Origin of the sequence: Legionella sp. 27cVA30 (assembly GCF_024160945.1) — a bacterium.
GTDB classification, from domain to species: Bacteria; Pseudomonadota; Gammaproteobacteria; order Legionellales; family Legionellaceae; genus Legionella_A; species Legionella_A septentrionalis.
In genome coordinates this window covers 1-57671 of record NZ_JAMYXK010000002.1, presented here as the reverse complement: position 1 = coordinate 57671, position 57671 = coordinate 1, and the positions used below count along the sequence as shown (strand labels likewise).

The window sequence follows — 57671 nt, the reverse complement described above, 5'->3', positions numbered from 1 at the left end:
ACACCTCAATTTGGGTTTAACGCCATTTCAACAAAGTTTACTTTGGCTCCCCGGTTAATCAGGACTCATTAAGTCCCACACACAATTTTAAGTCTTTTCAACTTGACTGAATTCAAGTTCTACAGGTGTAGAACGTCCAAAAATAAGGACAGCAACCCGCAAGCGGTTTTTCTCGTAATTTACTTCTTCGACTACTCCGTTGAAATCAACAAACGGACCTTCTTTAACGCGCACCACTTCACCTGGTTCGAACAGTACTTTAGGTTTGGGTTTGGTTACTCCTTCTTCAACGCGTTGTAAAATTGCATTGGCTTCTTTATCTGAAATTGGAGTAGGTGTTTGACTGGTTCCGCCGATAAAACCAAGAACGCGCGGGATTGCACGGATCATATGCCAGGTTTCATCATCCATCACCATATTGACTAACACGTAACCTGGAAAAAATTTTCTTGTACTCTTTCGCTTTTGGCCAGCGCGCATTTCTACTACTTCTTCAGAGGGAACTACGACTTCGCCGATCTTATGTTCTAGATGATGGTGTGCAGCACGAGATTTAATCTCGTCCATAACATATCTTTCTCTCCCAGATTGAGCATGCACAACGTACCATTGTTTTGTTTTTTGCTCTTCCACCATTATCAACCCAAATGTGTTATTTTTCCAATTACCCACATCATCCCGGTGTCAATACCCCAAAGGATGAACCCTGTAACTGCCACCATGATCATTACTATCGATGTGGTTTGCACTGTTTCTTGCCGAGTAGGCCACACTACTTTTTGTAATTCAGTTTTTGCTTCTTTAGAAAAAGAAAATACTTTTTGCCCCTGCGATGTAAAAAAAGCCAAGGCAAATATCAAGACCAACCAACCCACCCAAATCAATGCTTTAATCGGACCAGAAAAATGAAAATAGTAGGTGCCAAAAAAGGCAGCTACTGTCACTAAAACAATGCCAATCCAGGAAGCTATTTCATGAGGCTGTATTCTAGACTTATTTATTTCTTTCATATTTGTATGGTTAGTTGGCAGGCCAGGAGGGAATCGAACCCCCAACCTGCGGTTTTGGAGACCGCCGCTCTGCCAATTGAGCTACTGGCCTAACAATCATTCATACTTCCTGTTGGGCAGGAAGTATGAAAACAAATAGTGTTGTTTTATTCAATAATTTTAGCAACAACACCAGCGCCTACGGTACGACCACCTTCGCGGATAGCGAAACGCAAACCTTCGTCCATAGCAATTGGAGAATGCAAGCTAACAGTCATTTGAACGTTATCACCTGGCATCACCATCTCAATACCTTCCGGTAAAATCCACATGAGCATAGTGTCGGTTGGATGATTCATATTCAACGTGGGCAGTAGAAATTGTAATACCACGCTCTCTCTCTTCCGGTGCCGCATCAATTTGATCATATGCTTTGGCAGTACCACCAAATTTCTTCGCCATAACCGTAGTGATCGCCGCCGTCAGTGTCGTCTTGCCATGGTCTACGTGACCAATCGTTCCCACGTTCACGTGCGGCTTCGTACGTTCAAACTTTTCCTTCGCCATCGGAAAATCTCCCCCGTTTCATTAGTTAATCATTTTATGGTGCCCACAACTGGACTCGAACCAGCGACCTCTTCCTTACCAAGGAAGTGCTCTACCGCCTGAGCTATGTGGGCAGTTACACAGCAGACTATGTATTATCGTTTTAAAACTATCCTTTGCTTATAAATTGGAGCGGGTGATGGGAATCGAACCCACACCATCAGCTTGGAAGGCTGAGGTTCTACCATTGAACTACACCCGCTACATGGTGTTTATACAGCTTCAAGCCATGCTTTTCGCTACAAAACTCCTATCCACAAACATTGGTGGAGGGGGAAGGATTCGAACCTTCGAAGGCTGAGCCGTCAGATTTACAGTCTGATCCCTTTGACCGCTCGGGAACCCCTCCAAAAAAACGCCATTTTCTTTCATGGAACAACTAAAGTCAATAGCTTGATCTGAGGTATTATCTAGATGGTGCTGGCACCAGGAGTCGAACCCGGGACCTACTGATTACAAATCAGTTGCTCTACCTGCTGAGCTATGCCAGCAAAAACAATAAGCTGTTAACAAATTTCAGGTAATAAAAATGCTTCTATTTAAGAAGCATTTATTATCTCTTTGTCAATCATTTGTTAGCATGCTCTTTTAGCCAACTTCTAGATTTTTGACTATTTCATTTAAAAAAAGCCCTGGCGATGACCTACTTTCACATGGGGAGACCCCACACTATCATCGGCGCGAGTTTGTTTCACTTCTGAGTTCGAGATGGTATCAGGTGGTTCCAAACGGCTATAGTCGCCAGGAAAAACGTTAGCAGGCAAATTACCTGCTGGTAAAGATTGAGGTTGCACAAGCATTAGGCTCTAAACCTGAACCTTCTGAGCCAGGATCAAACTCTTCAGTTCAATCTCAGGCGCCAGTATCTCTACTAGCAATTTCTCTATGTACTTCGCTATTCAAAGCGCCCACACAGTTTGTCTTCTATCTTCTTAAGGAACTCGCCAATCTCAGGCAGTGGTGCGTATTCTACTCATCCAAAGTTCTTTGTCAAATGTTTTTTGCAAACAATTTGAAAATTTTTTTTGAGCAATATCAACGAATAAGCATATTGAGAAATAAATGAGTATTTGAGTCAATCTTATTCTAATTTGCTTCTAAAATAGACACAAACGTTAGTATAGCACAGCATTGCAAATTGTGTAGAATTTGTGCAAAAAATTTTAAATCGCTTTAAATACGCTCGTATACGAAAAAAGTTAAGTCATAAGCGTTCTTGTCATCGCGGGGTCTATGGGTTTCATGCACACATTTCCAAATACTTTTTTCTATCTTTGGAAAAAACACATCGGCGCGCTCGAAGCGATGGTGAATTTGAGTTAAATAAATGCGCCGGGCAAGCGGCATTGCTTCTGAAAATACCTTGGCACCACCGATAATCATCGTTTCCGGTTCGTATTGTGTTAGCTGCAGCGCTTCTTGCAATGAATGCACCAATGTAATGCCTGCAATTTGCAAGGATTGAGAACTAATGACTATATTTTGGCGGCCAGGCAGAGGAACACCGATGGATGCAAACGTTTTTCTCCCCATGATAATGGGTTTGCCCATCGTCATGGTTTTGAAGTAGTTAAGATCGGCAGGCAAATGACAAAGCAATTTATTTTCACAGCCCAACCCTCTATTTTCATCCATTGCAGCAATCAAGCTCACCAACCCCATATCCGACTCCACAGGCAAAAAATCTATTATTGCGTGGACCGGAATGAATTAAAAGGAGGTTAAGTGCTTAAGGCTAGAGATGGGTGCGTTGCTTTGCCATATAGGCTGCAGTTTCGACCGCAGCTTTCAGACTGCCATCATCCGCCTTCCCTGTCCCTGCTAATTCTAAGGCGGTTCCATGATCAACCGAGGTACGGATGATGGGTAAACCCAAGGTGATATTTACCGCGCAACCAAATCCAGCATATTTCAACACGGGTAATCCTTGATCATGATACATGGTAAGAAAGGCATCGCATTCTTTTATATTGTTTGTAGTAAACAAGGTATCGGCTGGGAATGGCCCAAATACAGCCAACCCTTTTTCTTGCAAAAACCGCAGAGCGGGAACAATGACTTTAATTTCTTCATTACCTAAATAACCACCTTCGCCAGCGTGTGGGTTAAGGCCTGCCACATAAATTTTAGGATTTTCTATGGCAAAATCTCTTTTCAATGCAGTATGCAAACAAGAAATGATTTCGATTAACGATTCCATAGTAATACTGGCTGCGACATCTTTTAAGGGCAGGTGGGTAGTTGCCAATGCCACACGCATGACTGGACATGCAAGCATCATCACCACAGCTTTGGCTTGGCATTGTGCGGCCAAAAATTCAGTATGCCCCGTGAAAGAATAACCGGCTTGATTAATGATCCCCTTATGCACGGGAGCAGTAATCAATGCGGAAAATTCATTCTTTAAACATTGCTGCACGGCAATGCCCAGCATATCCAGGACATAGGGAGCATTTTGCGAATTGAGTACACCAGCGCTTGGCGTCTCTTTGCAGGGAAATGACCAAACCGTTAAGCTATTTGGTTTTTTTTCAGGCAATATGCCCTCTTGATAGTCAAAAAACTCAAGGGCTAAACCTAATTGGCGAGCACGTGCTGCCAATAAAGCCTTATCGCCTATAACTACAATCGGTAATTCATGCCCGGCCAAACTCAAGCATAAGTCCGGGCCTATACCGGCAGGTTCTCCGCTGCTGACCAGCAGCGGTTTCATGCCAATTCCTTATCCAAAATATTCAAGTAAGCGTCAGCACGTAAATGTTGCTGCCAATTTTGGACTGCTTCAGTAAACTTGCGCTGTTGCAAAAATTGGTGAACTTGCTGCCTTTGAAAGGCTTGAGAATCATCGACTGTTTTGCGCTCCAGCACTTCAATCAAGTGCCAGCCAAACAATGACTTCACCGGCTTGCTCACTTTGTGTAAAGGTAAGGCATTCATTGCCTTGGCAAATTGTGGAACCAATTCTTCCGCGGTAACCCAACCCAAATCGCCTCCTTTCACAGCGCTGGCGGCATCCAAGGAATATTGCTTAGCCATGACGGCAAAATCTTTTCCCGACTTCAATTGCTCATAAATATTGTTGATCTGCCTAATTGCTTCTGCTTCCGTCATGTTGGCATCTTGTTTCAATAAAATATGGCGGACGTGCGTCTTAACCACTTCATGATGATCTTGTTTACCGCCTAGAGCCACCAATTTGATCAATTGGAAGCCGTTGCCGGTGCGAATAGGCCCTGCCACTTGGCCGACTTTCATATTCACCACCTTATCTGCAAAAACTTCCGGCAATTCAGCTAAATTGCGCTCACCAAGATCACCCCCTTCCAGCGCATATTCGCCACTTGATTCGGCAATCGCCAAACGCGTGAAATCTTCGCCCTGTTTAATTTTTTTCAATAAAGCTTGTGCCTTATCGCGTGCTTTTTTCAATTGGTCAGTGGTGGGTTCTTCCGGCAAGGGAATAACAATATTTTGCAAATGGTAAACTTGATTTTTCTTGTTGTTCAAGGATGTTTTAATGTAATCCTCAACTTGCTGGGATGAGACTACAATATCCTGGCCTATGGCTTTTTGCTGCACGCGGGCAATTAACATTTCCTTCCGAATATTTTCCCTATAAGTTTTCCAATCCATGCCTTGTCGCTCCACTTCCTGGCGTAGCTGCGTCAGTGTCAAATCATTCGTGGCAGCAATTTTTCCTATCGCTTCATTTAATTCAACATTATCGATGGTTAAATTATTATTTTTAGCAATCTGCAATTGTAAGTTAATATCAATCAAATGCTGTAATACCTGCTTGCGAAGTACTTGCTCGTCTGGCATGGCCATATTCTTAGCCATCATTTGTTTTTTTAATATGCTGAGCTGAGCGGCCAATTCGCTTGCAGTAATTACATCGTCATTGACAACAGCCACGACCTTGTCCAAAGGTTCGGCAAAGACTAAGGCGGATAACAGCATAAATAGAATTAGGATGTGCTTTCGCATGTCATGTCCTCATTATTATAACTTCAGCGTCTGTATTCCAAAGAAATTATAAGAACTTGATTAAGTTTAATTTTGTACTTCATAGCAACTTCGTCAAATGGGTACAAAATATACCATTATCACTGATTTCTGAACTAATCCAGACTCAGGCAAATTTTTGATGCTGCAATTTAGGGTATTCAATCGCAAATTACAAGCAAATTTGCTTAATTTAAATCCAAAGAGTTCAATGCAAAGGAATAAGCACTTGCATGAGGGTTCGCAAAGTTTAACGGCTTGCCTGTCAGTGGCGGAATATATCCGCATAAGTAGGCAAATAACTGCGGATAATGGTAGTAGGATCGCCGCTGGCTGCAGAACCCAAACCTTTAAGCAAAATCTGCAAATATACGTTGTTCGTGTATTGCGGGGTCAAGGTATTGGGAGTCAGGCTTCTAAACGTGCGTCCTCCCAGTAAACGGATAGCCCAACAGCAGGTATCATATTGCAATCCGGCAAAGCCCATCATGCTGTAATGTTTGCTGATGTTATAACTATAGGCACCCAGCCCGCTCCATTTCTCGGTAAACGGTAATGCCGCAGAAATATTGGCTTGATGCAATGCATTATCTTGAATGCCACTGTTCGCGACTTGAGTCACATCTCCGTTAACCAAATAAGAATAACCAAAATTAAGGATCTGGTTTGCTGCCGGCTGATAATGAAAATTCAAATTGCCATTATTAGTCGCATGCGTGTAAACATCCCACACATAATCACCGCTGACCATCCATGCCGGATTGACCCGATAAACGGCGCGTGAGGCAATGGGCGAAGATTTTGCCACAGGCGATAAATACCCCAAAGTTAACGGATTATCTGCGCAATTTCCTTGTTTGTTATAGCAAAGTTGTACACGCCGATCGGAAAAATAACGGATTTGCCCAATGGAAAAACTGGCTTTTTCCTTACCCGTATCCTCGGCTAGCCAACGGCTGGTTAAGGCATAGGAAAGTTGGTTGGCATCGCCAATCCTATCAAAACCAGAAAAACGGTTGGTGCGGAATAATTGATCATAATTAAAAATCATATATGCGGAATCATATACAGGGATGGGAGTTTGATCATGATAAGGCACGTATAAGTAAAATAACCTGGGTTCTAAGGTTTGCGTATAATTTTGCCCCATTACCCGCGTAAAGCGTTCAAAAAATAAACCGCCATCCACGTCATAGCGGGGAATCGTGCGATTAAAATTTTGGGAAGGCATGAATGCACCATAAGTGGTGTCATAGGCATAGGGTGAATCATAAGAGCGGTAAGACAGGCTATAAGGATTAAAGGTGGTATTATATGCCCCATAATGCACATCGTAATAATTTTCCACTAACTGCGCTTCAGGAGTCACATACCCCCATGATTTAAAATGCGGGAATGCAATCGTCGGATTTAAGTGAAAACGCGGTCCCTCAGGCTGTGGTAGGTTTTTGGCCGGCCAATTAAAATAATCAAATTGCCCTAGCAAATTAACTTCTGCATTCAGAGGCAATTCATTATAAATACCTTGGGCACGCAATTGCGGCAAACGTTCATAGACGTCTGAAATAACGGATTGATTAACAGGATGCAAGGTTTGATAACTTTGCAACATCCCGTAAAATAACCAATGATCCGTGGTATACGTTAAATTTCCCTGCCGCAGCAATTGATTTTGCGTCAAAATTGCCAAGTTGGTGCTGAAATCCTGCAAATAATAATCATCTGAAACTTGTTGATAATTAACCCCCAGGCTTAAATTGGGTGTAAATTGCGTGCTTTCATGCACCATAAATGTCCAGCGATCGGTGGATTGCCCGCGCAAGCTTGGAAATTGACTGCTGTTTTCATGCAAAAAATCGGCGAAAGCCCGATCATGTGGCAAAAAATGAGCACTTAAAGTACCGATTGAGTTGGCAGTGAGAAAGCGGAAATCGCCTCCCATCATCAACCCGCGCCGGCCATATACATGCGGAATAATCGTTGCATCATAATTCGGAGCAATATTCCAATAATAAGGAAGACCGAAATCAAACCCACCCACATTGGTATAGCCATATATTGGCAATAAAAAACCGGACTTACGTTGTTTTGAAGTTGGAAAAGTTAAATAAGGCGTGTATAAAAGTGGCCAATCATTAACTCTCAATACGGCATTACGCGCAACCCCGGTAGCGTTTGCATCATCCAAAGTGATTTCCTGAGCTTCAATCTGCCAAGCTCTGTCTTGTGGGGCACACGTCGTATAAGTGGCTTGCCGTAATAAATAATCCCGGTTGGCAAAACGTTCAATTAAGCTTGCTCTACCCCAAGCCGGCAATACTGCTCCCGCCTGGCTGCTGCTAAAACGATATAGCACATCTTCTATGCGTCCGGAATTATCTTGCGGGTTAATGACAGCACGCCTTGCAATCATCAATCGATCCGGCTCGCGATAGCGTACCTCACCGATTAATTCAATTTGCTGTATTTTATTTGTTTTTGGATCACGAAAAATATAAGCTGTTTTAGCATTAACAATGCGCTGTGTTTCTTGTATCTCCACGCGGCCTGTTAACTGCGAGCGCCCCTCGGCATGAAATGATGCTTCATCCGCCAAAATGTAAATTTCGTTTTCGGGTAGTGGCGTTATAGGCAGCGACTCATAATAACCTTCGCAAACATTGGATTCCTGAGTAATTTGCCAACCCAGGCATTGCGCAAAACGTGCCCGCAAAGAAGAATCCAACGGAGCATCACGGGTGACAACGCAAGCTTGTACCGCTTCCCTTGCCATGGTTGAACCAATGTTTACCTGCGCTCTTAATCCCGTGTGCAGCCACAAAGCCACGCCGGTAAGGCTTAAATAAGCGCATATAGCCGTCCAATTTATTAAAAAAACTGAACCCAAGCGTCCAAACCTTGCTTTTATTTTGGCTGCAAGTAATGTTGTACCCAAGAGCATGACCACTAATACAAAGCTAAAGACGGTTAGCGTATAATAAAGCTTTATAGTTTTCACCATCATCAAGCCCAGTGAGGGCAGGAAGTATACCATGCACGCAAGGCAAAGCGCACTTAACAATTGGCTTAAACGCATTTTAGGCACAGGGACTTTCACGTTAACAACCTTGGCAGGAGATGCCAGTTTCCGCCGCTATTATCGACTCTTTCATGAAAATCGTTCCTATGTAGTAATGGATGCTCCCCCTGAAAAAGAAAACATCCTGCCTTTTATGCAAATTGGCAATGCATTGCGTAATCAAGGGATTCATACGCCTTATCAGTACGCAGCGGATTCTGAACAAGGTTTTATTTTATTGGAAGATTTAGGCGATCAGTTACTGTTAAGCGTTTTGACTGCAGACTCTGTAAATGCCTTATATCAATCCGCTATGCAACTCCTGCTTCGTCTGCAACAATGCCCCGTTGCTACTCCTCAATTACCCTCATTCGATAAATCGTTTATGTTACAAGAATTGCATCTATTTCGGCAGTGGTTTTTATCTTTGTATCTAGATTTGCACTTAACCCTTGCTGAAGAAGAAATCATCACAGCGTGCTTTGCAACGCTTAGTGAAGACATTGCAAAACAGCCACGCGTGTTTATCCATCGTGATTATCATTCGCGAAATTTGATTTTAACCGGCGATATTAAAAATCCAGATTTAGGCGTCATTGACTTCCAGGATGCAATGCAAGGGCCATTTACTTATGATTTGGTGTCTTTGCTGAAAGATTGCTATATCCAGTGGCCGCGTGAACAAATTCTCAACTGGGTACAATTTTTTTATCAAAAGCTCCCTGAAGTCCAGACCTGGACTCTTGCTGAATTTATTAAAGCATTTGATTTCTGCGGCTTGCAACGCCATTTAAAAGTACTTGGCGTATTTAGCCGCCTGCATTTGCGCGACCATAAGTCCGGATATCTGCAAGACTTACCCTTAACATTTAACTATGTAATGGCATGCTTGGAAAGTTACCCGCAATTTTTACCTTTTTATCACCTGATGCAGCAAAAAATTTTTCCATCATTCATTGAGAAACAACCACAATGAAAACAGCTATGATTTTAGCGGCTGGCCGCGGCGAACGCTTAAGACCTATCACCGAGCAAAAACCCAAAGCTTTGTGTACAGTGCATGGCATCCCTTTGCTTGCACATCATATTACAAATCTCGTGCGTGCAGGATTTAACAAATTGATAATTAATCACGCCTATCTGGGTGGACAAATTCGCCAATACGTAGGCAATGGTGGACGTTGGGGTATTGAAATTCATTACTCGCCAGAACCTCCTGGCGGACTTGAGACAGGTGGCGGCATTGCCCAAGCCTTGCATTTACTAGGAACAGAACCCTTTTTGACTGTCAATGCAGACATTCACACAGATTATAAGTTTGCAGATTTGAGCTTGCCTGAACACAGCTTAGTCCATCTCGTTCTAGTCGATAAACCTGCCTATAGCCGGCAAGGGGATTTTGGTTTGCTTGGCTCGCGGCTTATCAACGAAGATAAACATTATACGTTTACTGGCATTGCCTGCTATCACCCTGATTTTTTCCGGGCTGCGCCCATTGGACGATATTCCGTGGCCCCATTATGGCGTGAAGCAGCCAGACAACAGCAGGCGACGGGAGAGGTTTATAGTGGACGCTGGTTTGATATTGGTTCTCCTGAGCGTTTGTTGGCTGCCAATGGGTTATGCAGTAAAACATTATTGCAGATATCTTGAGGTATGCCGGGTATCATCACTCCTTAGCCGGCATACTAAATTTGCCTTAACCGGGAGTCGGTGCTTCTTCTTCCCTGGCTTCTTGCGTTGGTTCCGGATACGCATGGCGCTGTAAAGAAAAATTGATAGAATCATTATTTTTATGGATAAATTGTGCGAATCCTTTATTTGCATCTTCAAGTAAATCACCAAATTCAGCAGAAGATATTTTTAATGGTTGCCCCTGCTCTTGGCGAAGTTCCCCTGCTTCATCAACATGATAAATAACGCCACCTTTACTGATTAAATTATTGCCGGCTAACCATGCATTAAATAATTTATCCATGGCCGCAACTGTGCTTTCATCAGCATCCACACCATCACTGGTATAACCGCGGATAATTTGCGAATCCTGGCTGATGGCAAAATGGAAAGCAATCTCCGTCTTTTCAATGGTTTTGGCTGCATCTGCTGCCAGATTTTGATGCAAATTCTGGAAACTGGAAGGCATGCGCGTATCACCACTCCAGGGGGAAGTAGCGGACTCTTTCTGCCATGCAATATTTTCGGCAAAGTTGCCTATTTCGCTGGCAATTGCAGGCATGTTCTTGCCTAATCCTGCTTTACTCAATACTTCATTAAACTGGGTATAAAAATACCCGGAAGCTTCCGAAGTCGTTGCAATTTCCATTATTTTATATAAGGAAGCCGTACTGGGTAGTGTACCGCCTTGCAAGCGAGCCGATTCTAATGCCATTTCGTTACCTTGGTTGAATTTTTATAAATTATAGCAAATGCCGGTTTAGCACTAAACCTGCTTTATCTTTAATCGATGTTAAAAAACTGTAAAAAATTAATCCAAAGGGCCTTTTATGGAATCTGTTAATGAAGCTAATCTTTTTTCCTTCACATCTGCAAAAGAAAACTCATCCACTTGGATTGCATCCCAGCGTAATTTTTCAATTTCAATGACCTGCTCCATTTCCTGTATACTCAATTCATTATGCTTGACCAGGCTTTCCAATTTTTCTCTCAATGCAGTTAACTTAATGCGCCCGAAACTGCGGATTTTTTTATAAAGATTATCGTGCGCAATCAATGCTTGCAAAGCTTGCTCGACTTTGTCCAACGGCTCTTTCTTATCCCCACTCATGTAAATAAAGCTACAGATTTCCTGGCGATATGCATTGTTTTGGGTCATCAACCGTGCTAACTGGTGATCTAATTTATCCCGTGGCGCAAGCATGCTTTGCCCGCCGGGAAATACGAAAAAGCGGATCAACCAACCAAGCATGCGCGATGGGAAATTTTCGCAAAAATCGATCATCGTTTTTTGCGCATGATAAAAGCAATAAGTAACAGCCCATTTGGCATGCAATTCATGATCTTTACTGCGATGTTGCTCGAAATAGGTAAGAGCTGCCATCGCCATGTAAAGATACGACATCCCATCTGCCAAACGGGCGGACAAACGTTCTTTGCGCTTTAAATTGCCGCCTAAATAAATTAGCGCAAGATCGGCAATCCAGGCATAAGCATAACTGAGCCTGGCTAAACGTTGATATTCACGGCGCATAGGGCTCTTTGGGGCTGCTATCAAAAAACCACCTGTCCACGCCGAAAGCGTTGCCTTGGCAAAATTTCGCATAAAATAACTGATATGCTGCCAAATAATTTCAGCAAACTGTTCTTTATCGTTGCTGGACAATGCGTAAAATTCTTTACGAATAAAAGGATGACATGCCATGGAACCCTGTCCAAAAATTAATAAATTTCTCGACATGATATTTGCACCTTCAACGGTGACGGATATCGGGATACTTTGGTAAAAACTTGCAAGGTAATTACGCGGTCCGATCACTACGGTACGACCGCCGTGAACATCCATGGCAGCATTCACGGCAATGCGTGCCAATTCTGTATTGAAATATTTGGTAATTGCAGATGCCACAGAGGGTTTTTTGCCTTGATTCACTGCAGCAACAGTCATTAAGCGGGTGGCATTCACCAAATAATTCAAACCTGCAATTTCGGCCAATTTTTCTTCAATGCCTTCAAATTGCGCTAATTCCACATTAAATTGGCGACGCACGCGTGCATAGGCACCCGTTGCTATATAAGAAACGCTTGAAGAAGCTGCACCCAATGCCGGCAATGAAATCGAGCGGCCAATTGACAGGCACTCTACCAGCATTTGCCAACCGTGCCCGGCTTGCTCCTGCCCACCAATGATACTGGTAATGGGAGCAAAGATATTTTCACCACGAATCGTGCCATTCATAAACCACTGATCCGCTGGCAAATGGCGGTTGCCTATCTCTAAATGCTCCGCTTCGCGGGAGATGAGCAAGCAAGTGATTCCTTCCTCGCCTTTACCTTGCAGCAAACCATTTGGATCTTTTAAATTAACAGCCAAACCAATTAATGTCGCTACGGGAGACAATGTAATCCAGCGCTTGTTAAGCGTGATGCTTAATCCCAAGACTTGCTGGCCATTCATTTCTTTTTGCACGACAATGGCTTCAGACTGAATGGAAGTTGCATCGCTTCCCGCTTCAGGTTCGGTCAGGGCAAAACAAGGAATGTCGATGCCTTTTGCCAAACGTGGCAAGTAATAAGATTTTTGTTCTGCAGTACCATAGTGCTGCAATAATTCACCCGGGCCTAAAGAATTAGGAACCATGACCGTGACGGCTGCAGCGCCGGAACGACTGGCAATCTTCATCACCACATCTGAGTGAGCACGTGCAGAAAATCCTTTCCCGCCATACTCCTTACTGATCACTAAGCCAAAAAAACCCTTTTCTTTCAAATAAGTCCACACGTGTTCGGGAAGGTCACGCTGCTGGGAAAAATCCCAGTCATTAATCATTGCGCATAATTCTTCGGTTTCGTGCTGTAGAAATGCTTGTTCTTCAGCAGTCAGTTGCGTTGCAAGTTGTGATAACTTTTCCCAGACAGGCATCCCGGTAAAAATATCTTCCTCCAACCAGGTATCGCCTGCATTTAAAGCGTCTTCTTCAGTTTTGGAAAGTTTGGGCAAAGACTTGCCGGCACGTGCATATAAAAAAGCACTGATTGCCGCCCGTACGCTTTGCACTTGCAGGGTTAACATAATAGCGATAATTATTGCCCACAAAAAGATTCCTGCTATCCAGGGCAAACCTATAAAAAACGTGGTAACCACTAGATATACGATGCTAGCCCCAATCCAGACTTGCGGATGCCAGGCATGATAAAGCGCAATAAGAGTAAACAATAAATACAAGACAAATAATGTGACGGCCATTTTCCTTTTCCTTGTAAATCCATGCAAGTGAAGCAAAGAGCTGATTGAAGTCAATGAGTATATATAAAAAACATTTGTAAATTCAATGAAATAAAATCATCGCTTGCATAACATAATGGAATATCCTAGCGTAATCTTTTTATTCATCACGGGCTAAATATGAATAAACGCTTGGTATGGAATTTCGAGCTTGAGCCAACCACTTCCTTGCATATCCCCGCTAATGCACTGGCTTGTGCGGCTGAAATGCGCTGGGAAATGCGCTGTTTTTGGCCGGAAGACGCAATTATCTGCCTTAAAGGATTGACTGAACACTTTCTCGAATTAAGCCAATTTCAATTAAAAAAACGGGAGGATACCTATTACCTCCTCGATAATGCCCCCTTAAACATTAAAATGCGCCGGGGACAAATCGTTTATAAACCATTGCTTGCAAAAAAAGAGCATGCCATGGCTTATGGGCGTAAAATTATCCTGGACGAACAAGGCGCGGCTGCAACATTGCCCGGGGCGGAAAATATAACGGTAGAAGAACTTTTAGGACAAATTAAAGCATCCGGGAAAAAAATTGCAGTCAGCAAGGATGCATTCGTTTATAAGTTTTCTACTGAGCCCGCCACCAAGCTTGAGTTAGCGCGCTTGCGCGTTCAGGATAAAATTTATTTTAGCTTGAGCATTGAGTCACGTGCTTTATCTTTAGTGGAAACATTTGCGCAACACTTGCTTGCAACTTGGATTTCTTGCGACTATGTGACTTTCCTCAAAAGTATATTGGTATGATTAAAACCTTGCTTGCCATAACCATAAGCTTTGGAAAAATCGGACTGATTTCCCTTGGCGGCGGGAATTCCATGCTTAAGTTGCTGGAATATGAAGCAGTCAATTATCGCCATTGGATAGGGCAGGAAGAATTTATCCAAATGGTTGGCAGTACTTTTTTATTTCCAGGCTTGACTGCAGTCAAACTTGCGGCACTTATCGGCTATAAGGCAGGCGGAACTGCCGGATTGCTCCTAGCGGTAGCTTGTTTGAATTTACCAGGATTAATTTTAGCCATTTTCGGTTATTTTTGGCTGACAAGCCATAACGGTCCTATTATGCGCAAAATTATGATTGCCGTGCAATATGGGGCTTTTGCGCTATTGGCTGCCGCCACTTTTTCCATCGCCCAGGGCGTGCTGGCTGTATATTATTCGCTGTCGATGGTAATGGCTTGCATTTTATTCTTTTTAGCTCTAGCTTTTTTGAATCTATCCCCTTTTTGGGGCTTTATTGCATTTATTGGAGTTTGTTTTTTCCTGGTGAATTAATGCTAATGATCAACGTGTTGATTTTTAAGGAGCCATGTTGCAGCATACACTTGAACTAGCCCCGAATGTCGTGGAGAACCACTTGGATAATCCATTTGATAATCCTGAGTATTATATCAACCGCGAATTTACTGCATTGGCATTTAATGAACGCGTATTGAAGTTAGCCCGTGATGAACATGTCCCTTTACTGGAACGGATGCGCTACCTTTGTATATGCAGCGGTAACTTGGATGAGTTTTTTGAAATACGCGTTGCTGGTTTAAAGGAAAAGATCGCCATTTCCTCCGTTAAACTGAGTATTGATGGCTTGCGTCCCGATGAAATTTTAAGCCATCTTAGCAAAAAAACGCACAAACTTATCGATGAATTGTATTCCATTTTCAACAAGCAATTATTACCTGCCTTAAAAAAAGAAAATATTCATTTCTATAACATTCAAGATTGGACTGACGATATTCATTTGTGGGCCAAACATTATTTTAAAAACGAAGTCTTGCCTATCGTCAGCCCGATTGCCTTGGACTTGGCACACCCCCTGCCACGGTTATTCAATAAAAGCCTCAACTTCATCATCACCTTGAGCGGCAAAGATGCATTTGATCGCAACATCAATTATGCCGTAGTTCATGCCCCGCGCTCCTTACCGCGGCTCATTCACTTACCCTCCGAACTTTGCGGTGAAGGCAGCCATTTTGTATACCTTACTTCCATCATAAAAACCCACATCCATAGTTTTTTTCCAGGCATGGAAATTAGCGGCTGTTATGCATTCCGTTTAACCCGTAACAGCGATTTGTCATTGCGTGAAGAAGAAGCTGAAGATTTGGCAGCAGCGGTGCAACGCGAATTATTTTCACGCCATTACGGGCATGTAGTGCGCCTGGAAATTGAGAAAAACTGCCCGGATAACATGACCGATTTTTTACTGCAAAAATATCATTTACGTCATGAAGATGTTTACTATTGCGATGGGCCAGTCAACATCCAGCGCTTCTTACGGGCGATTAACAGCATACCAAGACCAGATTTAAACTATCCGCCATTTGCCTCGCAATATCCAAGTTTTCCAAAACACAAACAAAACTTGTTTAATGTATTGGATGAACAAGATATCTTATTGCATCATCCCTTCCAAAGCTTCGAAGTAGTCATTGATTTTGTGCGCCAGGCAGCATCCGATGCCAATGTTTTGGCGATCAAACAAACGCTTTATCGGACGCGTTATGATTCGGTGATGGTGAATGCTTTGGTGGAAGCAGCCCGCTCTGGCAAAGAAGTCACGGCAGTCATTGAATTACGCGCCCGTTTCGATGAAGAATCCAACTTGCGGTTAGCAAACCGTCTACACGAAGCAGGCGTACTGGTTTTATATGGCGTAGTCGGATTTAAAACCCATGCCAAAATGACTTTGGTAGTGCGCCGCGTCCATGGCAAGTTGAAACGCTATGTGCATTTAGGCACCGGCAATTATCATGAAGAAACTGCAAAACGCTACACGGATTTAGGATTATTGACATCCCACCCGGATATCACAGCTGATACGCAAATTATTTTTCAACAACTAACGGGGCTTGGGAAAACAGTAAAACTGAAAGAATTGTGCCATTCGCCATTTACCTTGCAAAAAAATCTGCTGCAACTGATTGAACAATGTTCTTTAGCTGCGCAAAAAGGGGTTGATGCAGAAATAATGATTAAGGTCAACGGACTTACCGACCTTATCATGATTCAAGCACTTTATGCCGCCTCGCAAGCAGGGGTAAAAATCAATCTGATTGTGCGCGGGGTCTGTTGTCTTCGCCCTGGACTCCCTGGCGTATCAGAAAACATCAGGGTCATTTCCATTGTAGGTAGATTCCTGGAACATCATCGCGTTTATTATTTCCGTTACGGGCAAGAAGAAAAATATTATTGCGGCAGTGCTGATCTTATGGAGCGCAATTTATATTATCGCATTGAAGTCATGTTCCCGATTCTTGACGAAGAATGTAAAAAGCGTATCAGGCAGGAAATCCTAAAAAATTATTTAAAAGACAACAGCAATGCGTGGGAAATGCAAAGCGACGGGACTTACAAGCCTCTTCACCATGGAGCTTACAGTGCGCAGGAAAAATTATTGGAGCTTTATTCTTAAGAGATATTCACAAGAATTTTATTCCTTTCACCGGCTACCTCGCGCGTTAACCTCGGCACGAGATATCCCGGCAATTGCGCTTGCAATTCTTTAAAGGTGGTTTCGGCAACCTGCGAAGGTGTATCGAAATGCGCAGCACCTTCCACCTTGTCTAATAAATGCAGGTAATACGGTAAAATCCCAATTTCAAATAAACGTTTACTTAGTTTTGCAAGCGTTGCCGCATCATCATTCACCCCGGCCAAAAGTACGGATTGATTCAGTAAATGGCAACCGGCGCGTTTTAAAGCAAAACACGCCTGAGCGACGTGCTCATCCAATTCGTTAGGATGATTGCTATGCACAACAATCACTTTTTGCAAGCGGCTGGCTGCCAATAAATCGATAAAATCCGCGTCGATGCGTTCCGGCAAGACAATGGGCACACGGGAGTGAATGCGTAAAATACGCACATGCGAAACCGCTGCCAATTTGTCTAAAAATATTTGCAACATGGGGTTTTTTACTAAAAGGGGATCGCCTCCACTTAAAATAATTTCAAAAATAGAATCATTGTTCGCGATATATTCTAGCGCCTGCTGCCAGCCATGTTGGCCGGGATTATTTTCTTCATAGGGAAAATGCCTGCGGAAGCAATATCGACAATTGATGGCGCAAGCGCTACTTAACGTAAGCAAAACCCGTCCGTCATACTTATGAATAAGTCCTGCAACTGGATTTGTATCACGTTCTTGCAAGGGATCTTTTACAAAGCCTGCATGGGCTTCTGTTTCTTGCGCTTGCGCTAGTACCTGCAATAAAAGAGGATCCGCAGGATTCCCACGCTCCATTAATCCTGCAAAACGGCGCGGTACCCGGGTTTTGAATTGCTGTTCGGCTACAGTGCTGCCTAACTCAGGCGGCAATTGTAAAAAAGACAATAATTCGGCTGCAGAATTAAATCCTTGTGCCAGGATTTTCTGCCAACTGGGTTTGGAATCTCGCATTCATAGTATAGACTTGGTAAACTGCGTGCACTTTAACGAAATTGAAATAAAATCTCAATCCTAATATAGCGGAGCATCCATGGCAATTTATAGTACCAATGAATTTAAAAATGGCCTGAAAGTTATGATAGACAACGCGCCTTGCAGCATTGTCGACTGTGAATTCGTAAAACCCGGGAAAGGACAGGCATTTACACGCGTTAAAATTCGCAACCTCAAAACAGGCCGTGTCGTGGAGCGTACCTATAAGTCAGGTGAAACCTTGCCTTCTGCTGATGTAGTCGATGTGGAAATGCAATATTTGTATAATGATGGTGAACATTGGCATTTCATGGTCCCAGATACGTTTGAGCAATATGCTGCAGGTGCGGAAGCCCTTGAGGAAGCTGCCAAGTGGTTGAAAGAACAAGACTTATGCGTCGTTACCCTTTGGAACAATGAACCGTTACAAGTAACCCCCCCTAATTTCGTCATTCTCGAAATTACAGAAACTGATCCCGGTTTAAAAGGCGATACTTCAGGTGGTGGCGGTAAACCTGCAGTATTGGAAACAGGCGCTGTCGTGCGCGTTCCCTTGTTCGTACAAATTGGTGAATTGATTAAAGTAGACACGCGCAAAGGTGAGTACGTTTCCCGCGCGAAAGAATAATTTTTGGGCATTTAATGCCCAAAAATTTACCATCGGTACCAAGCAGGGCGATAAAACCGCGGTCCATAATAATAGCGTGGCGTGTAAGAACGATAGATACCGCCTATGATTGGAGCTCGATAATTATAGTAACCGGGATAATAACCACCCGTAATATAACCCGGATATCCCAAACCAACATAAGTGGTTTCAGTACCCGCCTCAGTGGTGGCTACAGCCGTGCAACTACTGAGTGTTGCCGCCGAAGACAGGACAAACAAAGCAAGAATTAATTTCTTCATAATCGCTTCCTTGCATGAACTTAATTTGTATAAATATTATACTATACGAAATTATATTTCACAAACGAGCAAGGGATTAAGCGTATTGCAACATTTTAATCTGTGCTTTTAATTGATCAAAACCTGCCTCCACATTGACGTATTGCCTGTTGGCTAAATAGACTGACAAAGAGCCGTCATCAGTAGCCTGCCTTGCCTGTAAAACACTATTAAATTTTAAATCGCGCAGCCGCAAAAAATCATGATCACGCGTCACCAAATAAAAATTTCGGTACTGATGTTTATTATGGAAATGAAGTTTTTTGGCTTCGGCCGACAAGCTATGCCCAGGTAAATAATCCTTGAGCGAGTAACATTGATTGTTATGCACAGCAATAATTTTACCGCTTTTAGGTAAAAGCTGCTTAATTTTAGTTGCCAATTTTTGCACAGTCCGATGTGCAGCAGGTGTGTAAGGACCAAATTGTCTTAATGTTTTTTTAATCCCTGCATCGCTGTAGATGCGGTTAGGGTCAAATTCGTATCGCTGCCCCTGCAAACGAAATATGATGTTTCTACCTCCTGGGTGTACCAGAGTCAAAATGCTTCCGCCTTTTGCAGCAACCATCGCCCGTGCTGCATGCAAGGCAGTCGTCTCATTCTGATGCAAATGAACAAACATTTTACCAGAACCTTTTTTCTCCACTTTGACAATAATGAGCGTATCCCCCATTTTTACTGGATAATTGGCTGCAAAAGCAATGGCGTGAAAAAAAATACAACAAAGAATTAGCCAATATTTCATTGTCTAAGATTTACCATAAAGTATAATTTTGTAGCATATTATCTTATTACGATACTAAATTCAATCTAAAAAATGCCATGGCATCGTTGAAAAAATGGGTTATCTAGGGATAGTGAGGACATATCTTATGGCCAGATGCTATTGAAGAATGCGGTGGAGATAAGTTCCCCGTAAGCGCAGCTACCAGCAAGATATTATATCGAATAAAAAATAGGCAATAATCCCTGTATTCTGAGCCGCAAATAACTTCAATAAAGTGGCGATCTATGAAATGCATTAGGTTTCCTGACAGGACAGGCATACACACAACACTTCAAAACAATCTCCTTATCTATAGCCGGATTGGTTCAGCCAGGACAAATCATTGCCTATATGCATTAATAATAGACAAATTATCTTTTGTTAACAACTTGCTCTTGTCCACTTGATCTTCTCCCATAACCAAGTTATATTTTTAATAAAATAGGCAAAAAGCTAACGCAGTGCACAAATTGTTAATAATGAATTATAATCGTCGTCTGTTTTAGCAATTTAATTATTCCCAGTAATGAAAACAATCATTGAATCCTACCGTGCCGGCTTATTTCAAAAAAAATTCATCTTGCCCAATATTATTTCCGGCATCATTGTCGGAGTCGTAGCCTTACCGCTAGCCATGGCATTTGCCATCGCTTCCGGCGCAAAGCCAGAACAGGGTTTGTATACAGCCATTGTGGCAGGTCTTTTGGTCAGTATTTTTGGCGGCAGCCGCTTGCAAATCGCAGGGCCTACGGGCGCTTTTATTGTGGTGCTCGCAGGAATTACCTCCCAGTATGGGATTGACGGCTTGCAGATAGCAACTTTACTGGCCGGAATCATGTTGGTGCTATTTGGTTTATTGCGCCTGGGGGCAATCTTAAAATTCATTCCTGATCCAGTTATTCTGGGGTTTACCGCAGGAATTGCCGTTGTCATTTGGGTAGGGCAATGGCAATATTTTTTTGGCCTCCCCCATATCCAGGGCTCTCATTTTCACGAGAAATTTTGGCATACCCTCACAGCCCTGCCGGCAATGAGCATAAGTACCACCATGCTTGCCTTGCTATCCCTGACGATTGTCCTCTACTCAAACCGCATCTCATGGTTAAGACGAATTCCGGGACCATTGCTAGCCTTGATTGTTGCTACGCTCTTGCAAGCTGTTTTTAAATTTTCGGATGTGGCAACGATTGGCAAAGCCTTTGGTGGCATCCCGCAAGGCTTACCCTCCTTCCACCTCCCTGAATTGAGCGTCAACCGCATTCTGGAATTGATAGGCCCTGCCTTCACCGTAGCCATGCTGGGCGCAATCGAATCCTTATTATCTGCAGTAGTGGCCGACGGCATGGCGGACACGCGCCATGATTCAAACCGCGAATTAATCGGCCAGGGCATTGCCAATATTGCCACTCCTTTTTTTGGCGGGTTTGCAGCTACTGGTGCTATTGCCCGCACAGCCACCAACATCCGCAATGGCGGCAATAGTCCTTTATCCGGCATTGTCCATGCTTTGACTTTAGTTTTAGTTTTGCTGTTTTTAGCACCCCTGGCTGCCGATGTTCCACTTGCAGTACTTGCTGCCATTTTATTCGTTGTCGCCTGGAATATGAGTGAAGCGCGCCATTTTATTAAGCTTTTAAAAAGAGCCCCGCGCGCCGATGTGGCGATTCTTTTGATCACCTTCTTGTTGACGGTATTGGTCGACTTGGTGGTGGCAGTAAATATCGGGGTGATCCTTGCCATTCTTCACTTCTTGCTGCGCATGTCAGCCAGTGTAGAAATACAGCAACAGACGCAGGAACAACTTGCGCAGGAAATGGCACCACAAGGCTCATCAGCTTTACCGTCCGATGTTTTAATTTATGCCATACAAGGTCCATTTTTCTTTGGCGCTGCAGAAATGTTTGCACAAGCTCTTGCCAGTACCCACGCGGATCCTCGCATTTTGATTCTGCGTTTAGGTTGGGTACCTTTTATCGATATTACTGCCTTGCACGCTTTGGAAGAAGTGATCACCCGCTTGCAAAAACGCGGCATACGCATCTTGTTAACGGGAGCAAGGCCTAATGTTGAAAAGAAATTGCAAAAAGCCGGTATTATAAATTTATTAGGAAAAGAAAATTTATTTGCCGACTTTACAAAAGCCGTGGATTTTATTCGAAAAGTTTCACCAAATGAGGTAAAACCCGCGTCAGCTGCAACTTTCCCTGCCGATAATTCGTTGGCAGTTAAACTGTGATCAAGCCGTCACTTGGCTTTTCTCTAACAAAAAGTATCGCATCTTAAGCGTTGCAAAGATGCGATACTCGGCATGAAATTATTATGCCATCGGCGCTGATTAATCTCTAAAATTATTAAACTGCAAAGGTTGCTCGATCTCCGCTTTCTTTAATAAAGCGATGGCTTCTTGCAAATCATCGCGATTTTTCCCAGTCACGCGGACTTTATCGCCTTGAATGGATGCTTGTACCTTAATCTTACTGTCTTTCATCAGTTTCACTATTTTTTTGGCTGTAGGCTGTTCAATACCTTGTTTAAACAGCATGGTAAGCGAAAATGTCTTGCCGCTATGCACCGGCTCATCTTCTATTTCCACGCCGGAAGTACTGACACTACGCTTGCTGCAATGCGTACGGAACACATCTTCCAATTGACGGACCTGAAAATCAGATTCGGATTTTAAGGTAACCTTGAGTTCCTCGAGGCTAATATTGGCTTCTACGCCACGAAAATCAAAGCGATTGCCGATTTCGCGATTGGCATTATCGACAGCATGGCGCAGCTCCATTTCGTTTACTTCTGAAACTACATCAAATGAAGGCATAATTTATGGATCCTCGTAAAAATTAAGCATTATAGCAATTGGTTTATAGGTTTACATGGCTTCGTGTGTCCCTAACGGCCGCAATTCAATGGATAAATCCTTGTCCACTAGCAATAAATGATTGGCCGGCACCTCCAGCCATTCTGTGTCAAAATCGGTAAGTTTTTCAGACACGACTAAAATGCAATTTTTTTCATTCCCTTCTTGCAGCATATGATAATGGCCTTTTTTCGCGACAAATCGGCTGCCCAGTGAATAATGCATCGTTTCCGGCATTATCTTTTTTGCCGTACTATAACGACAGGCCAGCAGACGCTCGCCATCGGTTAGACAAACATTATAAAAAGCAGCGCCAGATTTTCCAAATTCTTTTCTTATTCGCTCTATTGCCGTAAATGTCGCCTGCAATACATCAGCCACGACCGTTAATTGCGTTAAATCCTTCCCTTTTGCCAACTGCAAAAACAAGGCAAATAAATGTTCAGAGTCGGTGTCGCCTTGAATCCAATGATACACATCATCATCCAATAAATGCCGTAAATGGCGTTTGATTGCAATAAAATCCGGGATCCCGCCATTGTGCATCAACATCCACCGCTTAAATACAAACGGATGGCAATTATAATTAGTTACGCCGCCGGCACTGGCCGCCCGCACATGTGCAAAGAATGCAGGCGATTTAATTTTTGCAGTGAGACTCAATAAATTCCGATCATTCCAGGCAGGAAATACAGACGTAAATAAAGCGGGGTCTGGACTGATAGCAGGAGCATACCAGCCCAAGCCAAACCCATCTCCATTGGTCGGGATATTTGATTCACGAGCATGCAAACTCTGCATGATGATCGAATTTGCCGGCTTTACCAACACGTCCTGCAAGAGAATTTCATGGCCTAAATAGGCAATTAACCGACACATAAAAATCCCGTAAATGCAAAAGCTCAATCAAATAATAGGTGCTTTAGCGATATTAATAATTATCGGGGAAATCATTCACACCGGCTGAAGTATTGGTATTGTTTGTGGAAGCATCGGTCGTGCCATTGCTGTTGCCTTTAGCCGCACCTGCCTCAGGTGTCCCCACCACCATCTTATCATGGACAGTATTTACGCCTTTGATTGATTTGGCTACCCGCAATACGTTTTGTTTTTCTTGTTCCGTGCCAATGTTTCCGGATAAATACACTTGACCATCTTTGGTTTCGACGCTAACCGTCCAGCTCGGAACGTCTTTGCCCATGATGTCTTCGCGAATCAAAGCACCTTTAATTTTGGCAGTGATATACGTGTCATTCAAAGGGTATTGGCTATCTTTCACCGTCAAATTATCCACATTGACATCGCTCACCCCTTTGGTGGATTCGGCATTCATGATGACTTTGTCATAATCGGTATCGGAAGGCAGCTCGCCTGATAAATAAACAATACCTCCGCGTACGGAAACATTAACTTTACCATTGTATTCAGACAAAATCGCAGCAACGCTCTTTGTTAAGGTGGCATCATTAGGCTGGGCGCTGGTTTGCATGGTTTGCCCATTCTGCATTTTATTATTGCCATTTGCTTTATGATTAGCCGCCATGGCATAACTGGCAAGGCTACTGCAAACGAGCACGGCAACTACTTTCTTTTTTATAAATTTATCCATGGTATTTCTTCCTTTTTCTTGTTAATTGCTGGCAACCATCTTATCTTACAAATCAGAACAATGATGGATAAGCATAGGCAGAGATGCGTGTTTATGCAAAATTTTCAATGCTCTACTATGATTAAAGATAGGGGTGTATTTACTGCCCAATGACTCATTAAACAAGCGCTATAAGGTAACGCAAAAAGAATGGAAACGATTGAAATTTAAGGAGAGCAATCATGTTAAGCTGGGCGATTTTCTTTTTTATCATTGCAATTATCGCTGCGGTTTTCGGCTTTGGCGGTATTGCCACAGCAGCAGCCAATATAGCACAGCTTCTTTTTTATCTTTTTATTATCATCTTCGTGGTCTTGCTTATCATTAGCTTGATTGGCGGAAGACGCCCGCCACCGCCTCTATGAAAGACCGTAGCAAGCAAAAAGAAGCAAAAGTCTTATCACCTGGCCGGCCATTAACAATAAAATTTTAAAAGTGCTACACTAAGTTGCTGTTAACCTCAGGGAAAGGAGGTATATGAAAAGATTGTAATAAGCTTAGCTTTTTTGTTTAGTTTAGGATTTAAATTCATTTTAAAATGGAGATTTGCTATGAAAACAATCGTAATAAAAATTTCTTTCCTGCTTTTAGCATTATTCAGCTTCTCATCACACGCGGAAAAAGTAGTCATTACCGGCGAACCTGTTGTTTTAGAAAAACGCGGTGATGTGTATGTTGTACCAAGCGCCTACACAGCAGCAACGCCCTATCATTATGTAACCTTGGATGGCACCAATCGTGTGTGTTATGCAGAAGCTCAACCCAATTTGGCTTCATTAAACATGAGTACAGTAACGGTGGATGTTAATGGCACCCCGCAAACGTGGACATGCTACGATTACGATGCCACTTACTTTGAAGTAACCCCATAATTTCAAAACTCGTTGGCGGCCAACCGCCAACGATGCTTTTGCCGAGATAAACAAATGGAAAAGTTTGCTGATCGCCACCAAGCCGGCACAATTCTTGCCAAACGCTTGCATGAGTATGAGAGAAAATCCAATGGTATTGTGCTTGCATTACCTCGTGGCGGTGTGCCAGTAGCCTATGAAATAGCGCAGGCGCTTTCCCTGCCACTGGATGTATTCATTGTACGCAAGCTCGGCGTACCTGGCCATGAAGAATTGGCCATGGGAGCTATTGCTTCAGGGGGCACTCTTTTTTTCAATGAAGACATCGTCCACTCCATGGATATCCCGCAAAGGCGGATCCAGGCAGTGATTGACTCGGAGCAGAAAGAACTGGCCAGACGCGAGGCACTGTATCGCCAAGGCAAGCCTTTTCCCTCCCTCACAGGAAAAACAGTTATTTTAGTAGACGATGGCATTGCCACAGGTGCGACGATACATGCCGCCATCAAAGCCTTACGCAAACTAAAACCAGAACAAATTATCCTTGCCGTGCCGGTTGCAGCCCTCTCCACTTGCCGCGAACTGGCTCGTGAAGTGGAAGGCATAATTTGCCCTCTGCAGCCTGTTGATTTTTATGCTGTAGGGTTGTGGTACGACGATTTCTCCCAAACCACTGATGAAGAAGTCTCCCAATTGCTCAGGAAAACCAATAGCGTGCGCCATTCTGTGCACTGATTTTAAGTTTCATAATCTACATGCAAAACAGGGTTAATGTATGCTTGAATTTACGAAAGACTTTCGTCATGAAGTAATTATCCCCATGGGCACAACACCGCTTAAAGGGTTTTTATATATTCCTGAGCATGCCTTTGCCCTGGTTTTATTCGTGCATGGAAGCGGCAGCAGCCGCTTTAGCCCACGAAATCAATACGTGGCCGACGTATTAAATCAAGCTAATTTGGCAACACTATTGTTTGATTTATTCACCCCTGACGAAGAAGATTTTGATGTACAAACACGTGCTTTACGCTTTGATTTAAATTTTCTTGCCATGCGGCTCAAGGCAGCGACCCAATGGAGCAGTGCTCTATTTCCAAATTTTAATATGGGTTATTTTGGCTCCAGTACAGGCGGTGGAGCCGCATTAATCGCTGCGGCGCAAAATGAAAACATAAAAGCTGTTGTATCACGCGGCGGGCGCCCGGATTTAACCGGCGATTTTCTTCCCTTGGTTAAAGCACCAACTTTATTATTAGTGGGTGAACGTGATGAAAGCGTCATCATGATGAACCAATCCGCACAAGCAAAAATGCATTGCCTTACCCACCTTGATATCATCCCCGGGGCAACGCACTTATTTGAAGAGCCAGGGACCCTGGAAGAAGTTGCGCGGCTTGCCAAAAACTGGTTTATTAAGCACTTGGTACATTAACTGCCGCATAGTTATTCACTAGCAAAGCACCAACGAATGCACTGCTCTCAGTAGCTTTAAGTGCAGATGCCATGCGGATAAGGAAAAAAATGAGCGCGCACTATCTGGATAAATTTTTTAACCCATCCGCTATTGCTGTAATTGGGGCAAGCAGCCGCACCAATTCGGTCGGCATGAAAGTTTTTGCAAATCTGCTGGGCGCGAATTTTGCAGGGCAATTGTACCCAGTAAACCCAAAGCATACCAAAATACAAGGCTACCATGCTTTTCCCAATGTTTTAGATATTCCACATGCTATTGATTTAGCCATTATCACTACTCCTGCGCAAACTGTTCCCATCATCCTTGATCAATGCGGCAAGAAGAATATAAAAGCCGCCGTAATTATTTCTGCAGGCTTCAGTGAATCAGGGAATGAGGGAAAAGAATGGGAACAATCAGCCCTGAATTTAGCCCATCATTATAACATGCGGCTGATTGGCCCCAATTGTTTGGGGCTGATGCGCCCCGCTTGTGGTCTTAACGCCACGTTTAATAACACCTTTGCCATGTCGGGCTCTATTGCCTTGGTTTCGCAATCAGGCGCAATTTGTGCTGCGATTTTGGATTGGGCTATCGATAAACGCATTGGTTTATCGGCAATGGTATCGTTGGGTAATGCGGTTGATTTGGACTTTGGGGAAATCCTTGATTTTTTGGCTGTCGATGCAGAAACGAAGAGCATTCTCCTTTACATTGAAGGCATTCACAATGCACGCCGCTTTATGAGTGGACTTCGCGCTGCCGCCCGCATGAAACCTGTAATAGTCATCAAGGGAGGGCGCTTGGCGCAAGGCTCCAGGGCTGCCTATTCCCATACCGGCGCCTTAGTCGGGGATGATGACGCCTTTGATGCGGCATTAAGGCAAGCAGGAGCTGTGCGGGTCATGACAATCAAACAATTATTTTCCGCCGCCGAAATCCTCTCCAGTAATTATCGCACCCAGGGCAACCGTTTGGCTATTATCACAAACGGCGGCGGAGCAGGCGTGATGGCAGCGGATCGTGCTTCGGAATTAAATATTCCCCTGGCGCCTTTAAACGAACACACCATTACCCAATTAAATCAAATTTTACCGCGCGCCTGGTCACATCAAAACCCCATAGACATACTGGGTGATGCAACACCTGAGCGCTATCACCATACCGTGAAGATCTGCGCAAAAGATGAGAACATTGACGGGCTTTTAAATATACTTATTCCAGTAGCTATGTCGAATCCTTTAAAAGTAGCCAAACAATTGCTTCTCGATGCAAAAGAAAGTACAAAACCCATTATTGCCTGCTGGATGGGCGAGCACCATGTCAAATCTTCCTGGGAGTTATTCGCACAACATAATATCCCCTGTTTCTCTACGCCGGAAGAAGCCATTGAGGCATTTTCCTATCTTGCCGAGTATCACCATAATCAGCAATTATTATTGCAAGTTCCAGAACCGAGGCTGCACCGTCCCAAGCACGATGTACAAGGGGCGAGGTTGATTATTGAATCCGTGCTAGGCGAACGCCGTAACTTGCTGAGCACCATGGAATCTAAAGCCATCCTTAAAGCTTTCGCAATCCCGATCACATCGGCTATTGCCACGCATTCTGCCAACGAAGCATTAATCGCTGCAGAAACGCTGCAATTTCCTGTAGTCATGAAAATTAATTCCCCGGATATTACTCATAAACAAGATGCAGGCGGCGTAAAATTAAATATTGAACATGCAGGCGCTGTGCGCGACACGTATCACCAGCTTATTGAAAATGCCAAGCAATATCGTCCTGATGCCAACATTACCGGCGTCACTGTGGAAAAAATGTATAAGGATCCTAATAACCGTGAAGTAATGATCGGAGTGGTCCGGGACAAAGTATTTGGTCCAGTGATTACTTTTGGCGCCGGCGGTACGTTTGTTGAAATTATCCGCGACCGTGCTGTGGCTCTCCCCCCGCTGAATCCTTACCTTGCCAACCATTTGATCGATAGAACCCGGATTGCCAAATTATTGGGTAAATTTCGCAATATGCTACCCGCGAACACCGACGCGTTGCTCAATGTCTTGCTTAATGTGTCAGCAATGGTATGTGAATTGCCCTACATTCGAGAAATGGATATTAATCCTTTACTGGTCAATGACAAGGAAGCCATCGCTGTGGATGTCAGAATCGTAGTCGATGCACCAGTCACCTCCACTGTACCCTACCAGCACATGGCAATCTGTCCTTATCCGAGCCATTTGAGTTCGACTTGGCAGATGACAGATAGCACCCACATCACCATACGGCCCATACGTCCGGAAGATGCACAAATTGAACAAGAATTCGTGAAAAATCTTTCCCCCCAATCCAGATATTTTCGTTTTATGGAGCATTTGCAGGAATTGACATTAAGCACCCTGATCCGTTTCACCCAAATTGACTACGATCGCGAAATGGCGTTCATTGCGACTTGCAAAAAGATTGATAAAGAAATTGCAATCGGGGTTGCCCGCTACTACATGGCGAATGATGCAGGCGATACCTGTGAATTTGGTTTGGTCATTGCAGATGCCTGGCAAAATAAGGGCCTTGGTACGCGGCTTATGAAGGTTTTACAAGATGCTGCCAAACACCGCGGCGTGAAAATGATGAGAGGGGAAATTCTCGCCGAAAACAAACCCATGTTGGATTTGGTAGAAAATCTGGGTTTTACCGTCATGAGTGTCGCCGATCCTAAAATTAAAATAGCCAGTAAACAGTTAACTTAACGCCATCGGACAGCAAGGAAGGACATGACTACATCAAAGTTCATTACAAACCATATTAAGAATCCTTACTTAAGCCAAGAGCAATACCATGCCATGTATGAGCAATCTATTCGTGCGCCCATGCACTTTTGGCACGAACAGGCGGAACACTTCATTTCCTGGTTTAGCAAATGGCAAAGCGTGCAAACTGGGGGTTTTGTCGACGGCAACATACGCTGGTTTGTAGGGGGGGCATTAAATGCCAGTTATAACTGCATCGACCGCCATCTCCCTGCCCGTGAGCAACAAGTCGCTATCCTTTGGGAGGGGGACGAGGCACAGGAAATCCGCCGCATAACTTACCAACAACTCCATGAAGAAGTCTGCCGTTTCGCGCATGCATTAACAGCCCAAGGTATAAAGCAAGGGGATCGGGTGTGTATTTATATGCCGATGATCCCAGAGGTTGCCGTCGCCATGCTCGCTTGTACCCGCATTGGCGCGGTACATTCCGTGGTATTTGCCGGCTTTTCACCAGACGCTTTAAGTGCACGTATTTTAGATGCGGATGCACGCTTGATCATTACTGCAGACGAAGGGTTACGCGGCGGCAAGGTTATACCGCTTAAAAATAATGTTGATACAGCACTTGCCGCTTGCCCCAACGTAAATAAAGTCATCGTCGTCCGCCGCACCGGCAACCCAATTCCCTGGCATAAAAAACGCGATCTTTGGTATCACGAATCATTGGCAGCAATGCCAGTGACTCATCCCCCCATCAGTATGGATGCCAATTCCCCCATGTTTATCCTTTACACTTCTGGCTCAACGGGAAAACCGAAAGGGATCGTGCATGCCTTAGGTGGATATCTTGTGTATGCAGCAATGACCCATCATTATGTTTTTAATTACCATGCCCCGGATGTATTTTGGTGCACAGCTGATGTAGGTTGGATCACCGGCCACACTTATGCTATTTACGGTCCTTTAATGAATGGGGCCACGACCTTTATGTTTGAAGGGACTCCAAATTATCCGAATCATTCGCGCTTTTGGGAAATTGTTGATCGCCACCAGGTTAATATTTTATACACAGCCCCCACGGCTATACGTGCCTTAAGGCGCGAGGGCGATATCTGGGTTAAACGCACAAAGCGGCAAAGCCTTAATTTACTAGGCACAGTCGGTGAACCAATCAATCCGGATGTTTGGGAATGGTACCATGATATTGTTGGCGAGGGACGCTGCCCTGTGATTGACACGTGGTGGCAAACAGAAACCGGCGGGATTCTTATTGCCCCAATTCCCGGAGTTACGCCGCTTAAACCAGGCTCCGCTGCACAACCATTTTTCGGCATTGAGCCAGCTATTGTAAATGAATCTGGGGAATTTATTAAGGATGAGCAAGCTGGCAGCCTGGTTATCAGGCAGCCATGGCCGGGACTTGCAACAACAATTCATGGCAATCAGGAGCGCTATATGGCCGGATATTTTAAAGAAGTTCCAGGCGCCTACTTAACTGGGGATGGCGCGCACCGTGATGAAGATGGCTATTATTGGATCAGTGGGCGCAATGACGATGTGATTAAAGTTTCCGGGCACCGGTTGGGAACGGCAGAAATTGAAAGCGCTTTCCTAAGGCACAGCGCCGTATCAGAAGCGGCTGCAGTCGCCATCCCGCATGAAATTAAAGGCCAGGGAATTTATGTCTATATAACCTTGAAGGAAGGGATAGAAGCTGACGAAGAGTTGGCACGGCAATTATTCCAACATATACGCAAAACTATTGGCGCTATTGCAGCCCCGGAAGCCATGCAATGGGCTGAGCAATTACCGAAAACCCGTTCCGGCAAAATCATGCGACGGCTTTTGCGCAAAATTGCCTGCGATGAAACTGAAGACTTGGGTGATACATCTACCCTGGCCGAGCCCGCGGTGATTGATGCGCTCATCCGCAACCGGAAAAATGCCATTTATCCTTAAAATTCCCATAAGCAGGCTCACATGCGATGAATTAATCAGTGGCATAAAAACACTCACAGTAAAAAGCCTCCGGGCGGAGGCTTTTTGTGGTAGGGATGTTTAGAGGACTTTCAGGAAAGCAGTTAAATCTTGCTTTTCTTGTTCCGTCAATTTGAGTTGCATCACAAGGTTAAAAAATTCTACGGTGTCAGCCAATGTCAGCAGGCGGCCATCGTGCAAATAAGGTGGGGAATCTTTAATGCCTCGCAATGGGAATGTTTTTATTGGCCCATCCCCTACTGCTTTAATGCCATTCACTACTTGGGGCTTGAAGAAACGCTCGGTTCTTAGATTGTGCATGGTGTTATCAGTATAATATGGCGGCACGTGACACGTGGAACATTTGGCTTTACCAAAAAACAAAGCTTGTCCGCGCAATTCTGCCTCGGTGGCTTTGCTGGGAATCAGTGTGCCATCTATATCCAATTTCGGTGCAGGTGGAAAATCCAGCAAAGCTTGGAATTCAGCCATAAAATGCACTTGGCTGCCACGCTCTAAAATATTGACACCTTTTTTAGTGGCAATTACAGGATCGCCGTCAAAATAAGCTGCCCGTTGTTCAAATTCAGTAAAATCCTCGACCGTTTTCAGGGCACGTTGCGACCCGAATAAACGCTGGATATTAAGCCCGCGCAAAGTTGGCGTATCAATACGATGGCGCAGCTCTTGCGGGCGGATATCCCCCACCAAATGCGTGGCACCATTGGTATGGCCATTTTGATGGCAATCAAAACAGGCGACTCCACGGCTGGGTTTCTTGGAGCGACGATCATCGGTCTGGTTAAATTGTTGTTGCGGGAACGGCGTTACCAGCAACCGCAAGCCTTCAATTTGCTTAGGGTTTAAAATCCCATTAAATAATTCGAAAAAATTTTCTATCGTTACTAACTTACCTTGCGATACGTCCCCCAGTTCAGGGTGCGTCGTCAGGAAAATTGGCGCAGGAAAAGGCGGAAGGAAGTGATCAGGCAAGTCAAAATCCAAATCAAAGCGAGTTAAATCCCGACCCTCCTGCTTGTTAATTTCATCAATTGCAAATTTGGGAAATAACATGCCCCCCTCAGCCTGGTTAGGGTGTGGCAAAGGCAGGAAGCCTGCCGGGAATAAGTCTTTTTCCCGGATTTCCTCAGGAGTCATTTTGGCTAAATCATCCCAAGTGACATTGGCCGGCAATCTCACCCGCACACCTTCTTGTACAGGCTTACCATTGGACATTTTTGCATCGGGGGAAGGCTTATTGCTTAAATCATAGCGTTGATTTAATAATTCCTTCTGCCTGTCATTTAAAGCCTGCCTGGCAGCTTCCATGCGTTGCATGATGGTTTGGAAACTTTCTTTGATGTCTACTGGCAAATAACTTGAGACGACAGCATGGGCAGAGGAAATCAAAGAGGCAGAAAAAAGTAAAGTAACAAATCCTTTTTTTAGCATATTAAAATCCCTTTAAACATGATCTTCTAATAGTAAGATAGCTATAGCATAGCTATCTTAAAACCTCCTCGCAAGCAACAATGTAAGCAGTTCACTGCGAGGCAGAATAAATTACATGCTAAATGTTTTTTCAGTGCTGCCGGCAGGCACGTTATTAGCTTGGGAAACATTCCTATTAATGGCATCTCCATTATCATTAAACAGATACTTCCCATTCATTGTTTGCCCCTGTAAAAAACTTTCTATAATCTGATGCATATCTGTCTTTTGCTTTACTCCGGTGCGGGTAAAGAAATTAACCAAGGCGAATAACAATTCTTTCGAAGTCACGTGTGGCGCTACTTCCCAATGTTTTTGTGCTTCTGGGACAAGTGTTGCAACAAATTCATTCTCATTAGTACGCTTAACTGTAATTGCTGTTGCCCAGCTGGGAGCAAATGTCGTTAAAGTATATGCAGCGCTCTGCACTTTTAGCACATCATCATTAATAACCACGCGGCGTTTCATAAATTTCTCCAATCAATAAACTGCGCATACTTGCGCTTTTTTAAGGCAAAGTCAATTGATTTTGTCCGCTTAAGCGGCGCAGAATACAGTATTATGCAGGGCTATTTGCTCGCGATTCCTGGTTGTTATCAAACAGGGAATTCTTATACCGCATGGCTAATTTAGGTTTGTATTGAATGGCTGCATTTAAAACTTCCTCCTGCAAACTGGTTGCCAGTATTTGTTGCAAGCTTTTATCTTCCAGGCTTTCAATTGCACGTGTTATGGTATCTAGAGGTTCATAAGGAAAAGCAGGCTGGTCATAAGTGGCCAATTTGCTTATGTAATAAGTGACATGATTCTTTAACCATTCTATTGCCAGCTCATATTTTTCTTTACACTCTACTTCCTTACGCCAAAGATCAAGAAAAACCAGATAATCGCTTTCAGTATTCTTGCCATGCGCCAGCGTTCGGCTCCGCCTTACCAGCTCCAATAAAGAATGGGCCGACAGGCTTTGAAATAATTTAGGCGCGCCCACCAGCTCTTTCCCTGCCTGTCTGCTTTCTTCTAATCTTTTTTGCGATAATAATTTTTTAAAAAACATTTTTTTATCTCTCTTTATTATGAGTGCCATAGAATTGACACGTTAAGTGTGCTATTTAAAATAATCTATCGTTCAGGGATGTGCTAAGCATGAAAAAACAAAATTATATACAAGAAGCTCAAGGAAAAGGCATTTTCGGACTTTTACACCTCGGCATAATTTACCTGCTGCTGTCTTTATTCATTTTTGGCAGCCTCTATCATCAACTATTGCTTAACAATTTAGGAGTGGGTTTATCCTTTACGCTAAGCTGGTTCCTCTGCTATTTCTTGACCCCGCTTGTCCTTGCAAAAAATGATTTTACAGAATTTCGCCATAAATGGCTAAGGAAAATAGAAGAGCAAGGCTTGGTGAATGCAGGCAAGAAGCTCACTTTTTTCATCAATCTTCACGTTTGTTTCGCATTAATCCAGGGCATACTCTTACTCATTACCTTGCGATTTGTAAAATTCAATTTTTTTATAATTTCCATGCTTGGCATAATTGCAGTTATCCTCCTCGCTGCTATTTTTATTTTTGAAAAAATGCTGGCGAATTCTGCTACTGAAACGGGTAACCTCGGCTTTAGTACTGCTAAATTTATAGGGTTAATTTATATTGTCTGGTTTTTATTATTTACCGGCCTGCAGATCATCATTGTTAATTTTTTACCCTTAACGGGACGATTTTTATTTCAAATTGGTATCGTGTTTGTCACGTTGCTGACCCTTTACTTAACGCATCTCTTGCCTAATAAATTAGCGCGTGTTAAGTGGAGCTTTATAGCAGGTTTTTTTGTCACAGCTGGATTAATAGCTTATTTCAGCCATACCCTTTCCTAGCCAACTGGCAGGCTGTATTAAACCTGCCAGTTAATGCGGGGAGATCATTTTTGGAATGGATTGCTGCTCTGCTTCTTTTTCTTCTTTAAGCGACGCCTTACCCTCTTGTTTCATTTGGGAAACTTGCGCCTTAAAATTTTTAAAGGTTGTCGCAGCTTTTTTCTCATCGACTTCGTTATGATTTAAATGGGTTTTATTGGAAAAAATAGTACGCTGGGTTGCCATTGCCTTACGCACTTCCAAAGCCTCAGGACTTTGACTTGTGAGTATGTCGCCCCTTTCTGTCAAAGGCACGTTTACCATCGCATGTTCAATGGCGCTGGCTTTTTCTTTTAAGCCAAAGGTAAATAATGTTTGTTTTTTGGGCAATTCTTCTATAATGGTTTTGACTTGCTCAACAACAGGCTTATTTTGCTCTAATATTTTCCGCGTGTCATGCAGTGTCTGCACAATTTGTACGATTTCATCCTCACTTTTTGCCTGCTTGATTTTGCCTTCATATTCTTTGACAAAATTATTCATCACCACATCCACATTCTTGTCTTTTCCTATGCGATGTTGCTGGTCAATTTCTGCAAGAACCCGAGTGGAAATAGCTTTTAATTCATTAATTTTAAATTCACTCTTAATGGGCGAGAGTTCTTTCTCCATTTCGTCTTTTACTGCGAATACCGAGGCAATGGAATTTGCTTTATTTAATTTTTCTTCCATTTGCTGCATGAGCGAGGTTATTTTGTCTTTATTGCCAGACGTTTCATATTCCTCAATTCTCTGCAGGCTCTTATTGCAATCATTTTTAACTGCGGCTAGCTTGATTTCTTCTTTTTGCTGTGCCAATTCTTCCCGAGTGCTTATGGCTTTAAATTTTGTTTGCATCTCTTGTAAAATAACATCGCGCTGAATTTTATCAGGAGCAAATTTCTCCAATTCTTTCCCTGCTTCCTGCAAGTAAACCATTGCTGCATAATCCGTCAGCTTTTTCTCCAAATCTTTTGCAATGTTAACAAGCCCTTCTGCATCCTGATTTTGTACCGCTTCACTCATTTTTTTAGCCGCAGAAATGAGGTGTTGGTTTGTCTCTGGATTTTGCAAGGCCGCCTTAAACTCATCGATGCGTAGATTACAAACTGCTAATGCGTCATTAAATTTTTCATATTGTGCGACTTGGCGCTCTGCTATGGCCCGCTGTTGCAGTTGCTGCTCGAGGCTGGATTCGGCAGCATGTTGGCTTAAATTGCTGAGTTTTTCCCACATGTTGGCCAAATGTTCGCTGAGATTTGCTGAGGCAACACCCTTTTGCAGTTTGTCACCTTCCTGAATAGCCCAATTTTTTATGCTGGCAATTTCCCCTCGATGAATTTGATAATCGCTTTTCGAGCAATTTTGTTTAATCAGCGCATCCAAATGGCTTAATTGCAGCAACAGCTCCTGAATTTTTGCTGTATTAATATCATTTTTTGAAGCCAGACTTTTTGTTTTTTCATCCACCAAAGCAATATCAATTACAGGTTTTGCATGGAAATAATGCACCCCATCTTTTTTAACATGGCCTTCGTAAGTCATTTGTGTGGGAGGGATTAAAAATTCTCTTTCTTCTGGGTAACGGGATAAAGGAGCTACATACTTACCTTTCAGATCAGTATAGGTAATGGCCACCTGATCTTTAAACGTATGGGCCGGCTCTTCGGCAGTGCTGATAAACCCGCGCAACACTTCAGCACCACCTTCTTCACTTATTTTAATGCGATTTGCCAATACATCCTGACTATATATACCCTCATAGCGGAATGCACCATCTATCGCGACATTGGGGGCTTTTCCTAATGCAAATCCGCATAAGGCACTATGCACAATCACGTCGCGTATTTCCGCGTTCGTTTTAGTCGAAAAATCGTAATAGCCGCGTAAAAAAGGATTCATTTTTTCATAGTAATCCGTGGTGTATATGTTAAGCGCCAGTTTTTCCGCATAACTGGTATCTTTAAAAATATTATTTTTATCCTGTTGCTTAAAATACGCATCTTCAGGAAATTCCTCATCCTCATTTTCCGGCTTGACTTGTGAATCATTGCGGCAATAAGTTTCATACCGGTTTAAATCAAATTGGTTAAAGGTCAAGTGATCCAAATTGGCATGGGCTACAATTTCTGTCAGATCATAGCGTTTATTACGAAATTCAAGAATGTGGTGGTTTGCATCTTGTTTGTAATCAAATTTTTCGCCAGCGATTAACCGCCGTGTTAGTTCCTCGTATTCATACGTGTATTTTGATTTAGGCAAGGGCCCCATTTCTGGCAAATAGGCAACCTTATTATTAAGTTGCTTAAATGAATCGACCACATCGATGACATTACCTTGGGTAAACCCCTCGGCTACCTTCGCAGCAACCTCAGATTTGGCAACTTTTGGCGGGGAAGATATCTTACCCGCCGAAAGAGTAGCAACCGGCGTTTTGGATAAGTCAGACAAAGCCGGCACATATCCTTTATCGGGATTTTTATGCTTTAACGCCATTAAGGCGGCCATATCCTTAACAGAATCTGTCTGAAACACTTCCTGCAAATAAGAAAAAGCAGCATCCTTATGTTTTGGTTTGTATTTGGAAAGATTACTGTTATATACCATCCAGGCATATTCCACCCGCTCTGCTTCGGTGGCTTTTTTCTTAAATTCGTCTGGTTTTAACAAACTCTCCTTCTTCAAGGTCTTATTGATGGTGTAACCCATGATTTTGGTTACCATAGGAATTCACAATAGCAGGTGGCAATAATAATTATGTATATTATTTGAGCAAATATGTCAATTTAATTCCTATATGTTAATATTATATTAAGCTTTATACTATAAACTAACAGTATGATATTTTTTAAACATGGGGCGCTAAATGCCAACTTCTCCTAAAAAAGATTGCCTAAAGGAAATTACCAAAAACTTTCTGATTGAATTGGAAAAATTGGAAAAAATAAGCACTCATACTAACAATATTAACTTCTATTCCTCATGGTTCGTTTCCAATGCAGATGTACACAGGATTCGTGCCAGGCAGGCTGTTGTGGATGAAATTTTTAAGCCCATTCATTCAGAAATTTTTAAATTAACGGAAAATGAAAAACCTGATTTTTTTCCTGTTAATTTTAACCAAGAGCAAAAAATTGCTTTAATACAAAACCGTATTAACTTACTACCAGAGCAACAAGCTGGTGTTATTCTTGGCAATTTTATGAAAAGTACGGAGGAAATTGTCAATGCATCGGTCGTTGAGCGCAGCAAAATCATCGACTCGACTATGGGCATGACGGGCATGGATGAGAGAAAAAGTGCACTTAAAGAACATTCATTGAGTGATAATTGGGTTTTTACCTTCCTTGCAAAATTGGTAAAAATTATTCGCGAAAAACTGGGTACTAAAACCACTTCGGAAACCTTGTTGGAGGAATCGCGCGACAAAGCGGCCAAAAATTTGAATCTTCCTGAAACCTTAAGCATGTATAAAGAATATCTTGCTGGCATGCTTAAAAAGGAAGGGTTGATGAATGAGGAAGGAAAGTTCATCGCCTCTACAGCCACTGCACCGCAACACCAACGTCTTATCGATAACTATAATCGCGTTGCGGCTCTACACGAGCAGATTAAGGATAACCAATTAACCAATGAAGATAAAACAAGGATACGAACCGTTATTGAACAATGCAAACCGAACTCTGATGCAAAGGAGCAAGGATTTATAGAAAAAATTACGGTGAAATTGAATGATGATTTTAAATTAAAGTATCAACAAGCCACTAAAGAAGCGGTGCACTCCGTTGAAGAAAAAAATAACAACTCCCTGAGCTTATAATAAAGATACAATAACAGCTAGTTTTTCCCACGGCGTATAGTTCCTTCACAATGATTGGCTCCCCCATTTATAGTGCAGCGTTATATGGCAGAGTCTTCTAGCAAACTTGTAACTTCTTTGCAATGTTTAAGCTTTATACCACTCCGAAAACTTGCCGGAATAAACCGTATGATTTTCTATAAAAAGCCTAAATCACGGAAATTTTCCGTGATTTTTATGAATATATACAGGAAAATTCCCAGACCAGATAACATTTCATCTTGCCGGTTTATACGCATGTTGTACGCATGGTTAATTAAATCCAATTTTAGTATCATGCGTAATTCTTTATAAAAAAATAAGGAATAAGTGAATGCATCCCGCCCCCGACACCCTCTATCCTATACCAGGCTCTGAACGAACCATTTTTTTGAAAAATATCGTTAAAAATCCTAATATTATTATCGGCGATTATACTTATTACGATGATCCGGTCGACATTTACAATTTTGAAAAAAACGTTTTATATCATTTTGATTTTATTGGCGACAAATTAATCATCGGCAAGTTTTGCCAAATCGCTGCCAATGTTAAATTTATGATGAATGGCGGCAACCATTATTTGGACGGATTTTCTTCATTCCCATTTATTATTTTTCAATCCTATTGGCCTGAAATCCCATTTATCCCTAATCGAAAAAAAGATACCGTAATTGGGAATGATGTGTGGATTGGATATGATGCAACCATTATGCCGGGGGTGAATATCGGCGATGGTGCAATTATTGGAACACGGGCAGTAGTGACAAAAGATGTTGCCCCTTATGAAATAGTAGGCGGCAACCCGGCGCAAGTGATCCGCAAGCGATTTGACGATGAAACCATCGATTTTTTACTCCAGTTGCAATGGTGGGATTGGCCGATTGAAAAGATAAGGCAACACGTATTGGCAATTATGGATGGCAACAAAAATGCATTGGCAGATTTGTTATAATGGCTAGACATCCTCATTTTACCCTGCGTGCAGCTGATCTTGAATCCATAGTGGAGTTATTCAAAGATACGGTGCACGGCGTTAACGCAAACGATTATACTTTAGAGCAATTAGCAGCCTGGGCACCACAACATATACACCATACTCAGGCCCGCTGGCAAAGTCTCTTAGGCAATATTGCTTTGGCTGCTGAAATCGATGGCCTATTGGTTGGATTTGCTGATTTAACGCACCATGGTTATCTTGATCGCTTGTTTGTCCATAAAAATTACCTGCGCCAGGGAATTGCCGCCCGATTAGTGAAGCAGCTGGAACAGCAAGCCATGGCCCATGAATTAAAAGAATTACAACAGAAGCAAGCATTACTGCCAAACCATTTTTCGAGCACTGCGGGTACCGAGTGCTTAATGCCCAAAACAAAAATGTGGATGGCATCACACTTTTAAATTATCTAATGGAAAAATATATTGGCATTTGATGCCACACAGCTCGCAAAGATTATTTAAAGATCTGCTGCTGCAAAGTTTAAACTGCTGCCGCAGCTGGATGCTTACCGAGTAATTCTGCCAGCAATTTTCCTGAATCTTCGTTTATTTTAGGGATTTTTGCTTGTGCTTCGGATATAAAACCCGCTGCCAGCGCATGAGCTGTAAACGCGAATAACGCATCAAAATACCCGTCAACATTCAAAAACCCAAGCGGTTTTTTCAGAAGACCTATTTTTATTGCATTCCAGGTTTCAAATGCTTCATCCAAAGTACCTATGCCACCGGGCATAACAAGAAAGGCATCCGCTTTTTGCTGCATCAGCAACTTTCTTTCCTGGATGGTTTCTACGATTAGCAACTCCTCCAGGGAGATTAATGGTGGCTCCTGTTCTATGAGGTGAGGCATGGTGATACCGGTTACCTTGCCTCCATACTGCTGTATAGTTTTCGCCAAAAGCCCCATTAACCCTGAACCAGAGCCTCCGTAAATCAAACATAAGTCAGCATCGGCAATTTGTTTTCCCAGTAATACAACAGCGTTTCTAAACTTGAGGTTATTGCTAGGTTTTGCCCCTAAATAGACGCATATAGATTTCATAAGCCTGAATTAATCGAGTATGAGATGCGCGCAGTATCAAAGTAAAAAAATTTTAAAGCAACCCTTTAACAGGAATTCGTGTTATAATTGCATTAAAAATAATCATACTGACTTTATCGGAATGAGCATCCTACAAGGAAATACATGAGTTTTAAAACATTGGGTTTAATAGAACCCTTACTTCTATCTCTTAGTGAATCAGGCTATCAAAAACCATCCCCCATACAATCGCAAGCAATTCCCGCAATTTTAAATGGAAAAGATGTATTAGCTTCGGCGCAAACCGGCACAGGGAAAACGGCAAGTTTTGTACTCCCTTTATTACAATTACTGCAGAGCAAGCCGCGCGCCAAAAATAATCGTGTGCGCGCGCTAATCATGGCGCCGACGCGAGAATTGGCAGCACAGGTGCATCAAAGCATTTTGCAATATGGGCGTCATCTTTCCTTGCGCTCTGCTGTGGTGTTCGGCGGTGTTAAAATTAACCCGCAAATGATGAAATTACGCAGCGGCGTTGAACTTCTGGTGGCAACGCCAGGCCGCTTGTTGGATTTACACCAGCAACGTGCCATACAGTTTGATGAAATTGATGCGTTGGTTTTGGATGAAGCTGACCGCATGTTGGACATGGGTTTTATCCATGACATTAAACGCATCATTAGGCTATTGCCTAAAAATCGGCAAAATTTATTATTCTCAGCTACTTTTTCCGAAGAAATCAGAACTTTGGTAAAAGATATCCTGACTCAACCCGTCGAAATAGATGTTACCCCGCGCAATACGACAGTCGCTGCCATTAAACAAAAAATCCACCCAGTAGATAAAAGCCGCAAATCCGCACTGCTCAGTCATTTAATTCATAAAAATAAATGGGGGCAAACCCTGGTATTTTCACGCACTAAACATGGGGCAAATAAGCTGGTTAAACAGCTGGCTGAAGAACGTATTTATGCGGCAGCCATTCATGGCAATAAATCGCAATCGCAACGCACCAAGGCATTGGCAGATTTTAAATCAGGCGAGCTGCATGTTTTAGTAGCCACCGACATTGCAGCCCGCGGCATCGATATTGAACAACTGCCTTGTGTCGTCAATTTTGATTTACCGCAAGTCGCCGAAGATTATGTGCATCGAATTGGTAGAACAGGCCGGGCTGGCGCCGACGGACTTGCCGTATCGTTAGTAAGCGCCGATGAAATTGGCCAATTGAGTGCAATTGAAAAACTGATTCAACGTAAATTGGAACGAATTGAAATTGAAGACTTTGAGCCCAATCATAACTTGCCCAATTCAACACTTCCAACCCAGCCTAAAAAGAATGTGACATTGAGGAAAAAAATAGCTTCCGGAGGAAACAAAACTAAACGCAAATATTTTTCCAAATAAGGCGTCTGCAATTAACATTTCGGCGTGATAGCTTGGTTGGCATCATTTTTATGTTGATCCATTGGTAAAAGTTATAAATAATTCAGTTCTATGGCTATGCTTAGCAGTGCTCCTTATAGAGCCACTGAGCGACGTTATATGCATAAAACAATGGAGAGGCTGTGAGGACAATAACGTCAAAATTAAGCATTCCCTGGTTGCTAAGCTACATTTCTATTGCATCGGTTTCTGCGGTAATCATCACGCCAGCCTTACCTGAGATTGAACATGCATTTGCCTTAAATACGGCTGCTATTGAGTGGGTTGTATCGGCTTTTTTAATCGGTTATGTCTTAGGCCAATTAATTTATGGCCCTTTGGCTAATGTTTATGGCCGCTTAAAAGCGCTGCAATGGGGTCTTAATATCAATATCCTTGGCGTGCTGTTTTGTTTATTTGCCAGTTTTTATGCAAACTACCCATTACTGTTGATAGGACGCCTCATTACGGGTTTAGGATCTGCTGCAGGGCTTACCTGCACTTTTATGCTGATCAATGAATGGCTGCCGGAAGAGCAACGTAAAACAGCAACAGCTTACTCCATCTTATCTTTTGCGTTAGGCATTGGCTTTGCCGTATTACTAGGCGGCATTATTACTCAATATTCGCACTGGCAAGGTTGTTTTATTTTCCTCCTGCTGCAAGGATTACTCATGCGAGTAGGCATTCGTGTTTTTGATGAAACATTGATAGAAGCCAAATCGTTTCATATTCCCACCCTGCTTCGCGATTATGGACAAGCATTATTCTCCTTTAAACTCCTGGTTTTTTCTTTGATTTGGGGCGTTTGTTCCGCCGTAGGCTATTGCTATTCAGCAGCGGCCCCGCAGATTGCCCATCACTACTTAAACTTAACCGCATCCGAATACGGGTACTGGAATATAATCAACATTATCGGTATGTTAAGCGGCGGGATATCGGCTCGCTTTCTGATGCAGCGTTTTCGAACCATGCAGGTAATTGCCATGGGTTATATTGCTTGTTCCCTCGCATTGCTGAGTTTAGGCTTCATGCTTTATCTCAATCATTGCACCAGCCTTTGGTTTTTTACATCGACTTCCCTGCTTTATTGCTTTAGTTCTTATTTATATATCGGGGGTTCTTATATAGCTTCCAACGCCATTGAAGATAAAGCCAGCGCCTCTTCCATGATGAGCTTCCTCAGCATGAGTGTAGCAACATTAAGCGTGGTAGTGATGGGCTATCTTTCTGCCAATCCATTTTATGGTTTCTTAAGCATCTTGAGCGGCTTATTATTGTTAACTCTGCTGTTATTAATCTGCTATCAGATGAGGATAAGAAAAAATCGTCATGCACCGCATTCGTGATGGTTATATTTGGTAAGGGTTCTGGATGCTTTACAGTGACAGCGGGTCTGTTGCGAATTTCTTAATTATCTCAATCTTACCGTCGAAAGTGTCTAGCACTTCAAATCGCTTAAGAAAATATGATGGCTAGTGCTTTGAATTCTACTTAATGTAACAAGTTAGTATGTTAAGAAAATTTGATTTAAGTACATGCTAGCCGAGGGCTGTAACATCACCCCCGGTCTTTCATGCAACAAGAGTGGACTTGCTTATGGTTGGACTATGCTTCCACTCCGTGTTCTTTAAAGCTTAACAACACCTAATAGTTCAGAATAATAAAACTTTTGTGTGGTAAAATCAACATAAATTGAACTATTTTTTAAAAAAAATTAAATAGTTCAATTTATGTTTTAAAATTTATAGGTATATTGATGAAATCGAAGCCAATTAAGATATAATGCTTAGGTCAGCTGAGGATAAAAATGTAGAAATGAAAAAAAATAATTTTGCTGATCGTTTAAATCTTTGTCTTGATAAGGAAGGCTTTCCCCCAAAAAATAAGGGACGCATCCAATTACTTGCAGAAATGGTGGGGCTTTCCCATAGAGGAGCCAGTAAATGGATAAATGGGGAAAGCGTTCCTCCCAGGAAAAAATATACGGCTCTTGCTAAGAAACTCAATGTCTCAGAACATTGGCTTCGAACTGGCGAGGGCTCAATGTATATCTCTAGGCAGTCTGCAAATAAATTACATCATTCTTACGAAATTGAGGTAAATATTTATGACGTTGATAGTTTTCTACATAATACACAAGTCGTTGGAACGCTAAAATGTTCATTACCCCATGAGGGACCTTTTTTTGGAATTTCTTTAGACTCAGAAGCTATGTCACCCAGATTTCCTAAGGGTTGTCTTATAATATTCGACGAATGTGAGGCAAAAGATGGGGATTTTGTGCTTGTAAGGTTTAAAGAATTTCCCAACCCAATTTTTCGACAGCTATTAATTGCCGGGGGAATTTTATATTTACAGGCACACAATCCAAAATTTGACAGGTTAGTTTTAACAAGTAATGAACAAATTTTAGGGAGATTAGTGCAGGCTATCTTATCTTTTGGTGAACCCTATAATTAATACTGTAAACCCTCCTTTTTTAGTGCCAAGCTAAACTAGAGGTTTCCGGGTTTCTGTTTAATCGGTATTGAACAGGCGTCATGCTGTTTAAAGCTTGATGTGTAAACCCTCCTTTTTTAGTGCCAAGCTAAACTAGAGGTTTCCGGGTTTCTGTTTAATCGGTATTGAACAGGCGTCATGCTGTTTAAAGCTTGATGCGGTCGTTCCTCGTTATATTCTTTGATCCATGCTTCTGTGATCTCTCTCACCTCCGTTAAGTAAAGAAGGAAGATTCAAATCGATGGCTATTCCCAACAATTCCCGATTAAAATCGTCGACAACATTGAAGGGGTCGTCTCAGAAAACGGAAAAAATCGTACGCTAAGCACCGCAAAGAAACTCGTGATGGACAGGCACGCTACGGTCGCGGGTCGTGCCTGCCCATTGCTCAGTTGCCCTTGACGCGCAACAGTGTCAGCGTACCGGCAGCCATCAACACGGCCGCCAGCCCGAAACCGACCACAGGCGAGACCGCCGTCCACACCACGCCGACCGAGGCGCTGGAAATGAACTTGGCAGCGCCATTGACGGTGCCCAGCGCGCCATAGCTCATCGCCAGCGTGTCCGGCTGCACCATCTCGGCCGTCACGGTGGACTCCAGCGCTTCCTGGACCGCCACGTACAGACCGGCAATGAAGAACACCCCGGCCAGCAGCGGCACGCTGGCTATGCCCAGCCAGAATGCGAGCGCCGTCAGCACCGCCGTCAGTGTGCCCAGCACATAACCGGCAATCAGCACCGGCAAGTGGCCGACACGATCCGCCAGCACGCCCACTGGGTAGGAAACAGCGACCTGCACGAGGTTGCGCCACACATAGAGAAGGCCAGCCACCTGTGCCGCCTGGATAACGCCCAGCGAGGGGGTCAGCAAGGTCGTGGCCGCCAGGATCAACAGGCTGTGCGAGAAATCACCGATGCCAAAGATGCCGACCGCGCCGAGATAGCGTTTGAACCGGGCGGGCAGGCCACGCAGCGAGCTGAAGAACTTCAGGGCCGGGTTGGGCGAATGCTCCGGGTCTTTGACCAGCGTGAGAAACGCCAGCACGGCTAAGACACCCGGAATCACCGACAGCCATAATACGAGCCGGAAGGGTCCAGCCGTGTCGCTCCAATGAATGCCTTGCGCCCAACCCAGCAGCGCGACGCCCAGCAAGGGGCCGATCACCGCACCCACGGTGTCGGCAGCCCGGTGAAAGCCGAAGGCGCGGCCACGCGTTTCCGGCGACACGGCCTGGATAACGATGGCATCACGCAGCGGGCCGCGCAGCCCTTTGCCGAACCAGGACACGATGCGCCCCAGCAGCAGGAGGGGCCAGCCAGCCGCCAGCGCGATCAGCACCTGCCCCAACGGGGTCAGTCCGTAGCCGACCATCACAAAGAGCTTGCGGTGTCCCAGCTTGTCGGCGATGTAGCCAGACACCATCTTGGTGAATGCGGCGATGGCGTCGGCAATGCCTTCGATGAGGCCAAGCACGGCGGCGGGAATGCCGAGTACGGCCAGAAAGCCAGGCAGGATGACCGTGGTGGTTTCGTAGCAGAAATCCCCCAATGAGCTCGTGATCCCCGCACCTGCGACGGTGCGGTTGAGCCAGCGTTTCGGCGGATCATCCGTTGACGTCGTCATTGTGGTTGTCCTTTTCTGCATGTTGCCAGAAGGTCCAACTCTGGCGTGTAGGCAGCGGTTTTCACGTCGAACATCCCGAGCAAGGTGTGAAACAGGTGATCGTGACTTACCGGTGCCCGAGAGGCATGAGTTTGCATACAGGCTTGGTCGGCATAAACCTGACTCGACTGCCACCAGATCATCGGCACCTTGATCTGCTCATCCGGCGCGATGACGTAAGGTATGCCATGGAGATACAGGCCTTTCTCGCCGAGCGATTCCCCATGATCGGAAACGTACAGCAGCGCCGTGTCGTGTGAGCGGATGCCGGACAGCAGGTCAATGGTACGGGCAAGCACATGATCGGTGTAAAGCACGGCGTTGTCGTAGGTGTTCACCAAGGCTTCATGCGAACAGCTGGCCAGATCGGTGGTGTCGCAGGTTGGCGACCAGCGTCGGTAGCTTGCGGGATAGCGCTGGAAATACGCTGGGCCGTGATTGCCCAGCATATGCAGAACGATCAGCATATCGCTGCGGCTTGTTGTTATCTTCTCGGCCAACCCTTCGAGCAGAATTTCATCCAGGCAGCGCTCGCCATGGCACAGTGTGGGATGGCCTGCCGAAGACAGGTTTTCAAAGGGCAGTCCATCACAGACGCCTTTACAGCCCGACTGGTTATCGCGCCAGAGAATGTTGACGTCACTACGGTTTAAGGGGTCGCCTCAGAAAACGGAAAATAAAGCACGCTAGGCCCTTACTTACCCAGATGTTTGACTGTTCGTGGCACTTTCACCATGGCAATTGCAATTGCCCAACCCTTGCAAAATGCCGCACGCCTCTACAGATCGAGAGCCAGAACACTTCTCGCGCAAATCAACCAAGTGCCGTTTTAACTGCAACAGCGCGGACACACGCATTTCCACCTGTTGAATATGGGCCTCCAGCAGCGTGTTGACCTCCCCACAGTCCTGCATCGGGTTGTCTCGCAGACCCAGCAATGCGCGAATCTCGCTCAACGTCATGTCGAGCGAACGGCAATGACGAATGAACTGCAAACGCTCGATGTGCACATCGCTGTACAACCGAAAGTTGCCACCACTTCGCGCTGGCTTCGGCAGCAGCCCTTCCTTTTCGTAGTAGCGGATGGTCACGACCTCGCACCCAGAGCGCTTGGCGAGGTCGCCAATTCTGATTTCCATGCCTCAATCTCCATTTTTCACTTGACTCTATAGCGACTATAGAGTTTTTAATGGAGGCTGAATAGACGATTTGAAGGAGTTATCCATGAGCGAATGCGCTTCAAAGGGGTGTGGCTGCACGACTGAGCCGATCATCCAACCCACGGCACCGGCCCCGCTGGCAACCGGATCGGCTCAAGCGGTGTACCGCATCGAGAACATGGATTGCCCGACCGAAGAGGCGCTGATCCGAAGCAAACTGGCCGGTCTGGCGGGTGTGGTTGGTCTTGAGTTCAACCTGATGCAGCGTACCTTGGCCGTGCGGCACGAATTGCCTTCGCTGTCTCCCGTTGAGCAGGCACTGAAGGCCATCGGCATGCAAGCTGTGCGCATGGATCAGGCGTCGGCCGGGCAGACGACCAAGCTGTCCATTGCCAAGATGGATTGCCCGACCGAAGAGGCGTTGATCCGCAACAAGCTCGGCACCGTGGCCGGGGTTGCCAATCTCGATTTCAACCTGATGCAGCGCACGTTGTCGGTACGCCATGCTGACGGGGTTCTGCCGGATGTGCTTGTGGCACTACAAGCACTCGGATTCGAGGCGCAGGTCGAGGACAAGGCCGTGGCCGCGTCGCCATCCGCGTCCCCTGTGACAACGCCGACCAACTGGTGGCCGCTCGGCATTTCCCTCATCGCTGCATCGGCGGCCGAAGCGGTCTACTGGTTCCACGACGGCAATCATTGGTCAGTCGTCATTCTGGCGCTTGTCGCGGTCTTGACGGGGGGGCTGTCCACCTACAAGAAGGGGTGGATCGCGCTCAAGAACCGTAACCTCAACATGAACGCCCTGATGTCGATTGCCGTCACGGGTGCTATGTTCATCGGCCACTGGCCCGAAGCTGCGATGGTAATGGTGCTCTTCGCGCTGGCCGAGGTGATCGAGGCCAAGTCATTGGATCGCGCCCGTAACGCCATCCGTGGGCTGCTCGACCTGACCCCGGAACAGGCCACGGTGCAACAGGCTGACGGCACATGGCGCGAGGTGAGCGCCAAGCAAATCGCCATTGGCAGCCGAGTCCGGGTCAAACCGGGCGAGCGCATCGCGCTCGATGGTGAGGTGCTAGAGGGCCGCTCTACGGTCAACCAAGCCCCGATCACGGGTGAAAGCCTCCCGGTCGAGAAATCTCCCGGTGATCCGGTGTTCGCTGGGACGATCAACGAATCCGGCTCGTTCGAATACCGCGTCACTGCCGTGGCCAGCAGTTCCACTTTGGCCCGCATCATTCACGCGGTAGAGGCTGCGCAAGGTAGCCGTGCACCGACCCAGCGTTTTGTCGATCAGTTCGCCCGCTGGTACACGCCCCTCGTTTTCGCCCTGGCCATCGCCGTTGCACTGCTGCCCCCGCTTCTCATGGGCGCGGCATGGATGGACTGGATTTACCGTGCATTGGTTCTGCTGGTGGTCGCCTGCCCGTGCGCACTGGTGATCTCTACACCGGTCAGCATCGTCAGCGGCCTGGCCGCCGCCGCTCGCCACGGCATTCTCATCAAAGGTGGCGTCTATCTGGAAGAAGGCCGCAAGCTGCGCTGGCTGGCTCTGGACAAGACCGGCACGATCACGCACGGCAAGCCCGCACAGACCGACTTTGTCACATGGGGCAATGCACTCGCCTCCGATAGCCGCAGCATCGCTGCCAGTCTGGCGGCCCGCTCAGACCATCCTGTATCCAAGGCGGTGGCACAGGCTGCGCAGCGGGATGGAGTTGCCTTGCTCGACGTGGCCGAGTTCAGCGCGCTGCCCGGTCGGGGTGTGCAAGGCCAAATCGACGGGGAGACCTACTATCTGGGCAACCACCGAATGCTTGAAGAGCTGGGGCAGTGCACACCAGAGCTGGAGCAGCGCATCGCTGCGCTGGAAACCGCTGGCAAGACCGTCGTGATGTTGGTAGGCGCAAAAGGGGTACATGCCTTATTCGCCGTAGCGGACACCATCAAGGACAGCAGCAGGAGCGCTATCGCCGAGCTGCACGCACTGGGCATCAACACCGTGATGCTGACCGGCGACAACCCCCATACGGCACAGGCCATTGCCGCACAAGCCGGAATCGACCGTGCGCAAGGCAACCTACTCCCAGATGACAAATTGCGCGAAGTGGAGCAACTGGCCCGAAGCGGCAAGGTTGGCATGGTCGGTGATGGCATCAACGATGCACCGGCCTTGGCGCGTGCGGATATCGGCTTTGCCATGGGAGCCGCTGGCACCGACACCGCCATCGAAACGGCTGATGTGGCGCTGATGGACGATGACCTGCGCAAAATTCCGACCTTCGTGCGCCTGTCGCGTGCGACGGCGCAGGTGCTGATGCAAAACATTGTGCTGGCCCTTGGCATCAAGGCAGTCTTTCTGGTGCTCACCTTCACGGGTCACGCGACCATGTGGATGGCTGTGTTTGCTGACATGGGGGCCAGCTTGCTCGTCGTTGGCAATGGCTTGAGGCTGTTGCGCCGATGAGCTGGAAATTCTTTCTCTATGACTGGGGTGGTCTGAACATCGCGATGTTTCAAGCCATCAACACGGGTACGCCTGCCGCGCTGGGGCCGCTGGCGTGGTTCTTCAGCCTCGTGGGAAGTTACTGGACAGCGCCGCTGATGCTGCTGGGTCTGTGGTGGTGGTCGAAGTCGGCCACCAACCCGACGCATGGTAGGGCCGTTCGGCATCGCCTTATTGGTTTTAGCGCGGCCTTCTTGCTGGCGTTACTGGCCGCCACCATCTTGAAGCTATGGCTCGACTTTCCACGCCCGCCTGCCGTCCTTGGCGACATGGTGCGCGTCATCGGGGACATCGAGCTTCACTACAGCCTGCCCAGCGGGCATGCCACCTATGCCGCGCTGGTGGTCGGCGCGCTCTGGCCTTTGATAGGCCGTCGTGGCCGCATCGGCTTGGTGTTGTACGCCGCATTGGTCGGTTGGTCACGCATCGCAGCCGGAATGCACTTTCCTGCCGATGTGCTGGCGGGGTGGGTACTTGGATTGAGTTGCACGGCGCTCGCCGGGTGGCTGATGCCGCTGGCCGTCCCTGTGTGGCAATCGGCTCGCCGCACATCGACTTGGGTCTGGTTCGCAGTGGCCGCCAGTGCTGTCATGACCGATCAGCTCGCAAAGTTCGCCATCACCCGCACGTTTGCCTACGGTGAACAGGTCGAAGTCACGCCCTTCTTCAACTTCGTCCATGTCCTGAATCCCGGCGCGGCATTCAGCTTTCTGGCGAACGCTGGCGGCTGGCAACGTTACTTTTTCATCACGCTGGGCCTGGTCGTTTCTGCTTGGCTGGGACGCATGCTGTGCCAGCAATTGCCCCGTCTCGAAGCGATGGGATACAGCCTGATCCTCGGCGGTGCGCTGGGCAATGTCGCGGATCGTGTGCTGCGTGGACAGGTTGTTGATTTCCTTGACTTCCATTGGCGACTTGCGCACTGGCCCGCCTTCAACCTCGCTGATGTGGCGATAACTATCGGAGCGCTCTGCCTGTTCTTGACGGTTGTACCGAAAAGCAGTAAAGGCACAGAGGCCGAGGTGTCCGGTTAAGCTATACCCTAACTTGGCGTCAACCCATCCAAGCCATAAGCGTCAGAATAGAGTCGCCTTGCCAATTGTTTGACATAAGCCGGCAAAGGTCATAGAGTTATTCCTGACACATCCAATCAGGAAAACACCTTGCACGGTCAACGCATCGGTTACATCCGCGTCAGCAGCTTCGATCAGAACCCGGAACGGCAGCTTGAACACGTCCAGGTGGACAAGGTGTTCACCGACAAGGCGTCAGGCAAGGACACCCAACGTCCCGAGCTGGACCGTCTGCTCGCCTTCGTGCGTGAGGGCGACACCGTAGTGGTGCACAGCATGGATCGTCTTGCACGCAACCTGGACGATCTGCGCCGCTTGGTGCAGGGCCTCACCCAGCGCGGCGTGCGCATCGCGTTCGCGAAGGAACACTTGACCTTCACCGGGGAAGACTCGCCGATGGCAAACCTTATGCTGTCAGTGATGGGTGCATTCGCCGAGTTCGAACGCGCCTTGATCCGTGAGCGTCAGCGTGAAGGCATCGCGCTCGCCAAGAAACGCGGAGCGTACCGAGGCCGCAAAAAGGCGCTTTCGCCGGATAGGGTGGCCGAGTTGCGGCAGCGTGCAGCCGCTGGCGAGAAAAAGGCCCACCTCGCCCGCGAGTTCGGCATCAGCCGCGAGACCTTGTACCAATACTTAAGAACGGACGACTGACCATGCCCCGCCGCTCCATCCTGTCCGTCGCTGAGCGGGCCAGCCTGTTGGCCTTACCCGATACCGAAGATGAGTTGATCCGGCTCTACACCTTCAGCGAGGCCGACCTGTCGTTGATTCGCCAGCGGCGCGGCGACGCGAACCGGCTCGGTGTAGGGGTGCAGTTGTGCTTGCTGCGCTTTCCTGGTCAGGGACTGCTTCCCGATGCCACAGTGCCTGTGTCCTTGCTGCAATGGATCGGACGGCAACTGCGCACTGATCCCGCATGCTGGCCGCTGTACGCCGAGCGCGATGAAACCCGGCGCGAACACCTGCTCGAACTGCGGGCATACCTGGGCATGGTGCCGTTCGGTTTGGCCCATTACCGCCAGGCCGTCAAAGCAACGACCGAGCTGGCCTTGCAGACGGATAAGGGCATCGTGTTGGCTGCCAGCGTCCTTGACGCGCTGCGCCACCGGCACATCATCTTGCCGACGCTGGATGTCGTCGAGCGCGTCTGCGCCGAGGCCATCACCCGCGCCAACCGGCGCATCTATGAAGCCCTGTCCGAGCTGCTGTCGAGCGGGCACCGGCATCGCCTCGACGATCTGCTGAAACGTCGTGACAACGGCAAGACGACTTGGCTGGCCTGGCTGCGCCAGTCGCCTGTCAAACCGAACTCCCGTCACATGCTCGAACACATTGAGCGGCTCAAGGCGTGGCAGGCGCTCGACCTGCCTTCCGGCATCGAGCGGTCAGTACACCAGAACCGCCTGCTCAAGATCGCCCGCGAGGGTGGCCAGATGACGCCCGCCGACCTGGCCAAGTTCGAGCCGCAGCGTCGTTACGCGACCCTGGTGGCGCTCGCCATCGAGGGCATGGCCACCGTCACCGACGAGATCATTGACCTGCACGACCGCATCCTGGGCAAGCTGTTCAACGCCGCCAAGAACAAGCATCAGCAGCAGTTCCAAGCGTCCGGCAAGGCGATCAATGCCAAGGTGCGATTGTTCGGCCGCATCGGTCAGGCGCTGATCGAGGCCAAGCAAGCTGGCCGCGATCCGTTCGCCGCCATCGAGGCCGTCATGTCCTGGGACGCCTTCGCCGAGAGCGTCACCGAAGCTCAGAAGCTCGCGCAGCCCGAGGACTTCGATTTCCTGCACCGCATCGGCGAGAGCTACGCCACGTTGCGCCGCTACGCGCCAGAATTCCTTGCCGTGCTCAAGCTGCGGGCCGCGCCCGCCGCCAAGGACGTGCTCGATGCCATCGACGTGCTGCGCGGCATGAACAGCGATAACGCTCGCAAGGTGCCCGCTGATGCGCCGACCGGCTTCATCAAGCCGCGCTGGCAGAAGTTGGTGATGGCCGACGCCAGTATCGACCGGCGCTACTACGAGCTGTGCGCACTGTCAGAACTCAAGAACTCGCTGCGCTCGGGCGACATCTGGGTACAGGGGTCGCGCCAGTTCAAGGACTTCGAGGACTACCTAGTGCCGCCCGCGAAGTTCGCCAGCCTCAAGCTGGCCAGCGAATTGCCGCTGGCCGTGGCTACCGATTGCGACCAGTACCTGAATGAGCGGCTGACGTTACTGGAAACACAGCTTGCCACGGTCAACCGCATGGCGGCAGCCAACGACCTGCCGGATGCCATCATCACCGAGTCGGGCCTGAAGATCACGCCGCTGGATGCGGCAGTGCCCGACACCGCGCAGGCACTGATTGACCAGACAGCGATGATCCTGCCGCACGTCAAGATCACCGAACTGCTGCTTGAAGTCGATGAATGGACGGGCTTCACCCGGCACTTCACGCACCTGAAATCCGGCGACTTGGCCAAGGACAAGAATCTGCTGTTGACCACCATCCTTGCCGATGCAATCAACCTTGGCCTGACCAAGATGGCCGAGTCCTGTCCCGGCACGACCTACGCCAAGCTGGCGTGGCTGCAAGCCTGGCATACCCGCGACGAAACCTACTCGACGGCGCTGGCTGAACTGGTCAACGCCCAATTACGGCATCCCTTCGCTGGGCATTGGGGTGACGGCACTACATCATCATCGGACGGCCAGAACTTCCGAACCGGGAGCAAGGCCGAGAGCACCGGGCATATCAACCCGAAGTACGGCAGCAGCCCTGGGCGGACTTTCTACACCCACATCTCCGACCAGTACGCGCCGTTTCACACCAAGGTGGTCAACGTCGGCGTGCGCGACTCGACCTATGTGCTCGACGGCCTGCTGTACCACGAATCCGACCTGCGTATCGAGGAACACTACACCGATACGGCGGGCTTCACCGATCACGTCTTCGCCCTGATGCACCTCTTGGGCTTCCGCTTCGCGCCGCGCATCCGCGACCTGGGCGACACCAAGCTCTACATTCCGAAGGGCGAAGCCGCCTATGACGCGCTGAAGCCGATGATCGGCGGCACGCTCAACATCAAGCACGTCCGCGCCCATTGGGAAGAAATCCTGCGGCTGGCTACCTCGATCAAGCAGGGCACGGTGACGGCCTCGCTGATGTTGCGCAAGCTCGGCAGCTATCCGCGCCAGAACGGCTTGGCCGTCGCCTTGCGCGAGCTGGGACGCATCGAGCGCACGCTGTTCATTCTGGACTGGCTACAAAGCGTGGAACTGCGTCGCCGCGTGCATGCCGGGTTGAACAAGGGCGAAGCCCGCAACGCGCTGGCCCGTGCCGTGTTCTTCAACCGCCTGGGCGAAATCCGCGACCGCAGTTTCGAGCAGCAGCGCTACCGGGCCAGCGGCCTCAACCTAGTAACGGCGGCCATCGTATTGTGGAACACGGTCTATCTGGAGCGGGCGGCGAACGCCCTGCGCGGCCACGGTCAAGCCGTCGATGACGGCCTGTTGCAGTACCTGTCGCCACTCGGCTGGGAACACATCAACCTGACCGGCGATTACCTCTGGCGTAGCAGCGCCAAGATCGGCGCGGGGAAGTTCAGGCCGCTACGTCCGCTCTCCGGGTCTTAGCGTACGATTTTTTCCGTTTTCTGAGACGACCCCTTGAATGTTCGAAAGCGCTTGCCTGTCATCAGTGAATCAGACATAAAATCAGCTGACCAAGTGATTTTAGGTGTCTGGAAAAACTTTATCAGGCAAATTACCTGCTGGTAAAGATTGAGGTTGCACAAGCATTAGGCTCTAAACCTGAACCTACTCAGGTTATATGGTCAAGACAATCAGCCAATTAGTACGAGTTAGCTTCACACATTACTGCGCTTCCACACCTCGCCTATCAACGTCGTAGTCTTCAACGGGCTTCATGGGAAAACTCATCTCGAGGGAGGCTTCCCGCTTAGATGCTTTCAGCGGTTATCCCGTCCAAACTTAGCTACCCGGCAATGCAACTGGCGTCACAACCGGTACACCAGAGGTTTGTCCACTCCGGTCCTCTCGTACTAGGAGCAGCTCCTCTCAATTTTCCTACGCCCACGGCAGATAGGGACCGAACTGTCTCACGACGTTCTAAACCCAGCTCGCGTACCACTTTAAATGGCGAACAGCCATACCCTTGGGACCTGCTTCAGCCCCAGGATGTGATGAGCCGACATCGAGGTGCCAAACACCGCCGTCGATATGAACTCTTGGGCGGTATCAGCCTGTTATCCCCGGAGTACCTTTTATCCGTTGAGCGATGGCCCTTCCACTCAGAACCACCGGATCACTAAGACCTACTTTCGTACCTGCTCGAGCCGTCGCTCTCGCAGTCAAGCACCCTTTTGCCTTTACACTCTTGGTACGATGTCCGACCGTACCGAGGGTACCTTTGTGCTCCTCCGTTACTCTTTGGGAGGAGACCGCCCCAGTCAAACTACCCACCATACACTGTCCTCGTCCCAGATAATGGAACCAAGTTAGAACCTCAACAACAACAGGGTGGTATTTCAAGGTCGGCTCCATGCAAACTAGCGTTCGCACTTCATAGCCTCCCACCTATCCTACACAGTTATTGTCAAAGTCCAGTGCAAAGCTGTAGTAAAGGTTCACGGGGTCTTTCCGTCTAGCCGCGGGTATACGGCATCTTCACCGCAATTTCAATTTCACTGAGTCTCGGGTGGAGACAGTGTGGCCATCGTTACGCCATTCGTGCAGGTCGGAACTTACCCGACAAGGAATTTCGCTACCTTAGGACCGTTATAGTTACGGCCGCCGTTTACCGGGGCTTCGATCAAGAGCTTCTCCTTTCAGATAACCCCATCAATTAACCTTCCGGCACCGGGCAGGCGTCACACCCTATACGTCTTCTTACGAATTTGCAGAGTGCTGTGTTTTTATTAAACAGTCGCAGCCACCTGGTCTCTGCGGCCTCCACCAGCTTCATTGCGTAAAGCAACTAACCAGCAAAGGCGTACCTTCTCCCGAAGTTACGGTACCATTTTGCCTAGTTCCTTCACCCGAGTTCTCTCAAGCGCCTCAGTATGCTCTACTTGTCCACCTGTGTCGGTTTCCGGTACGGTTCTCTATAAGCTATCGCTTAGAGGCTTTTCCTGGAAGCGTGGCTTCAATGACTTCTCCGCACACCTAAGTGTCAGAACCGCTTCGCACCTCAGAGTATGATAGAACGGATTTACCTATCCTATCCCCCTACATGCAAGCACCAGGACTACCAACGCCCGGCTCACCTAGCCTTCTCCGTCCCCCCTTCGCACTTATAAAAAGTCCAGGAATATTAACCTGGTTCCCATCGACTACGCGTCTCCGCCTCGCCTTAGGGGCCGACTCACCCTGCTCCGATTAACGTCGTGCAGGAAACCTTGGACTTCCGGCGTGAAGGTTTTTCACCTTCATTATCGTTACTCATGTCAGCATTCGCACTTCTGATATCTCCAGCACACTTCTCAATGCACCTTCACAGACCTACAGAACGCTCCCCTACCACATCGCATTCGCGACATCCGCAGCTTCGGTGTATGGTTTTAGCCCCGTTACATCTTCCGCGCAGGCCGACTCGACCAGTGAGCTATTACGCTTTCTTTAAAGGGTGGCTGCTTCTAAGCCAACCTCCTGGCTGTCTATGCCTTCCCACATCGTTTCCCACTTAACCATAACTTCGGGACCTTAGCCGACGGTCTGGGTTGTTGCCCTCTCCACGACGGACGTTAGCACCCGCCGTGTGTCTCCCGTGGTCCAATTAGCCAGTATTCGGAGTTTGCATCGGTTTGGTAAGCCATGACAGCCCCCTAGCCGAAACAGTGCTCTACCCCTGGCAATCATCCACAAGGCGCTACCTAAATAGCTTTCGGGGAGAACCAGCTATCTCCGAGCTTGATTAGCCTTTCACTCCTAGCCACACCTCATCCGATAATTTTTCAACATTACCCGGTTCGGACCTCCAGTTGGTGTTACCCAACCTTCATCCTGGACATGGCTAGATCGCCCGGTTTCGGGTCTACTCCCAGCGACTAACGCCCTATTCAGACTCGATTTCTCTACGGCTCCCCTATAAAGTTAACCTCGCCACTGAAAGTAACTCGCTGACCCATTATACAAAAGGTACGCAGTCACTAAGCCTAAGCCTAGCTCCCACTGCTTGTACGCAAACGGTTTCAGGTTCTATTTCACTCCCCTCTCCGGGGTTCTTTTCGCCTTTCCCTCACGGTACTGGTTCACTATCGGTCAGTAAGTAGTATTTAGCCTTGGATGATGGTCCACCCATATTCAGTCAGAATTTCACGTGTCCCGACCTACTTGCTCGTGTGCTTAGTTCTTCATAACATCTACGTGTACGGGACTATCACCCCCTACGGTCAACTTTCCCAAGTCGTTCCACTTCATGTCATGATAAATCACACCAGGCTCTTCCCCCTTCGCTCGCCGCTACTAAGAGAATCTCGTTTGATTTCTTTTCCTCTAGGTACTTAGATGTTTCAGTTCCCCAGGTTCGCTCTCATAACCTATGTATTCAGTCATAAGTGACACCATTCACATGGTGCCGGGTTCCCCCATTCGGACATCTTCGGATCATCGCTCGTTTCCAGCTCCCCAAAGCTTTTCGCAGGATTCCACGTCCTTCTTCGCCTCTTACTGCCAAGGCATCCACCGTTTGCGCTTCTCTTCTTGACCATATAACCTCAGTATCCTCAGTCATATAGCCCATTACCGCAATATACATCTACTCACGTAAACGCATACCACGACGCTTGTGTTTACCTCAATCT

At 46.4% G+C, this 57671-nt stretch carries 47 protein-coding genes, 5 tRNA genes, 2 rRNA genes and 2 pseudogenes; 24 read left to right on the top strand and 32 right to left on the bottom strand.

Going from position 1 to position 57671, the window contains the following annotated elements; all coding sequences use genetic code 11:
- Positions 1-87: 87 nt before the first annotated feature.
- From nusG to NKV53_RS05400, 14 genes and pseudogenes are all read right to left on the bottom strand, one after another.
- Positions 88-636: a transcription termination/antitermination protein NusG gene (nusG, locus tag NKV53_RS05465; protein WP_199737863.1), complete on the bottom strand. Its 549-nt coding sequence runs from the start codon at positions 634-636 to the stop codon at positions 88-90.
- A 2-nt stretch (positions 637-638) separates the two neighbouring features.
- On the bottom strand, positions 639-1010 hold the full coding sequence (gene secE / locus NKV53_RS05460) for a preprotein translocase subunit SecE (protein WP_126954999.1): 372 nt from the start codon (positions 1008-1010) through the stop codon (positions 639-641).
- 15 nt (positions 1011-1025) lie between these two features.
- Positions 1026-1101: transfer RNA gene (locus tag NKV53_RS05455), tRNA-Trp, on the bottom strand.
- Positions 1102-1156: 55 nt separating this feature from the next.
- The gene (locus NKV53_RS05450; protein ID WP_253350835.1) at positions 1157-1267 is read right to left on the bottom strand and encodes a hypothetical protein; all 111 of its coding nucleotides are present in this window, start codon (positions 1265-1267) and stop codon (positions 1157-1159) included.
- Between the two features lie 37 nt (positions 1268-1304).
- Positions 1305-1556 (bottom strand): annotated as a pseudogene (locus tag NKV53_RS05445) (GTP-binding protein); the annotation flags it as partial.
- 37 nt (positions 1557-1593) lie between these two features.
- Positions 1594-1669: transfer RNA gene (locus NKV53_RS05440), tRNA-Thr, on the bottom strand.
- Between the two features lie 54 nt (positions 1670-1723).
- Positions 1724-1797 (bottom strand) — tRNA-Gly (locus tag NKV53_RS05435).
- 62 nt (positions 1798-1859) lie between these two features.
- Positions 1860-1944, bottom strand: a tRNA-Tyr gene (locus tag NKV53_RS05430).
- 66 nt (positions 1945-2010) lie between these two features.
- A tRNA-Thr gene (locus NKV53_RS05425) sits at positions 2011-2086 on the bottom strand.
- A gap of 139 nt (positions 2087-2225) precedes the next feature.
- Positions 2226-2341 (bottom strand): 5S ribosomal RNA (rrf, locus tag NKV53_RS05420).
- Positions 2342-2768: 427 nt separating this feature from the next.
- Positions 2769-3257 carry a dihydrofolate reductase gene (locus NKV53_RS05415; protein ID WP_126954403.1) on the bottom strand — a complete coding sequence of 163 codons (489 nt, stop codon included), beginning with the start codon at positions 3255-3257 and terminating at the stop codon, positions 2769-2771.
- Positions 3258-3330: 73 nt separating this feature from the next.
- Positions 3331-4308, bottom strand: a complete 978-nt coding sequence (pdxA, locus tag NKV53_RS05410; protein WP_127032967.1) for a 4-hydroxythreonine-4-phosphate dehydrogenase PdxA — start codon at positions 4306-4308, stop codon at positions 3331-3333.
- Complete coding sequence (locus NKV53_RS05405; protein WP_126954405.1) at positions 4305-5582, bottom strand: peptidylprolyl isomerase; 1278 nt, start codon at positions 5580-5582, stop codon at positions 4305-4307. The genes pdxA and NKV53_RS05405 overlap by 4 nt, the downstream gene beginning before the upstream one ends.
- Before the next feature lie 283 nt (positions 5583-5865).
- Complete coding sequence (locus NKV53_RS05400; RefSeq protein WP_199739166.1) at positions 5866-8373, bottom strand: LPS-assembly protein LptD; 2508 nt, start codon at positions 8371-8373, stop codon at positions 5866-5868.
- Between the two features lie 259 nt (positions 8374-8632).
- Here NKV53_RS05400 and NKV53_RS05395 point away from each other — a divergent pair, with 259 nt between their 5' ends.
- Entirely contained in the window at positions 8633-9634 is a 1002-nt protein-coding gene (locus tag NKV53_RS05395; protein ID WP_126954406.1) for an aminoglycoside phosphotransferase family protein, read from the top strand.
- Positions 9631-10311, top strand: a complete 681-nt coding sequence (murU, locus tag NKV53_RS05390) for an N-acetylmuramate alpha-1-phosphate uridylyltransferase MurU (protein WP_127111481.1) — start codon at positions 9631-9633, stop codon at positions 10309-10311. The genes NKV53_RS05395 and murU overlap by 4 nt, the downstream gene beginning before the upstream one ends.
- Positions 10312-10357: 46 nt before the next feature.
- On the opposite strand, the gene NKV53_RS05385 is transcribed toward murU, so the two are convergent.
- A complete protein-coding gene (locus NKV53_RS05385; RefSeq protein ID WP_127057395.1) occupies positions 10358-11047 on the bottom strand; it encodes a hypothetical protein in 690 nt (229 codons plus the stop codon).
- A gap of 96 nt (positions 11048-11143) precedes the next feature.
- Positions 11144-13579, bottom strand: coding sequence for an acyl-CoA dehydrogenase (locus NKV53_RS05380; protein ID WP_253350833.1), 2436 nt, complete (start codon positions 13577-13579; stop codon positions 11144-11146).
- Positions 13580-13738: 159 nt separating this feature from the next.
- On the opposite strand from NKV53_RS05380, the gene NKV53_RS05375 reads away from it, so the two are divergent.
- From NKV53_RS05375 to ppk1, 3 genes are all read left to right on the top strand, one after another.
- Entirely contained in the window at positions 13739-14359 is a 621-nt protein-coding gene (locus tag NKV53_RS05375; protein ID WP_126954410.1) for a hypothetical protein, read from the top strand.
- The gene (locus NKV53_RS05370) at positions 14356-14889 is read left to right on the top strand and encodes a chromate transporter (protein WP_127057398.1); all 534 of its coding nucleotides are present in this window, start codon (positions 14356-14358) and stop codon (positions 14887-14889) included. The genes NKV53_RS05375 and NKV53_RS05370 overlap by 4 nt, the downstream gene beginning before the upstream one ends.
- Before the next feature lie 82 nt (positions 14890-14971).
- Positions 14972-17026 (top strand): polyphosphate kinase 1, encoded by a 2055-nt coding sequence (gene ppk1 / locus NKV53_RS05365; RefSeq protein ID WP_199741518.1) that lies wholly within the window; start codon positions 14972-14974, stop codon positions 17024-17026.
- Here ppk1 and epmB read toward each other — a convergent pair.
- Entirely contained in the window at positions 17023-18012 is a 990-nt protein-coding gene (gene epmB, locus NKV53_RS05360; protein WP_126954413.1) for an EF-P beta-lysylation protein EpmB, read from the bottom strand. The two genes, ppk1 and epmB, sit on opposite strands and share 4 nt — an antisense overlap.
- Positions 18013-18091: 79 nt before the next feature.
- On the opposite strand from epmB, the gene efp reads away from it, so the two are divergent.
- Positions 18092-18661 carry an elongation factor P gene (efp, locus tag NKV53_RS05355; protein WP_126954414.1) on the top strand — a complete coding sequence of 190 codons (570 nt, stop codon included), beginning with the start codon at positions 18092-18094 and terminating at the stop codon, positions 18659-18661.
- Between the two features lie 26 nt (positions 18662-18687).
- Here the strand turns inward: efp and NKV53_RS05350 are convergent, their stop codons facing one another.
- Together NKV53_RS05350 and NKV53_RS05345 are read right to left on the bottom strand one after the other, a co-directional pair.
- Entirely contained in the window at positions 18688-18942 is a 255-nt protein-coding gene (locus NKV53_RS05350) for a hypothetical protein (protein WP_126954415.1), read from the bottom strand.
- 76 nt (positions 18943-19018) lie between these two features.
- Complete coding sequence (locus NKV53_RS05345) at positions 19019-19726, bottom strand: protein tyrosine phosphatase (protein ID WP_126954416.1); 708 nt, start codon at positions 19724-19726, stop codon at positions 19019-19021.
- A 547-nt stretch (positions 19727-20273) separates the two neighbouring features.
- Here NKV53_RS05345 and NKV53_RS05340 point away from each other — a divergent pair.
- The gene (locus NKV53_RS05340) at positions 20274-21983 is read left to right on the top strand and encodes a SulP family inorganic anion transporter (RefSeq protein ID WP_253350831.1); all 1710 of its coding nucleotides are present in this window, start codon (positions 20274-20276) and stop codon (positions 21981-21983) included.
- Positions 21984-22082: 99 nt separating this feature from the next.
- Here the strand turns inward: NKV53_RS05340 and NKV53_RS05335 are convergent, their stop codons facing one another.
- Genes NKV53_RS05335 through NKV53_RS05325 form a run of 3 tightly spaced genes read right to left on the bottom strand, consistent with a single transcriptional unit; the run spans position 22083 to position 24216 of the window.
- The gene (locus NKV53_RS05335) at positions 22083-22568 is read right to left on the bottom strand and encodes a YajQ family cyclic di-GMP-binding protein (protein ID WP_253350829.1); all 486 of its coding nucleotides are present in this window, start codon (positions 22566-22568) and stop codon (positions 22083-22085) included.
- Between the two features lie 51 nt (positions 22569-22619).
- Complete coding sequence (locus NKV53_RS05330; protein ID WP_126954419.1) at positions 22620-23486, bottom strand: class II glutamine amidotransferase; 867 nt, start codon at positions 23484-23486, stop codon at positions 22620-22622.
- A gap of 52 nt (positions 23487-23538) precedes the next feature.
- Positions 23539-24216: a BON domain-containing protein gene (locus NKV53_RS05325; RefSeq protein ID WP_127032982.1), complete on the bottom strand. Its 678-nt coding sequence runs from the start codon at positions 24214-24216 to the stop codon at positions 23539-23541.
- 221 nt (positions 24217-24437) lie between these two features.
- Here NKV53_RS05325 and NKV53_RS05320 point away from each other — a divergent pair, with 221 nt between their 5' ends.
- The 6 genes from NKV53_RS05320 (at position 24438) to acs (ending at position 31271) form a co-directional block, all read left to right on the top strand.
- Positions 24438-24620 (top strand): DUF1328 family protein, encoded by a 183-nt coding sequence (locus tag NKV53_RS05320; protein ID WP_126954421.1) that lies wholly within the window; start codon positions 24438-24440, stop codon positions 24618-24620.
- Positions 24621-24806: 186 nt separating this feature from the next.
- A complete protein-coding gene (locus NKV53_RS05315) occupies positions 24807-25127 on the top strand; it encodes a hypothetical protein (protein WP_127032984.1) in 321 nt (106 codons plus the stop codon).
- A gap of 54 nt (positions 25128-25181) precedes the next feature.
- Positions 25182-25841, top strand: coding sequence for a phosphoribosyltransferase (locus NKV53_RS05310; RefSeq protein ID WP_126954423.1), 660 nt, complete (start codon positions 25182-25184; stop codon positions 25839-25841).
- A 40-nt stretch (positions 25842-25881) separates the two neighbouring features.
- Positions 25882-26538, top strand: a complete 657-nt coding sequence (locus NKV53_RS05305; RefSeq protein ID WP_126954424.1) for a dienelactone hydrolase family protein — start codon at positions 25882-25884, stop codon at positions 26536-26538.
- A gap of 89 nt (positions 26539-26627) precedes the next feature.
- Positions 26628-29309 (top strand): bifunctional acetate--CoA ligase family protein/GNAT family N-acetyltransferase, encoded by a 2682-nt coding sequence (locus tag NKV53_RS05300; protein ID WP_127057402.1) that lies wholly within the window; start codon positions 26628-26630, stop codon positions 29307-29309.
- A gap of 24 nt (positions 29310-29333) precedes the next feature.
- Entirely contained in the window at positions 29334-31271 is a 1938-nt protein-coding gene (gene acs, locus NKV53_RS05295; protein WP_126954426.1) for an acetate--CoA ligase, read from the top strand.
- 99 nt (positions 31272-31370) lie between these two features.
- Here acs and NKV53_RS05290 read toward each other — a convergent pair whose 3' ends face one another.
- The 3 genes from NKV53_RS05290 to NKV53_RS05280 all read right to left on the bottom strand — a co-directional run bounded on the left by NKV53_RS05290 (position 31371) and on the right by NKV53_RS05280 (position 33834).
- Positions 31371-32741: a cytochrome B6 gene (locus NKV53_RS05290; RefSeq protein ID WP_126954427.1), complete on the bottom strand. Its 1371-nt coding sequence runs from the start codon at positions 32739-32741 to the stop codon at positions 31371-31373.
- A gap of 111 nt (positions 32742-32852) precedes the next feature.
- A complete protein-coding gene (locus NKV53_RS05285; RefSeq protein ID WP_158616429.1) occupies positions 32853-33236 on the bottom strand; it encodes a hypothetical protein in 384 nt (127 codons plus the stop codon).
- A 103-nt stretch (positions 33237-33339) separates the two neighbouring features.
- On the bottom strand, positions 33340-33834 hold the full coding sequence (locus tag NKV53_RS05280) for a hypothetical protein (protein ID WP_126954429.1): 495 nt from the start codon (positions 33832-33834) through the stop codon (positions 33340-33342).
- Positions 33835-33923: 89 nt separating this feature from the next.
- On the opposite strand from NKV53_RS05280, the gene NKV53_RS05275 reads away from it, so the two are divergent.
- A complete protein-coding gene (locus tag NKV53_RS05275; protein WP_126954430.1) occupies positions 33924-34655 on the top strand; it encodes a hypothetical protein in 732 nt (243 codons plus the stop codon).
- A gap of 30 nt (positions 34656-34685) precedes the next feature.
- Here NKV53_RS05275 and NKV53_RS05270 read toward each other — a convergent pair whose 3' ends face one another.
- On the bottom strand, positions 34686-37397 hold the full coding sequence (locus NKV53_RS05270) for a hypothetical protein (RefSeq protein WP_253350827.1): 2712 nt from the start codon (positions 37395-37397) through the stop codon (positions 34686-34688).
- Positions 37398-37539: 142 nt separating this feature from the next.
- On the opposite strand from NKV53_RS05270, the gene NKV53_RS05265 reads away from it, so the two are divergent.
- The 3 genes and pseudogenes from NKV53_RS05265 to NKV53_RS05255 all read left to right on the top strand — a co-directional run bounded on the left by NKV53_RS05265 (position 37540) and on the right by NKV53_RS05255 (position 39944).
- The gene (locus NKV53_RS05265; RefSeq protein ID WP_127032994.1) at positions 37540-38493 is read left to right on the top strand and encodes a hypothetical protein; all 954 of its coding nucleotides are present in this window, start codon (positions 37540-37542) and stop codon (positions 38491-38493) included.
- A gap of 352 nt (positions 38494-38845) precedes the next feature.
- Entirely contained in the window at positions 38846-39466 is a 621-nt protein-coding gene (locus NKV53_RS05260; protein ID WP_253350825.1) for a CatB-related O-acetyltransferase, read from the top strand.
- Positions 39466-39944, top strand: a pseudogene (locus NKV53_RS05255) (GNAT family N-acetyltransferase). The gene NKV53_RS05260 and the pseudogene NKV53_RS05255 overlap by 1 nt, the downstream one beginning before the upstream one ends.
- 47 nt (positions 39945-39991) lie before the next feature.
- On the opposite strand, the gene NKV53_RS05250 reads toward NKV53_RS05255, so the two are convergent.
- Positions 39992-40552: a TIGR00730 family Rossman fold protein gene (locus NKV53_RS05250; protein WP_127032998.1), complete on the bottom strand. Its 561-nt coding sequence runs from the start codon at positions 40550-40552 to the stop codon at positions 39992-39994.
- Between the two features lie 144 nt (positions 40553-40696).
- Here NKV53_RS05250 and NKV53_RS05245 point away from each other — a divergent pair, with 144 nt between their 5' ends.
- From NKV53_RS05245 to NKV53_RS05235, 3 genes are all read left to right on the top strand, one after another.
- A complete protein-coding gene (locus NKV53_RS05245) occupies positions 40697-41938 on the top strand; it encodes a DEAD/DEAH box helicase (RefSeq protein WP_127057405.1) in 1242 nt (413 codons plus the stop codon).
- Positions 41939-42099: 161 nt separating this feature from the next.
- Complete coding sequence (locus NKV53_RS05240; RefSeq protein ID WP_127057406.1) at positions 42100-43305, top strand: MFS transporter; 1206 nt, start codon at positions 42100-42102, stop codon at positions 43303-43305.
- A gap of 469 nt (positions 43306-43774) precedes the next feature.
- Positions 43775-44419 carry a LexA family transcriptional regulator gene (locus NKV53_RS05235; protein WP_158615183.1) on the top strand — a complete coding sequence of 215 codons (645 nt, stop codon included), beginning with the start codon at positions 43775-43777 and terminating at the stop codon, positions 44417-44419.
- A gap of 116 nt (positions 44420-44535) precedes the next feature.
- Here NKV53_RS05235 and NKV53_RS05230 read toward each other — a convergent pair whose 3' ends face one another.
- The 4 genes from NKV53_RS05230 to cadR form a co-directional block, all read right to left on the bottom strand.
- Positions 44536-44667 (bottom strand): integrase core domain-containing protein, encoded by a 132-nt coding sequence (locus tag NKV53_RS05230; protein WP_371923151.1) that lies wholly within the window; start codon positions 44665-44667, stop codon positions 44536-44538.
- A 179-nt stretch (positions 44668-44846) separates the two neighbouring features.
- On the bottom strand, positions 44847-46082 hold the full coding sequence (locus NKV53_RS05225; RefSeq protein ID WP_217020225.1) for an MFS transporter: 1236 nt from the start codon (positions 46080-46082) through the stop codon (positions 44847-44849).
- Positions 46079-46753 (bottom strand): phosphoethanolamine transferase, encoded by a 675-nt coding sequence (locus NKV53_RS05220; protein ID WP_371923203.1) that lies wholly within the window; start codon positions 46751-46753, stop codon positions 46079-46081. The genes NKV53_RS05225 and NKV53_RS05220 overlap by 4 nt, the downstream gene beginning before the upstream one ends.
- Positions 46754-46819: 66 nt before the next feature.
- Entirely contained in the window at positions 46820-47260 is a 441-nt protein-coding gene (gene cadR / locus NKV53_RS05215; protein WP_198847949.1) for a Cd(II)/Pb(II)-responsive transcriptional regulator, read from the bottom strand.
- An 85-nt stretch (positions 47261-47345) separates the two neighbouring features.
- Here cadR and NKV53_RS05210 point away from each other — a divergent pair, with 85 nt between their 5' ends.
- The 4 genes from NKV53_RS05210 to NKV53_RS05195 all read left to right on the top strand — a co-directional run bounded on the left by NKV53_RS05210 (position 47346) and on the right by NKV53_RS05195 (position 54483).
- A complete protein-coding gene (locus NKV53_RS05210; RefSeq protein ID WP_253350823.1) occupies positions 47346-49751 on the top strand; it encodes a heavy metal translocating P-type ATPase in 2406 nt (801 codons plus the stop codon).
- Positions 49748-50824: a signal peptidase II gene (gene lspA / locus NKV53_RS05205; protein ID WP_115465921.1), complete on the top strand. Its 1077-nt coding sequence runs from the start codon at positions 49748-49750 to the stop codon at positions 50822-50824. Before NKV53_RS05210 ends, lspA begins: the two co-directional genes overlap by 4 nt.
- Positions 50825-50953: 129 nt before the next feature.
- The gene (locus NKV53_RS05200; RefSeq protein ID WP_053821786.1) at positions 50954-51514 is read left to right on the top strand and encodes a recombinase family protein; all 561 of its coding nucleotides are present in this window, start codon (positions 50954-50956) and stop codon (positions 51512-51514) included.
- Positions 51515-51516: 2 nt separating this feature from the next.
- A complete protein-coding gene (locus NKV53_RS05195; protein ID WP_053821785.1) occupies positions 51517-54483 on the top strand; it encodes a Tn3 family transposase in 2967 nt (988 codons plus the stop codon).
- A 196-nt stretch (positions 54484-54679) separates the two neighbouring features.
- Here NKV53_RS05195 and NKV53_RS05190 read toward each other — a convergent pair.
- Positions 54680-57576 (bottom strand): 23S ribosomal RNA (locus NKV53_RS05190).
- Between the last annotated feature and the right edge of the window lie 95 nt (positions 57577-57671).

What these genes read in the sequence shown, in the direction of transcription:
- NKV53_RS05265 (WP_127032994.1), top strand. Translation starts at nt 37,540, where the DNA reads ATGCCAACTTCTCCTAAAAAAGATTGCCTAAAGGAAATTACCAAAAAC.
- NKV53_RS05235 (WP_158615183.1), top strand. Translation starts at nt 43,775, where the DNA reads ATGAAAAAAAATAATTTTGCTGATCGTTTAAATCTTTGTCTTGATAAG.
- NKV53_RS05375 (WP_126954410.1), top strand. Translation starts at nt 13,739, where the DNA reads ATGAATAAACGCTTGGTATGGAATTTCGAGCTTGAGCCAACCACTTCC.
- NKV53_RS05315 (WP_127032984.1), top strand. Translation starts at nt 24,807, where the DNA reads ATGAAAACAATCGTAATAAAAATTTCTTTCCTGCTTTTAGCATTATTC.
- cadR (WP_198847949.1), bottom strand. Translation starts at nt 47,260, where the DNA reads ATGGAAATCAGAATTGGCGACCTCGCCAAGCGCTCTGGGTGCGAGGTC.
- NKV53_RS05210 (WP_253350823.1), top strand. Translation starts at nt 47,346, where the DNA reads ATGAGCGAATGCGCTTCAAAGGGGTGTGGCTGCACGACTGAGCCGATC.
- secE (WP_126954999.1), bottom strand. Translation starts at nt 1,010, where the DNA reads ATGAAAGAAATAAATAAGTCTAGAATACAGCCTCATGAAATAGCTTCC.
- pdxA (WP_127032967.1), bottom strand. Translation starts at nt 4,308, where the DNA reads ATGAAACCGCTGCTGGTCAGCAGCGGAGAACCTGCCGGTATAGGCCCG.
- epmB (WP_126954413.1), bottom strand. Translation starts at nt 18,012, where the DNA reads ATGCGAGATTCCAAACCCAGTTGGCAGAAAATCCTGGCACAAGGATTT.
- NKV53_RS05335 (WP_253350829.1), bottom strand. Translation starts at nt 22,568, where the DNA reads ATGCCTTCATTTGATGTAGTTTCAGAAGTAAACGAAATGGAGCTGCGC.
- NKV53_RS05245 (WP_127057405.1), top strand. Translation starts at nt 40,697, where the DNA reads ATGAGTTTTAAAACATTGGGTTTAATAGAACCCTTACTTCTATCTCTT.
- efp (WP_126954414.1), top strand. Translation starts at nt 18,092, where the DNA reads ATGGCAATTTATAGTACCAATGAATTTAAAAATGGCCTGAAAGTTATG.
- NKV53_RS05250 (WP_127032998.1), bottom strand. Translation starts at nt 40,552, where the DNA reads ATGAAATCTATATGCGTCTATTTAGGGGCAAAACCTAGCAATAACCTC.
- NKV53_RS05405 (WP_126954405.1), bottom strand. Translation starts at nt 5,582, where the DNA reads ATGCGAAAGCACATCCTAATTCTATTTATGCTGTTATCCGCCTTAGTC.
- acs (WP_126954426.1), top strand. Translation starts at nt 29,334, where the DNA reads ATGACTACATCAAAGTTCATTACAAACCATATTAAGAATCCTTACTTA.
- lspA (WP_115465921.1), top strand. Translation starts at nt 49,748, where the DNA reads ATGAGCTGGAAATTCTTTCTCTATGACTGGGGTGGTCTGAACATCGCG.
- NKV53_RS05260 (WP_253350825.1), top strand. Translation starts at nt 38,846, where the DNA reads ATGCATCCCGCCCCCGACACCCTCTATCCTATACCAGGCTCTGAACGA.
- NKV53_RS05290 (WP_126954427.1), bottom strand. Translation starts at nt 32,741, where the DNA reads ATGCTAAAAAAAGGATTTGTTACTTTACTTTTTTCTGCCTCTTTGATT.
- NKV53_RS05415 (WP_126954403.1), bottom strand. Translation starts at nt 3,257, where the DNA reads ATGGGGTTGGTGAGCTTGATTGCTGCAATGGATGAAAATAGAGGGTTG.
- NKV53_RS05325 (WP_127032982.1), bottom strand. Translation starts at nt 24,216, where the DNA reads ATGGATAAATTTATAAAAAAGAAAGTAGTTGCCGTGCTCGTTTGCAGT.
- murU (WP_127111481.1), top strand. Translation starts at nt 9,631, where the DNA reads ATGAAAACAGCTATGATTTTAGCGGCTGGCCGCGGCGAACGCTTAAGA.
- NKV53_RS05310 (WP_126954423.1), top strand. Translation starts at nt 25,182, where the DNA reads ATGGAAAAGTTTGCTGATCGCCACCAAGCCGGCACAATTCTTGCCAAA.
- NKV53_RS05275 (WP_126954430.1), top strand. Translation starts at nt 33,924, where the DNA reads ATGAAAAAACAAAATTATATACAAGAAGCTCAAGGAAAAGGCATTTTC.
- NKV53_RS05270 (WP_253350827.1), bottom strand. Translation starts at nt 37,397, where the DNA reads ATGGTAACCAAAATCATGGGTTACACCATCAATAAGACCTTGAAGAAG.
- nusG (WP_199737863.1), bottom strand. Translation starts at nt 636, where the DNA reads ATGGTGGAAGAGCAAAAAACAAAACAATGGTACGTTGTGCATGCTCAA.
- NKV53_RS05225 (WP_217020225.1), bottom strand. Translation starts at nt 46,082, where the DNA reads ATGACGACGTCAACGGATGATCCGCCGAAACGCTGGCTCAACCGCACC.
- NKV53_RS05320 (WP_126954421.1), top strand. Translation starts at nt 24,438, where the DNA reads ATGTTAAGCTGGGCGATTTTCTTTTTTATCATTGCAATTATCGCTGCG.
- NKV53_RS05385 (WP_127057395.1), bottom strand. Translation starts at nt 11,047, where the DNA reads ATGGCATTAGAATCGGCTCGCTTGCAAGGCGGTACACTACCCAGTACG.
- NKV53_RS05380 (WP_253350833.1), bottom strand. Translation starts at nt 13,579, where the DNA reads ATGGCCGTCACATTATTTGTCTTGTATTTATTGTTTACTCTTATTGCG.
- NKV53_RS05370 (WP_127057398.1), top strand. Translation starts at nt 14,356, where the DNA reads ATGATTAAAACCTTGCTTGCCATAACCATAAGCTTTGGAAAAATCGGA.
- NKV53_RS05350 (WP_126954415.1), bottom strand. Translation starts at nt 18,942, where the DNA reads ATGAAGAAATTAATTCTTGCTTTGTTTGTCCTGTCTTCGGCGGCAACA.
- NKV53_RS05400 (WP_199739166.1), bottom strand. Translation starts at nt 8,373, where the DNA reads ATGGCAAGGGAAGCGGTACAAGCTTGCGTTGTCACCCGTGATGCTCCG.
- NKV53_RS05340 (WP_253350831.1), top strand. Translation starts at nt 20,274, where the DNA reads ATGAAAACAATCATTGAATCCTACCGTGCCGGCTTATTTCAAAAAAAA.
- NKV53_RS05345 (WP_126954416.1), bottom strand. Translation starts at nt 19,726, where the DNA reads ATGAAATATTGGCTAATTCTTTGTTGTATTTTTTTTCACGCCATTGCT.
- NKV53_RS05280 (WP_126954429.1), bottom strand. Translation starts at nt 33,834, where the DNA reads ATGTTTTTTAAAAAATTATTATCGCAAAAAAGATTAGAAGAAAGCAGA.
- NKV53_RS05300 (WP_127057402.1), top strand. Translation starts at nt 26,628, where the DNA reads ATGAGCGCGCACTATCTGGATAAATTTTTTAACCCATCCGCTATTGCT.
- NKV53_RS05195 (WP_053821785.1), top strand. Translation starts at nt 51,517, where the DNA reads ATGCCCCGCCGCTCCATCCTGTCCGTCGCTGAGCGGGCCAGCCTGTTG.
- NKV53_RS05305 (WP_126954424.1), top strand. Translation starts at nt 25,882, where the DNA reads ATGCTTGAATTTACGAAAGACTTTCGTCATGAAGTAATTATCCCCATG.
- NKV53_RS05330 (WP_126954419.1), bottom strand. Translation starts at nt 23,486, where the DNA reads ATGTGTCGGTTAATTGCCTATTTAGGCCATGAAATTCTCTTGCAGGAC.
- NKV53_RS05395 (WP_126954406.1), top strand. Translation starts at nt 8,633, where the DNA reads ATGCACGCAAGGCAAAGCGCACTTAACAATTGGCTTAAACGCATTTTA.
- NKV53_RS05450 (WP_253350835.1), bottom strand. Translation starts at nt 1,267, where the DNA reads ATGACTGTTAGCTTGCATTCTCCAATTGCTATGGACGAAGGTTTGCGT.